Origin of the sequence: Pseudomonas saudimassiliensis (genome assembly GCF_000939975.1) — a bacterium.
Taxonomy (GTDB): Bacteria; Pseudomonadota; Gammaproteobacteria; order Pseudomonadales; family Pseudomonadaceae; genus Halopseudomonas; species Halopseudomonas saudimassiliensis.
In genome coordinates this window covers 877,699-933,238 of the sequence record NZ_LK391969.1, presented here as the reverse complement: position 1 = coordinate 933,238, position 55,540 = coordinate 877,699, and the positions used below count along the sequence as shown (strand labels likewise).

Genomic DNA, 55,540 nt, shown 5'->3' with positions numbered 1-55,540 from the left:
AGCTGGATTCCCCCCACGTTTTCTTCCGCCGTGTGATTTTTGACGTTACCGCGAGCGAATGCCGGGTCGCCATGGAGGATGAGCATCATTATTTTGTGCTGCAGTTGGGGCACGATGGTGAGCGCATCACCTCGGTGGCTAGCACTGCCAAGCGCACCCCCTGGACGCTCTGCCCTGAAGCCGAGCGACAACTCCAGGCCTTTGTCGGCCAGCCCCTGCGTAAACGCATCGCCGTCGATCTACCGGATATCGACAGCAAGCAGCAATGCACCCACCAATATGATCTAGTGATGGTTGCCTTGTCTCAGGCGCTGCATCCAGGCAGGCGGGAATACGTTGCCAAGGTCCGAGGGGCCATGCATGAGTATCGCCACGCCGAGCTGTGGCTGGATGGTGAAAAGTTGCTCGACTGGCGGCTGCGGGGCACCCTGGTCCACAGCCAGGACCCCTGTGATCAGCAAGACCTGCGCACCATCATGCCCTGGGCGGACGAGCACCTGGATGACCAGATGCTGGAGGCACTGTTCGTGCAGCGACGTGCGGTGATGGTGGCGGCCAGCAAGGGCTTCAACCTGGATCTTATTCCCAATGCGGGTGTCGCCATGCGGGCACGCGCCGGGGCCTGCTTTGTATTCCAGCCGGAGCGGGCGGAGCAGGCGGTGCGGGTAGTGGGTAGTACGCGGAAGGATGTGCAGGGGGCGGGGGATTTGCTAATAGGTTACCGCTGACCATGGCTGGAACAATGCCTGCCGCGCTATGAAAAGGGCGGCAGGCATCTGGTGGCGCTACCAGCAACTGGCGTCGCTGGCAGAACGTACGCCTTTATGATCAATCGAGAGTGCGCCGCACGTTGTGTCGTTAGTCGCCTGCGCGCCTTGTGGGGTGGCAGTGACAGTGTAAGTGCTTTGGGTCTGGTTACTTATAGTAAAACTGTATCGAGTATCCATATTGCCCTCCGTAGAACAGCCAAGGGTCGGGGCTGCATCTTCGTCATAATCATAAGTAAGATGCGTTGTGTAATAACGCTCCATAAAATGCACATGTTCAGACAGGCACGCTTTGGCGCTGTCACGGTAGGTACGAGTAACATGCTGTGTATACGAGGGATATGCGATGGCCGCCAATATCCCGATGATGACCACAACGATCATCACCTCAATTAATGTAAATCCAGTCTGCTTTATCTTCGGTGCCAATGGGGACATCCGTCAATCTCCCATATTGATCAGTTCACGCCACGACGTGCGGCCGACAATAGATGCGTAAGGCTTCACACCCACTTCTTTGATGGTGCCTTCATCTGTGGGGACATACATTTTGTCACCCAGGAAAGAGGGGTTACTGAAGCCGGTATCAAAGCCAATGCCCGAGACTACAGTGGGGACTCCATCGATGACGACGAGATCTGACTGGTTGAAATTTTGATCATTGTTGACATCGAAATAGGTATCCGATAACCGCGCCCCGGTAAAAGGGTTTATGGACATAACCATACCCACGCCGCTCGGCGCACATGGATCGGATGCATCCGGGATACGGGTATTACTTATGAGTGCGCTACCCTGGAACTGGTTAGGAGTGATCATTCTCTCGCCCAGTGCCTGTTTGCTGCCGTTCTGAACCCGATATAAATCGATATGCCATCCTTTCTTATTCGCGAGATCCTCGCGGGCCCCTTCCTCAATCACGCGCGCAGGACGTGTACCGCTATCGGTGGTCACGGAAACCTCCCGGAGGATTTTGCGCTCGAGAAGGTCGGCGCGTGCGTGGCCTGCGGTACCGTCATCTTTAATGCCGTACCAGCTTTGTACCTGCTTATTCGACAGATCATTCGTGCTGAGGTAGAGGCCGGTGCCGAAGAAAAGCCAAGTGGTTCGATCATAGGGAGATTTCCCCGCCAGCGGAGTAGAGGTGATGGGCTGCGGTGCTCCCGATGGATCGGTGGCGGTAAAGAGTTTGGTAATGGTCGGGTTGGTTGCGGTGAGGTTAGTGATCTTCCAAAGCGCACCTTGCAGATCCCCGGCATAAAGAGTGTCGGTGCGGCCATCCCCATCTTGATCCCACGCCCTAACTGCGGAAAGCCCGTTATTGGCGACATTGGAAAGGGGGGGGGCTGATACCGCGCCATCGGCTAAATTGATACTAATCAGGTGGGCTTTGCCTGTGCTGCTATTAGGCCCATTGCCGAGTGTTACTTTCCAGTTGCTGCTTTGATCCTGAATGATCACGGGCTTGCCAAGGTTGATCCCCAGAGCAGGGATGTCCGCCGAGCTTTTCTCCCACAGGAGAGATACGCTGTTCGGGTCGGTAATATCCAAGGCGAAAATGGCGTTATTAGTATCCTCTCGGTTTTTAGCCAGCCCACCTGCTCCAAGTGTGCCCACCAATATGGTTTTCCAAGACCCGTTGATATAGGTGTCGGCAACAGTGATCTCCCCGTCCACGAAGTAGCGATGTTCGTAATTCTTTTCTGCCAACTCCGACAGCCCATTGGTCACAACGGTGGCGGGGATGAATGCAAATGTCTCCACGCCTGTCAATGCATTAAATCCATGGAGCATTCCATCATTGCCACCCACATAGACTGTTGGGTTTCTGTTGATGGAATTGGCCCAGCTACTGTAGCTGCTTGATCCCGTGAACGAGCGATTGCTGAACAGCTGGGGATTGGGCAGGCCGACATAAACTGGTTGCGAGTTCACGATGTCACCCAGTACGCCCTGGCGCACGCGGAAGCTACCGTCCGACTCCTTATCTCTCTTGCCAAGCAGGTATTGGGCGCGGTCGGCATTAAAACCGGTTAGATTCTTGCCTTCAGTTTTTAAAAGTTTGAGTCCGTTATTATTGACGTAGACTTTCCGTTCGTCCCATTTGGGTAGCTGGCGTTCCGCATTCCATACAGGTTCGGAAACAAGCGCACCGCTGTTCGGATTGATTGTGTATCCATACATATTCCCGGTCCACGAACCGCTGACATATTGAACCTGAAAGGTCATGGATCCACTTTCTAGCTGAGTCGAGTTCAGGGCCAGTGATGAGCGGTTGCCCTTTTGCTCGCGCTGGATGTCGGCAAAGGCCTGGGTAAGGCTGTTAATCATGTCTTGCGCGCTACTGACCACATAGAAATTGTCGGGGCGGTTATGGTTATTGCTAAGCTTGTCACCCGTGCTCCACCACCAGGAATCTTCGAGCTTCGCTGTCTTACTGGTTGGGTCGAAATCTTCAGGGGTCTTGAGCCCGCCATATTTAGCGGCTAGCCAATAGGGGTTGTTTTTTGGCGCCTTCAGGCCCGACTCCAGGATGTCAATCCAGTAAGTTGATGCTCTTTGTTCCCCCGCCATGTCCGGTCGCAGGTCAGATGTGTTCGCATCATAGGCAAGCACAGAAATATAATCCGAGCCCTGAACGGACCCAGTGACGCTGGTATCATGCATCCCTTCCCTGGCGTGGATAACACCTCGTAGTTTCGAGAACTTGCTTGTGCCACCGCCGGAAAACAAAGGGTCGTCACTTCCATCAGTGACAAAGCCTCGGTCATTATGGGTATTGGTGTCGCCGATACCTAAAAAGAAGTTTTTCTGACAGGAGAATTGTATAGGGTCGTGGCCACCCTTTTTCCAATCTTTTATTATTGGTAGCCCGCCCACCAAGCGGTCCCGCGCGTCCCCTGTTTTATCTAACACACTGGTATAAGCTTCAATGTTATTGAGGCCTTTGAGATAACGATAAGCAGTGTAGTAAAGTTCGCTGACGTTGTCGTACTGCTTGAAATTTGTTCCGGGAACCAGGTGGCCGCTGTTGTTTATATAATTTATAACGCCACTGTTCTTGACCGGGGTGGTGCCGTAGTCTGTATCCTGAGCATCCCCGGGGTCAGGGTTGGCTACCATGACACCATTGGTTTCATTCCACTCCCGGTTCGGGTTGGTTTCTTCCGTATTGTTGCTGGTGACTCGAGTAGGCCCGACGTATTTCATTCGGGCATGCATGATGCCACCTTTCCGGTTTCGGTTAGTACCGAATGTCTGGCTTCCGGAATTGTCATTCAAATAACCAAACGCGCTGTAACGCATAGAATCAGCGTGCTGCTGGATCAAGCCTTCTGGCTTATGGTTGTTTGTTGAATATTTTTTGCAGTTATCTTCGGGCATGTTTGGAAGGCAAACTTTCACCCTGACGGATACTTCGTAAACTGTGTTGTTATCGAACTTCCTACCTTTTCCTGAGCGGCCATGCTTTTCCGGGTTATAGGGCGTGGGGCTACTGTTTGACAGGTCCCCGCTACGCGTGAATCGTAATTTGTTTCCCATGGCATGGCCGGCCTGACCAATACGAGTCTTAAATTCCGTCCAATTGGTTGGCGTAGCATTACTAATTAGCGTGCTGTCAGATAAATTGCTGTCCGGGAAGTTGTTGCCGGCACTGCCTTGGCCTGTCTGAAAACCTTTTTCCAGCCAGGTCTCTCCGGCTTCGTCGTAGAAACGACGTCCCCCCGTCAGGATATGGCGGAATATATCAATGGATTGCATCGAAGCCCAGTTTAGAAAATGTCCACTCCACTGATCATCGTTAGGGCAAGTAGGGCCATTTTCATTGACAGGGTAAAAGTGACGCTTTAGCTCGTCCTGGTCATAGTTATATTGATAGCATTTTTTACTATCGAAATAGCCCACGAACTCAGCATTGGTCGAATAGGCATTTTTATAGGCTCTGGTTACCATCGTTGGAAACTCGAAGGAGCCTAAAATAGCCATATTCCCCGGCACGGGCTTGGCGACTAGCAGGGGCTGCTGGTCAATCTCAATAGCGGCGATAGCAGTGCTGCAGGCAAGGATGGTGGTCCCTATAAACGTTAGGGTTTGAAAGAAAATCCTTTTCGATTCTTCAAAATTCATGGCGCTATCCTTATTTATACCTACAGGTTCTGCTTGACGGTGATCTGCATGGCGACCACCGCCCGGCCATTGTCAGCGGGTACGCCGCTACGGGCGGTAACTCGGTAAAGCATGGCAGTGGGGGGAGTATGGTCGCAGCCCGCATAATTATCGCAATTGGCGCTGCTACCTACTCCAAGTTCATCGGTCCCCCCTACGACGCCGATACGCTCGATATAGTATTGTGGTGTAGAGCTTACGAGAGTTTCATTTGCCTCGAAGCTGGAACTGACATCAAACCAGTTGTCTTCTGACGGAGTGAATGTGGTGACGGGAATGCCAGGGCAAACAGCATTGGCATCATCAAGGCAGTCCTCACCTATATCTGGATCCGAAAGGATGGCGTCCTCAGCGGCTCTCAGAGCCGCTTCAGTGGCCTGGTAAGCAAGAGAGCGATCGTACATATTGGCCGTGATTTTTTCCTGATTGGTGGCGTTCCGTATGGATGCCAACCCGATCATGGTGGATATAAGCAGCATGACCAATGCGACCGGTAACGCTACGCCACGTTGAGTGTTGTTCGGTGAAAGGCGATTCATAGAATTCGGTTCCTCAGGGCAACGATGCTGCTGAAGCTACGGCTAAGGCGCCCCGCATTCGTCGCAGCGTCTACGGTTACATTCGTATCCTGACCTAACAAAGAAAAGCTGATCTGGACTGCGTTGACCAAAGCCCACTGGCTACCAACTTGCGCTACCGTCTTGAAGTCTGAGGTGTCGTTCAATCGATACAGGAACTCGACATCAGTTACTCCCGCAGCAATCTCGATTAGCTGCAGTTCTGGCGATCCGGTAGCGCCGACGGTGAGTTCGGCCAGATACAGCGAACGGCCGCCCTCTTCATCTCGCCCGTTATTTCCGATGTACCAGGCACGACTCTTCAAACGCCCAATGACTGAGTTTCTGTCGTAAACGCCCGGTTGTGTGTGTACGTTGGCATTATTCGCTGCAGTTAATGTGTCATTAGCTACATTCGCTTGGAAAAGAGTGGCCTTGGTCGCGTCGCAGACAAATACGATATCGCCGCTCTGTAGGTCGCCAGTGTCATTGAGAGTGTAGGCATGGTTGCTGGAGTTGAACGAATCAACAGCTGAGCCGCCAACGTCGGAGTACAGGACGGTCAGCGCTTCGGTACCGTTGATGCGGTTCGTAAGGCCGGCGAGGGTGGCGTCGCCGGCGTAACCGATCAATTGGCCGTCAGAGCCCGCCTCCCAATCCAGGTGCCACGGCGGAGTTGTCTGCGCGGCCGTAAGAATGTTGGTCACAGCGACATCATTACCGCAGGGGATGCTACCGGCTTGGCGAATATCTCGCGCCATGATTTCGAAACCCAGTCTCGCGCTGTCTTGTATCTGCGACAGGCTTTTCGTGGTTCTGAAGCTCTGGGTGTTGGAGAGTAGTACTCCGGTGACTGCGCCAATGATTACCAGACCAAGCACCAGGGCGATCATCAGTTCGATGAGAGCCAACCCCTGTAGTCGCCTGCGTGATGAAAGCCGAGAAAACTCCCTTTTCATAGCAATACCTCAGTCACGATCTGTTGTGTTTCACTGCCTTGGGTAGCTTTACTGTCATTCCATTGCACAATGACTTTGCATTCGGTATTGGTGCAGGAAACAGAGCCGGTGGCGTCATCGCCCAGGTTGCTTTTCAGCTGTTCGCGCCATAAGGCATGCACCCCGGATGGGAAAGTACCGGAACCTGCATCTTCCGTAAGACTTAAATTGAAGCGCCCCTGCTTCGCGGATTCCGTATCAGCCCGGATAGCCTCGACGATGGTATAGCTTTGGACTACCGCCAGCGACCGCTCCATTGCGCTCTGGTTGTTTTTTAATGAGGTAATTTGTAACCCGGCTAGTCCGAGTAAGCCGACCGACAAGACCAATACGGTAATCAACACTTCGATGAGGCCAATACCTCGCTGGTTCGCCGGCGGTAGTACAGGGCGAGAAGGTAAGGGGCTCATGAGCAGCCTCCTGAGACTTTCCGTATGGAGGTGCGGCTGGCCGCACCCAAAGTGATTTCGCGAATGGATTCGGCGGGACCGCTGGTGGCACATATAGTGATCTTGGCATCGTTGATCAGAGCGGAGCCGGAGCGCCCCAATCCATCCGTGGAAAAGGTGAGCCGGTTGTTGTTCAGGTCAGACGTGACTTGAACCGTGGAGTTATGAGTGCTGACTGTGCCGCGCCTTATGACATCATCAGCATCGGCAGAGGCAGCGTTTTGCACTACCAGCCAGTGTTGCCAGCCCCCGGAGCCCCCGCAGCGGCTACTGGAGGCGCTATTGGTCTGGCAAAAGGTGATAGTGCGATTCCGTTTGATCGCTTCTGACCGTGCGAAGCTAACAGCGTCGGCTAGATCGGAAGCGATAGTCGTCAGCCGGTAGTCAATAATCATATTTCGAAAAGACGGAATCGCGATGCTGATCAGTATTGCCGCAACAGCGATGGTCACCATCAGCTCGATCAACGTAAATCCCTTAACACGAGTCATCCTGTACCCTCCTTTTAGTGCGTGCACTATATGCTGGCCTTTTGGCAAGGTCTCGGCCGTCGCGATGATCGGTCATTTTCCGCCGACGAGCTGACCGGCCGGGTAGTAAACAGGCCATCCCCTCCCATTCACCACAATAATCCTCCCGCTTTCCAATGGCCGGGACCCGCCCGGTTGGTTACTCTCAAGCCACAAGAACAAGCACAACCGGATGCACTCATGAGAAGAACAATAGGAGGGCTGGCCTTGGCCACAGTATTAATCTCCACACCCGGCATAACCGCCGAACTACCCGACCCCGCCTCGGTCCGCACCGACCAGTTGCAGTTGATGCAGGGCTTCCCGCCGCCAGCCGACAAGCAGATAACCCAGTCGGGATTCATGCGTCCGTACCCCAATCCGCGCTGGAGTTTTCACCATGCGCGGGAGCTGTTTCCGTCGCGGCGGGTGGCGCGGGGGCAGGAGGCGGTAGCGGTGTTGCCGCGGGCGGAGGGGATGGAGCAGAAGATTGCCGAGCTGCAGTTTACCGGGCCCGATGGCCAGCAAATGAGCTTTGAGCAATACCTGGACTCGACCTATGTCGACGGTGTGCTGGTCATGCAGCACGGCAAGGTATTGTTCGAGCGCTATCAGCCCGGGGTGCCGGACAATGAGCCGCATATTCTCTGGTCGGTGACCAAGTCCTTTGTCGGCTTGCTGGCAACGCAGTTGATCGAGGAGGGGCAGCTGGACCCTGAGGCGCCGGTGACCCGTTATCTGCCTGAGTTGGAGAACAGCGGCTGGCGTGGGGCGACGGTGCAGCAGGTGCTGGATATGACCGCCGACATCAACTACAGCGAGGTCTACGCTGATCGCAATTCCGATGTGGTGAAGTATTCCCTGGCGGCGGGCATGGCGCCGCTGCCCCAGGATTATGCCGGTGCGCGGGATCTCTACAGTTACCTGCCGACCATCGGCGCCGGGGAGGATGCCCATGGCGAGGCCTTCCGTTATCGCACTACCCATACGGAGGTGCTGGGCTGGATTCTGCGGCGGGTGACGGGGCTGTCCACCGCGGCGCTGGTCGAGCAGCGCTTGTGGCGCAAGCTGGGCGCCGAGGAAGATGGCTACCTGCTGCTCGATGCCAAGGGCACCGAGTGGGCGGGGGCTGGGCTCAATGTGACCCTGCGGGACTTGGCGCGGTTTGCCGAGATGGTGCGGCTGGAGGGCCGCTTCAATGGCCAGCAGATCGTCAGTGCCGAGGCGATCCGCAAGATCCGCGAGGGCGGTGACCGGGACAAGTTCAAGGCGGCCGGGCGGGACTTTCAGCCGGGCTATTCCTACCGCAACCAGTGGTGGATCAGCCATAACGATGACGGCGCCTTCGAGGCGTTGGGGGTGCATGGGCAGATGATCCACATCAATCCAGCAGTGGGCATGGTGATGGTGCGGCTGTCTTCCCACCCGATCGCCAGCAGTGCCGAGACGATGCCGCTGAGTATCCCGGCGTTGGCGGCCCTGGCGGATTTGCTGCGGTAACTCGGTAGAGCATCGGTTCGTTGCCGAGATGGCAGGCGTAGGGCAGTGCCTACGCCTGCGATAAATAGCTGGGACTCTTCCCCCTTTACGTTGTCTGACTTTGGACGGGCTTTATTGATGCCCGTTATGACTTTGGGTGTGTCCAGGGATGGCTAGCCTTACCTGCTATCTCTGGAGATCAAGTCATGAATGTCACGACGCTGCGCGCGCGTCTGTCGCGGCGATCTTTGTCACGGCGCGGTGCTGGCCTGACGTTGCTGGAGCTGATGATCGTGGTGGTGATCGTCGGCATCCTGGCGGCCATCGCCCTGCCGTCCTATCAGAGCTATATCCACAAGAGCCGGGCCAAGACGGCCGCAGCGGATCTTGTGGGGCTGGCAGCGGCGGTGGAGGCCAGGTTCCAGCGGACGCTGGCTTACCCCACGGCCAATATCAGCGGTACCGCAGCGGTCAAGGCCGCCTTCTCCCAGTGGAGTCCTTCCCAGGCGGAGTACTTTACCCATGTGTTTCTTGCCGGTAATCCCTATCGGCTGCAGGCCAGCGGCAACGGCACCATGCAGGGTTGCGTATTGACGCTGACCGGGGAGAATCAGCGGTCCGCCACAGCGGATTGCGGGTTCACCTCATGGTAGGGCCAACTGACAGGCAGGCGGGCCTGACGCTCATCGAGCTGATGATCGTGTTGGCGATTATCGGCTTGCTGGCGCTGGTGGCGACGCCCTTTACTTCGTCCTGGGGTGTCAGCACCGACCTGCATGCCGCCGCGGGCCAGCTCAACCAGGCCCATGCCCACGCCCGGGCCGTCGCGCTGCGCAACGAGGCGGGGGTGGTGGGTGATGCGGCGGCGGCGCGCATCGTACTGGATGCCCAGAGCCGTGAGCTGAAGGTCTGCCGCTTGCCCACGGGCAATTGCCAGGAGGCGCTGTGGCGCGGCGCGCTGCCGTCGGGCGTGGAGCTGAGCCTGCAGGGTGGCAACTTTCCCATCGAGCTGAATAACCGCGGGCAATTGGCAAGCCAGCTGTCCGTTCGCCTGAGCAAGGGAGGGATGAGCGATGTGCATGTCCTTCGCTAGCGCCACTGCCCGCCGCGCCGGCCAGCGGGGTGTGTCCCTGCTGGAAGCCCTGATCAGTGTGCTGCTGATTGCGATCACGGGGTTGGGCCTGGCCCACGTGACTGTCCAGGCGTTGGCCGTGCAGCGCTTCGCCACCACCGAGAATCAGGTACTGCTGGGGCTGCGCGAGGCCCTGCTGATGGATGCCTCGGAGAGTTCGGTGCCGGTGGCGGGCGGTGAGCTGGGGTTTGGTCGCCAGCCCGAGTCCCTGTCCGTGACGGTGCGGGTGGGTAATGTGGAAAAGACCGTCACCCTGGAGACCGAGACCCTGTCGGTAACCGACGATCCGCGCTCGCTGGTGGGCGGTGATGGTCAGTTCCGGCTGGGGTATTAGGAGCCGTTATGGACAGGCAACGACAGCGTGGTGTTTCCCTGATCAGCCTGATGATCGGGCTGCTGGTCTCGCTGATGGCGGTCATGGGCATGATGGCCTTGTACCGTACGGTGGTGCACGCCACTGCGGAGTCTGGCGTGTATGCGCAGCTGGCCGGGGACCGCTCGGCGGCCCTGCTGGCGGCCCACAGTTACGTGCAGGCGGCGGGGTTCGGGATAGACACTGCGGCGGTCGGCACCGACCTGGGCGTATGCACGCCCAACAACCCCCAGGCGGGGCTCAGCGGCAGCGGCTGCGCACCCCAGGGGCGGGGCCGGCTGCTGTTGTGGCGGCTGGCGGACGGGGCGATGCGCTGCGCCGGTTTGCATATCACCGCGACGGGCGGGCTGGAATACCTGCAGCCGCAGGCCTGTGTCGGCGGCATTGGTAGTGCGAGCTGGACCGCTGGCCAGCGCCAGAGTTTGTTCGCGGCCGGTCAGCTCGCCGCAGGCTTCGTCGAACTGGAAAGCCGCAATGAACCCTGCCAGGCGTTGGGTGTGGCGGGGGGGGGGGCAGTGCTGGTGCGCTTGCAGGCGCGGCACCCGGTAGCAGCCGACCTGGCCACGGATACCGAGTCGGTACCGGTCTACAGCAGCACCTGCCTGGTGAACTTCAAGTGAGGCCGCTATGCAGCTAGTCAAACGACAGCGGGGTATTGCTACCGTACTGACCGTGGTGCTGCTGGGGATGGCCCTGACCTCGGCCACCCTGGTGGGCGTATCGCAACTGCGCTCCAGTCAGGAAATGTCGGTCAGCCTGCATGCCCAGACCATGGCCCAGAAGCGCGCCTGGCTGGCGGCCGAGGCGGTTCAGCAATATCTGCAGCAAGTGGTGGCCACGCCGGCGGACTGGCAGGCCTTCGAGCAGGCCATCCGTAGCCAACCGCCGACGCTGCAGCTGTCGGGGCTGAGCGGCGTGCAACTGGCGCTGGCCGGATATGACGACAGCCAGGCCGAGCGCCGGGATCTGCGCCTGCACATACGGGCCACCTCCGCTGCCGGTTCACGGGCGGCAGCCACCACCACCCTGGAAACCGTCTACCGGATTCGCCCGCCTGGGTCGGCCGAGGCGGTGGAGCCGGAACCGAACCGGCAGCTGATCGCCTTCCGCGATGGGCTGAACATTTCAGGGGCCATGCAGGTGCTGACCGCACCGGACGAGAGCTATGAGATCACGGTGGATGGGGAAGTGAACATGGGCGGGCTGTCCACCGGGGGTATCGACGTGATCCGTTCCACCCGGTCGATCCGCTTTGTCGGCGGGTCGGCAAGCAACTTCCGGGAAATGCACGCCAACTGTGACGTACTGGTGAGCAACGGCAACTTCACCGTGCAGGAGGTCAAAGCGACGCGCAATGCTTGCCTGGCCAACACCATCAACAGCCAGGTGGTGACCGCCAATGGCTCGGTGGAGGTGGCCGGTGGGCGGCACGGGGACCTGCGGGCCCTGGCCAACAAGCCCAGCGGGGCGGCCCAGTGTGCTACCGGTGCGGTCCGGTGGTGCGACCTGGCGCCGACCTTCGGCGTGCGTATCCGCCCCAGCCCGACCATTGCCAATATCTATTCCAAGGGGGCGGTCGAGTTCGCCAGCACCGCTACCGTGGGACGGGTGCAGGCGGAGGGCAACCTGGTGGTCGCCGGCTGCTCCCCTACCTGGACCTCCGCGACCTATGGCGGCAGTTTCACCAACAACCCGAGCTGCACCCGCGCGGCATCCCGCTCGACCCAGCCGGTCATGCTTGATCCTGTACCGCCGGTGGAAGTGGAGCCGGAAGTCTTCGATGCCAATACCTATCGGTCTGCGGCCAACTACCTCTATTCCTGGGTCAATGGTGTTATCCGGGTCAAGGTAAAGGATGTGGAGGGCATCCCCGATTGGGATGATGCCAATAATCCGCCGGAGGTACGGCGCAACGGCTACTTCTACCGTACCGCTAATATCATCGACCCCGGCAACCCCGGTTGGACCAACCGCACCGTCGCCGGGTACGCCTGCCTCAACGGGGACGCGCCGTCGCGCCGGGACGAAACGGCCGGCCAATGCATCGCCCAGCTGGGGCAGGGCTACAGCGCCTCGTCCGCCCTGGTGCAATACAGTAACGGCACCTGGACTCTGGATGGCCTCCATCATGCGCCGGGGGTGGTGTTGGCGGAAGGTAACCTGCTGATCAGAAACGGCACCTACACCAATACCTTTATCGCCACCGGCAATCTGGAGGTGACCAGCGCAGGCGGGGCAGTGTTTTCCCTCAACTATGCCGGCCCCCGTGGCCTGACGGTGGAGGGGCATACGGCGCTGGGGGTATGCACCAATGCGGCGTACCGGTTACGCCCCGGCGAGTTCTGCGAGAACACCTACAACCACCGCGCCCATGGCGGGCTGGGCAATTATGCGCTGATGGCCGGCAGTTGCCCGGCGGGTAGCCGTAATGGCTGCGCGCGGGGTGTGTATATCGGTGGGGATATCCATGTCGCGCGGTCGGTCTTCGGCGTGGTTCGCGCGGGCAACCTGTTCACCAGTGCGGGGGCGACCCGGCTGTATGGCTACGTGTCGGCGCTGGCGCAGCGCAACAATGCCAGCACGGTCAACGAACTGAGCGCCAGTACCGTTATCGACCTGCGCGTGCCCTCGGTGATTCGGGATCGCTATGACCCGTCCGGCGGGCTGGCGCCCACCCCGGGTAGCGGCGGGGGTACGGGTGGTACACCGGGTACGGTAACGCCGGGCTCGGCGCAGTTGCAGTGGGGGCGCTATCTCTGACCGGCCCAGCAGGGTGCCGGGCGGTCAGGGGGATTCACGCGGTGCGGGCGATGGGCATCTGCGGCGGCAGGCGCCACAGGGCGGTGAGGCAGATCAGCAGGCCACCCAGGCCGAGCATGCCGCCCACCAGGCCGACATTGGCCAGGCCCAGTTGGCTGGTCACCTGGCTACCCAGCAGCGCGCCGGCACCGATACCCAGGTTGTACAGCCCGGAGAACAGCGACATGGCCACGTCGGTCGCATCGGAGGCCATGCGCAGCACCCGCGATTGCAAGGCCAGGGTCAAGCCGAGAATGGCTGCGCCCCAGACGAAACAGAGCGTGCCCAGGGCCCACACATTGGTGGTCGAGGCCAGCAGCAACAGCAGCGAGAAGGTCAGCGCGAACATGCTGGCGACCAGCACACTGCGCGGATGGCAGGGGCTGCAGCGGCTGAACAGCAGCGCACCGACCAGCCCGGCGCCACCGAATACCAGCAGCAGCGCGGTGATTTCATTACCCACCAGGCCGGCGATATCCCGGGCGAAGGGCTCGATATAGCTGTAGGCGGTGAACTGGGCGGTAACACAGACCACCACCAGGGCGTAGACGATCATCAACGCCGGGCGTTTGACCAGCATCGGCAGGCTGCTGAGCGAGCCGCTGTTCTGGCTGGGCAGCAGCGGCAGCATGCGCGCCAGTACGCCCATGGTCAGCAGCGCTACCACGGCGATGCCGGCGAAGGTGATGCGCCAGCCCAGCAGTTCGCCTACCAACCGCCCCAGGGGTATGCCCAGCACCATTGCCAGGGTGGTGCCGGTTGCCAACAATCCCAGAGCCTGGGCCTCCCGCCCCGGCGGGGCCACGCGCACGGCCAGGGAGGCGGTGATACTCCAGAACACTGCATGGGACAGGGCGATGCCGATGCGGCTGATGACCAGCACCTCGTAGCTCCAGGCGACGAAGGACAACAGGTGGCTGACGATGAACAGGGCGAACACCCCCATGAGCAGCCGGCGGCGCTCGATGTTGCGGGTCAGCAGCATCAGCGGCAACGAGGTCAGGGCGACCAGCCAGGCGTAGACCGTCAGGATCAACCCCACCTGTTCGGGCTGCATGGCAAAGCTGGCGCCAATGTCGCTGAGCAGCGCCACCGGGGCAAATTCGGTGGTATTGAAAATAAACGCGGCCAAGGCCAGTGCAACGACACTGAGCCAGCTGCCCTGGTGGGCGGTATTCGACATTGTCATGGAGGTGGAACCGGATGGGGAAAGAGGCCGGCAGGCTCAGGCGGCCTGCTGCGGGCGCGCGTATTCTAGAGTCCTGGAGGGTTGATCGCAAGCGGATCGGCTGGGTGCCAGACGAGCCGCCGCTGCCAATCAGATCATCGGATCCCAGCGCTGGGACCAGTCCTGGGAGGTTTGCGCCAGGGCGCGCAGCAGGGTCAGGCCCTGGTCGAGCATGGCCGACTTGCGCTGCCGGGAATACACCAGGTAGGTGGGGAAGCTGAACTCCGGCGCCAGGCTGATCGGCTCCAGCAGGCCGGCGTCGATATAGCTCTGCACCACCCGGCTGCGGAAGTAACCCGAGCCGCCGGCTTCGAGTATGTACTGCAATGCCAGCGGTCCCAGGTTGAAGGTCACCGGGGCGCGGGCCCGGTCGGGCAGGGCGGCGTCGTGCTGGCGGCGGAAGCTCTCGCCCCAGTCGATATAGACGTAGGGTTCGGTCTGGCCGGGCAGGCCGACCTGGATAAGTTTTTCCTCCAGCAGTTCTTCCACCTGCAGGCCGGGCCGGTATTCGGGCTGGTACACCAGGGCCACATCCAGCGAGCCCTGTTCGACCCGCTGCATCAGCGTACTGCTATCGCCGATCTCCGCCCGGACCGAATGCTCGGGCAGCTCCCGGCGTAGCGCCCGCACCCAGTCGAGGATCAGCGGCGTGCACAGGCTGGCCTCGCCACCGATGTGCAGCACATCGCTGAAGCCCTTGAGCAAGGGCAGATCGCGCTGGGCGTTGTCCCAGGCCTGGATCATCTGGGTGGCGTGGGTAATGAAGGCCTCGCCATCGGCGGTCAGCTTGGCGCCGGAGCGGTTGCGGATGAACAGCGTACTGTTGAGCTGGCTTTCCAGGCTCTGGATACGGGAGGTAATGGCAGCCTGGGTGACGTGCAAGCGTTCTGCGGCGGCGACAAAGCTGCCGCAACGGACGATTTCCAGGAAGGTGCGGGCCAGACTGATATCCATGTGCCGGACTCCGAATGAGGAAGCGGCCATTGTAGCAAGCCGGATACCGCTGCGGCGATGAGCATTGCCCTGCTCAGTCGAGGCCGGGCAGCAGCTCGCCCAGCGGCACCTGCAGCCTGGCATGGAGCGCGCCGATCGCCGGCCGATGGGCCGGGGCGATATAGCCATCCTCCAGCATCAGCAACTGATAGATGCCCCGCCGCAGAAACTGCTCGGTCAACTGCTGCCCTCGGGGTTGGGCCCCTGGCAGGCGGGCCCAGGAGTTGATGATGATCCAGGCGTTGAGCGTCAGCGCCTCCAGCTGCCGGGCATCCATCAGCAGGATGCCGGCATCGATGAATGCCTGGTACAGCCCGCGGGCGTGGCGCAGGCTGCGTTGGGCAAAGGCGTGGTAGCGCTGGGCAAAGTCGGGGTCGGCTTCCAGCAGCTGGTCCAGGTCCTGCTGCAGGAAGCGGAACTGCCAGATGATCTGCAGCAGCTGTTCCAGCAAGTCCGCCTTGTGGTCCAGGGTCAGCGGCGCCTCCGGCAGGGTGAAGAACGCGTCGAGCCGCTGTTCGAAGCGCTGGAACAGCTCGGCCACTATCATCGGCTTGTTGCGGAAGTGGTAATAGAGGTTGCCCGGGGACATCCCCAGGTGGTTGGCAATGTGGTTGGTGGTGACATGGCGCTCGCCCCGGGTATTGAACAGCTCGAGGCTGGCGGCGAGGATGCGGTCCCGGGTCTTCATGATGGCGATAGCCGTTCGGCGAGCAGACTCGAGAGCCGGGCGGTGATGGCGTAGACCGACAGCTGCGGGTTGGCGCCGATGCTGGTGGGGAACAGCGAGCCATCGTGGATCGACAGGTTCTCCAACTGATGATGCCGGCCGAGGCTGTCGACCACGCTGCGACCCGGGTCCTCGCCCATGGCGCAACCGCCCATCACGTGGGCGCTGCCCAGGCGGGTCTTGAAGCGGCGCAGATCAAGCTCGTTGATCAGGGCGCGGGCCTGGGCGAGGCTGGTGGCCGGGCGCACGTCGTTATGCACCGGCGTGACGCTGCGGGCGCCGGCGGCGAACTGGATCTCGGCCATGCTCAGGAAACTACGGCGCACCCCATCCCAGGTGTAGTCCGTCAATTGGTAATCCAGCACCGCGGAGCCGTCCTTGCGCAGCTGGACGGTCCCTTCGGCGCTGTCGGGATGAAAGCCGTCGCGCAGCAGGGCGATCATCATGTTGCTGTTGGGCAATTGCTGCATCAGTTCCGGGTTGGCTACGCCGGTGCCGCCGAGCACGGTGGCGCTGAAGCCCGGCTGCATGGGTGGCACCTCCAGCTTGTAGCCCATCGGCCCGCTGGCGCCGTCCCGCCACTGGAAGTGGTCGGAATATACCGACTGCGGCGCGCCGTAGAAGGGGTTGATCTGCTCATCGAACTGCGCCCAGGAAAAGGTGGTGAGATGCAGGAAGGTCCGTTTGCCGACCCGCTGGTGCGGGTCCGGCGCGCCGGAGCGCAGCAGCACACCGGGAGTGTTGATGCTGCCGCCGGCCAGGACGTAATGCCGGGCGTATACCTGGATGCGCCGCCCGGTGGGCGCGACGCAGCGGTCGTCCATCGCCACGCATTCCAGGGCGCTGATACGGTCGCCAGCGAGCAGCAGGCGTTCGGCCCGGGCGAAATAGAGCAGCTCGCCGCCCTGGTCGAGCAGGGCGGGGATGCTGGTGACCAGCATGGATTGCTTGGCATTGGTCGGGCAGCCCAAGCCGCAATAGCCCAGGTTCCAGCAGCCGCGCACGTTGCGTGGGATCACCTGCCAATGCAGCCCAAGCTGTTCGCAGCCCCGGCGCAGCACATCGTTGTTGGCGTTCGGTGGTGTGGCCCAGGGGCTGATGCCCAGGCGCTCTTCCATGCGCGCAAACCAGGGCGCCAACTCGTCACTGCCGTGGCCGCGCACGCCGTGGTCGCTGCGCCAGTGGGCCAGCGTGGGCTCGGGGGTGCGGAAGCTGGAGGTCCAGTTGACCAGGGTGCTGCCACCCACGGCGCGCCCCTGCAGGATGGTGATGGCGCCGTCCTTGGACATGCGCCCCAGGCCCTCCTGATAGAGCGCCGGGTAGGCCTCATGCTCCTGCAACTTGAAGTCGCTGCTGGTAAACAGCCCGCCTTCCTCGATCAGCAGCACCTTGAAGCCGGCGGCGCTGAGTATCTCGGCGCTGGTGGCGCCCCCGGCGCCGCTGCCGACGATGGCAATATCGACCTCCAGCGTCAGGTCCTGCTCGAGCTGGGCGGCGTTGATGGTTTTCCAGCCGCGCTGGCGTCCTTCGGCAAAGGCATCCCGAATCGGCATGTGGATTTCCTCAGATACGCGGTGGGCCGGGGTAACCGCATTGGGCCCAGGATGCCGGCGTGCTGTAGCAGGACAGCAGGATGATGTTGGTCAGGGCATTGCGCCCTTGCTGGAGCAGGGCGAAGGAGCTGTTCTCCCAGCGCCGCAAAAAGGCTGTTACTGCCGCGTCGCTGGCGTTCTCCCAGGCGCCCCAGATGCCGGTCACCGCGCCGCGGGTCAGGCGCAGGGTGAGCAGATCGAACAGCTGCAATACCTGGCGGTTGAGGCTGGGTGACAGTCGGTCGAGATTGTTATCCAGCGCCTGCAATACGTTATCGACGGCCGCTGATCGCCCGGTCGCCGGAAGCGCACCGGCCAGCACCACCGGTACCACGCGGCGCAGCATGGGCAGATCCTGCCCGCGCAGTTGCCGATAGCCCGGGGCTGCGGTCTCTGTGGTGCACCCGCTGAGGCTGGCGAGGCCACCGGCGCTGGCCAGCACCGCAGTGCCGAACAGGCCCACCTTGAGTAGCTGCCGGCGATTCAGGCCAGGATGGTCAGTGAGTGTAGGGGGCATTATTGTTGTTCTTCCTCGTTGTGGCACTGCTGTCAGCGGATCAACGGATCACCGGATCACCGGATCAGCAGTTTGCGCAGCAGTTTCTGCAGTCCGGTGCCATAGGGCGGATAGAGCACCCTGGTGGCATTGAAACGGGGTTTGCGCAGCACCGGTTTGGCCTTGCTGAAGGTGAGAAAGCCCTCATGGCCATGGTAATGCCCCATGCCGGAAGGGCCGATACCGCCAAAGGGCAGGTCGCAGACCGCTACATGCAACAGGGTCTCGTTGATGCCGGCGCCGCCGGAGTGGGTCCGCTCCAGCACCTGTTGTTGTTCAACCCGATCGTAACCGAAGTAGTAGAGCGCCAGCGGCCGCGGGCGGGCGTTGACCTGGGCGATGGCCTCGTCGATGTCCCGGTAGGGGACGACGGGCAACAGCGGGCCGAAGATCTCATCCTGCATCACCAGCATATCGTCGGTGACATCCAGCAGCAGGGTTGGGGGCAGCCGGCGGTCCTGGCCCTCGGCGAGCAGGGGGATTACCCGCGCGCCCTTGGCCTGGGCATCCTCGATGTAGTGCTGTAATCGGGCCAACTGGCGTGGGTTGATGATGCTGGTGTAGTCGGGGTTGGCCGGGGCAGGCGGGTAGAAGCGGTTGATCACCCGGCGGTAGGCCGCGACGAAATCGTCCAGCCTGGATTCCGGCACCAGCACATAGTCCGGTGCCACACAGGTTTGCCCGGCGTTCATGGTCTTGCCAAAGGCGATGCGCTCGGCGGCGTCGTCCAGCGGTACGGTGGCGGAGACGATAGCCGGCGACTTGCCGCCCAACTCCAGGGTCACCGGGGTCAGGTTGTCCGCCGCCGCGTGCAGGATGTGCCGGCCGATACTGGTCGCGCCGGTAAACAGCAGGTGATCGAACGGCAGGCGGGAGAAAGCCGCACCCACCTCCGCTTCGCCCAGCACCACGGCTACCTGATCCTGGGGGAAGGTCCGGGCCAGCAGCGCCTTGACCAGTTGGGAGGTGGCGGGGGTCGATTCACTCATCTTGATCATGACCCGGTTGCCGGCGGCCAGTGCGCCGATCAGCGGCCCCATGGCGAGAAAGATCGGGTAATTCCAAGGCACTATCACCCCGACTACACCCAGGGGTTGGTAAAGCACCTGCGCCGAGCCGGGTTGGAAGGCGATGCCCAAAGGGCGCCGCGAGGGCTTCATCCAGCGGCGCAGATGCTTGCTGACGTGATCGATGGATTGCAGGCTGGGCAGCAGCTCGGCAAAGAGCGTCTCGTCCCGGGAGCGGTTACCGAAATCCCGGCTGACCGCGTCGATCAGTGCTTCCTGCTCTGCGACCAAGGCGGCGCGCAGGCGTTTGAGCAGATCCAGGCGTGATTCCAGGGCGGGCATGGGTGCCGCCTGGAAGGCCAGACGCTGGCAATGCAGCAGCTCAGCCAGCTGGGTATCGAGGGGGGAGTACGGTGAAGTGCCGTCCGCCATGGGAGCTCCGGGCAAGATTTAGAGTAATTATTCTAAACCTCTTTTAAGGGAGTGGAGCTCCCGGGTCAACTCCTTTGCGCAAGCGGCGGCAGGTCAGGGTCAGCGCGGAGCGGTGCCCTGCGTCAGGTAATCGGTCATCCAGTCGCTGTGGGTATCGGCCAGGGTATAGCGGCTCAGCAGTTGCCCCAGTGGCAATGCTGCGCTATCGGTACCGCTTTCCTTGCGCAGGGTGTCGTAGACCGCCTGGATCGCCGCCATGAAGGGTGCATGGCCATTGACCACGACGCGTACGCCGGCGGCGCTCAACCGCTCGGCATCGGCCAGCGCCGGATTGCCATAGGTGATCAGCATGAGCGGCACGGTCAGGTGGCCGGTGAGCGCCTGCAGGTGATCGAAGTCCTGCACGCCGACCAGGCAGATGGCATCGGCCCCCGCAGCCTGATAGGCGGTGGTGCGCTGGATCGAGTCTTCCAGGGTGGTGGCGCCGGCGTTGGTGCGGGCAATGATGCTTAATGCCGCATCCGAGCGGGCCTTGAGGGCGGCGCGGATCTTGGCTGCGGCTTCATCGGCACTGATCAGCGCCGGCGGCTGCTCGCCGAAGGGGCGGGGCAGGTGCGTATCTTCCAGGGTCAGGGCCGCGACGCCGGCTTTCTCCAGCTCGTTGACCGTGCGCATGGCATTGAGGGCGTTGCCGTAGCCGTGATCCGCGTCGGCGATGACCGGGATCTGGCTGGCCCGGCCCAGGCGATTGGCCTGTTCGGCGAACTCGTCCAGGGTGATCAGCGCGATATCAGGCGCGCCCAGTACCTGTAGCGAGGCGACGGAGCCGCCGAGGATGCCCACGGAAAATCCCAGGTCGGCTGCCATGCGCACCGAGAGTGGGTCGAATACCGAAGCCGCGTTCAGGCAGCGGTCGCCTGCCAGCAGGTCACGGAACATCGCGCGCAATTCATGGTGTGATTTGTCAGCCATTGTACGACTCCATCAATGAGAAACAGGACCTGGACATCCGGGACGGACAGGCGCCCGCCCCGAGGGCAGCACAACAAGATACAGGTAGGGAAACAAATGCAAAAAAGCCCTGGATATCTGCATATCCAAGGCTTTTTCTATGTTGGTTGCGGGGGCAGGATTTGAACCTACGACCTTCGGGTTATGAGCCCGACGAGCTACCAGACTGCTCCACCCCGCGTCTGAGGTGGCTCATTCTACGGATTTCGAAGGGGCTGTCAAGCACTTGATGCAAAAAGAATTTTTAGGGGGCCAGAAATACCGTCCAGCATCTGGCTGAGACAGTTTGGTGTCTATGTGCCATTATTGCGGCTCCCTGGTCGGGAGGCGGCCGGGGGTGGCCCGGGCCTTTCCGTGGCGACGTCAGTCGTGCTATACGGCTTGAAAGAATAAAGGGATGACCAATGAGTAATTCCACCAAAAGTAATTCCACCAAGTCCTACGCGATTTCCCTGCCTTGGGCTGAGTTCGCGGACCGCGACACCGAGCAGGCCTACCGGTTGAACATGCAGCCGATGCTGGCCCGGCATCTGCGGGTCGCCATGTTTGTCTGGGGTAGCCTGCTTCTGCTGTTCGCCCTCCTGGATCTCCAGAGCCTGGGCTGGTCCCGGGAGTTTTTTATCCTGTTGGCGTGCCGGGTAGTGCAAGCCACTCTGGTGTTCAGCTATGCCGTTGCGCTGCGTCGCCGGCCCCAGCTCGCCTCCTGTGGCTATGCGATTGCTGGGCTGGAGATCATCGGCTTCTTCCTGTTCATGCCGATCTATTTCCTGCGGCCCGACATTGCGGTGTTCACCATTGGTGTCGTCGGCATCATATTGCTGGCCATGTTTCTGTTCGTGCCCAATCGCCTGATCCTGACCCTGTTGGCGGCCCTTGTGGGCGTGGCCCTGGCGTTGCTGTGCATTGCGGCCAATGGCCGTGGCGCGGAAGTGCTATTCGGCGCCTTCTTCATGTTGAGCCTGCCGGTCATCACCGGGTTCTTTGCGGCGCAGCAGCTGCAGATAGTGCAGCGCCGGCAATATGCGATGTTCAGCCAGGCGCGCAAGGCGAACCGGGAGCTGCAGGAGGAGATGGAGCGGCGCCGGCTGCTGGAAGAAGAACTGAAACGCCAGGCGACCACGGACCCTTTGACGGGCCTGTTCAACCGGCGTCAGTACGAAATGCTGTTCAAGCGCGAGCGTGAGCGCTGCCGGCGCCAGGGCACGGCCATCTGCGTGGCCATGGGTGATTTGGATGCCTTCAAGGCACTGAATGACGAGCTGGGGCACGACAGCGGCGATATCGCCCTGCGCCATGTGGCCGACCTGATGACCAGGCAGCTGCGCGAAGGGGACGTGCTGGGGCGTTTCGGCGGCGAGGAGTTCATTATCCTGCTCCCGGACACCGGCCCAGCCGAGGCCGAAAAGGTAGTGGAGCGCCTGCGCACCACCCTGGAGAACACGCCGGTGATGCTCAAGGGCGAACCGCGCCGTATTACCGCTACCTTTGCGCTGTCAGAGGTGCAGAACGACGAAGTCGATATCGTCGAGACGCTGCAGCGGGTGGACAAGGGCCTGTATCGCGGCAAGCGCGAGGGGCGTAATCGAGTGGTCGTCGTCTGAGGTACAATAGCCGGCATACCTCCCCGGAACAGGCCCTGGCCCTTGCGCAAGATCATCCACATCGATTGCGATTGCTTCTTCGCCGCCATCGAGATGCGTGACGACCCGCGGCTGCGCAATCGGCCGCTGGCAGTCGGTGGCGATCCGGGCAAGCGTGGAGTCATCGCCACCTGCAACTACGAGGCGCGCACCTACGGGGTGCATTCGGCCATGGCCTCGGCCTACGCCAAGAAGCTCTGCCCCGACCTCTTGATCGTGCCCGGGCGGATGCAGGTCTACCGCGAAGTCTCCATGGCCATCCAGGCCATCTTCCATGAATACACGCCGCTCGTGCAGCCGCTGTCGCTGGACGAGGCCTTTCTGGATGTCACCGATTCGCCGGCCTGCCGCGGTAGTGCGACGCTGATTGCCCGGGAAATCCGCCAGCGGGTGGAGGAGACCCAGGGCATCACGGTATCGGCCGGGGTGGCGCCGAACAAATTCCTGGCGAAGATCGCCAGTGACTGGAACAAGCCCGACGGACTGAAGGTGATTTTGCCCGAGGAGGTCGATGAGTTCGTGCTGGCGCTGCCGGTCAAGCGGCTGCATGGCGTGGGCAAGGTCACGGCGGCGCGGCTGCACCAGCGGGGCGTGGACACCTGCGCCGACCTGCGCCAGTGGCGCAAGCAGGATCTGGCGCGGGAGTTCGGTAGCTTCGGCGAGCGTTTGTGGGAATTGGCCCGGGGCATTGATGACCGCCCGGTGGTGGTGGATCGGGCGCGGCAATCGGTCAGCGTGGAGAACACCTATGACCGCGATCTGCCCGACCTGCAGCACTGCCTGGATGCATTACCGCCGCTGCTGGACAAGCTGGCGCAACGGCTGGGGCGACTGGAGGGGCAGTACCGGATCAGCAAACCCTTCGTCAAACTCAAGTTCCACGACTTCACCCAGACCACCCTGGAGCAGGCGGGCGCGCCGATCACGCCCCAGGGCTTCGAGGCGCTGTGCCGGCAGGCCTTCAGTCGTGGCGGTCGGCCGGTGCGTCTGATCGGCGTGGGGGTGCGGCTGGATAACGCCCACAGCCCCCTCGGTGAGCAACTGCTGCTGTTCTAGTGGCTCAGCTGTTGGCGGCGCAGCGCGGACACAGGTGGTTGTCACCCCGCGGCTTCCAGCCCAGCTCGCCGATGCGGCTAACAGCCTTGGCGGTACGCGCCTGCAGATCATCCTTCTCCTGCGCCAGGAACTCGAAAGCCTGCTCGCGGGCGCACTCATCGCAGTGGACCGACCAGCCCAGCACCACCTGGCCCTTGAGGTCCGGGCCCGTGGCGGTAGCGGTCCACTGGCCCGCCGGGTTGATCAGGTAGCGCACCTTGCCCACGACCAGCGGCAGCGGCAGGTCCTTGCTGCCCTTGACCGTGCAGATGAGCGTGTCGCCCGGCTGGACGCCGCCGCCCTGGCCGGTGACCTGGTACAGTCCGCCGGCCAGCGTGCGGCATTCGATCAGCGTATGGGAGGGGTTGAGCGCAGTGCGCCGGAAGTCGTGTTCAGCCATGGGAGCTCCGCTTTTCGTGAGACGCCATGATAACACCGGTGCAGGGCGACATATCACTGTGCTCACTGATGGTCTGTATCATCCGCGGCGGGCGCTATGATCGATGACCTGACTGGCGATAAGACAACAAGGAATTATCATGAGCGTAATGCAATTGTTCGACCTGACCGGCAAGGTCGCCCTGATCACCGGTGGCACCAAGGGCCTGGGCCTGCAGATGGCTGAAGCGCTGGGCGAGCAGGGCGCGAAGATCTTCATCAATGCCCGTAACCCGGCCGAGGTGGAGGCGGTGGTCGCCCAGCTGAATGCCCGCGGCATCGAGGCGGGCGGTATCGCCTGCGACCTGGGCAAGGCTGAGGGCAACCCGGTGGTTACCCTGGTGGACGCAGCCGAGGCGCGTTTTGGTACCGTCGATATCCTGATCAACAATGCCGGCACCACCTGGGGGCAACCCGCGGTCGAGCACAGCTATGCTGGTTGGCAGAAGGTGATGGGCCTGAACGTGGATGTCTGTTTCCTGATGGCCCAGGAAGTGGCGCGCCGCTTCATGATCCCGCGCCGCTCCGGCAACATCATCAATATCGCCTCGATTGCCGGACTCAAGGGCAACGGGCCGAATACCGGGGTCCACACCGTGGCCTACAACACCAGCAAGGCGGCGGCAATCAACCTGACCCGGGCCCTGGCCGGGGAGTGGGGCACCTACAATATCCGCGTCAACGCCATCTGCCCCGGGTATTTCCCGACCAAGCTGGCCAAGGGGCTGGATCACGTGTCCGAGTCGATCATCCGCAACACCCCGCTGGGCCGCGTGGGTGGGGATGAGGATATCAAGGGGCTGGCGCTGTTCTTCGCCACCGACGCCTCACGCCACGTCACCGGCCAGGCGGTCGCAGTGGACGGGGGTTATTCGGCGGTCTGATGCTGCGTGGCTGCGCCCGGGGCGGCCGGGCGCAGGCCAGCACTGAGCTGCTGCGCGATCTGCTGCACCGCGCTGCGGTGCTGGGCCTCCAGGGTCTGCATCTGCCGCTCATGCAGCCGCCGCTCGGGCTTGGGCAGATCCTGCCAGGCCTGGTGGGTCGGGATATGGGCGGTGGCGTCATAAATGGTGCTAAGAACCTGCACGTCCAGGTCGGCGCGTCGCTCCCCGCTGTAGTTGTCCAGCAATACCTTGATGCGGATGGCGCCCTCGATCACCGGCAACTGCCCGGCGAGCAGACTCTGGGCGAGTATGCGGATATCTCCTTCCAGGCGGTCGTTGCGCTCGCGCTCCTGCTGGGCGAGGCGCTGCTGGTTGCGCCAGACCCGGCGCCAGAGCACGACGGCATACAGGGCCAGGGCGAAGATGATGACCAGGCCGAGAATGATCAGCCAGTCGCTGTTAGTCATGGGCGACTCCTAGAAGCGCATGTCCGCAGGATCGATGGTGCCTTCTTCCTGCAGCGTCAGTTTGGGCGACATGAACAGGCCGGTACGGATGTGCCCGTCGATCCGATAATTGACCGGTTGCTGGTGCTCAACGAGCTTGACCAGGTCACTCAGGTGTCGCCAGATATTCGAGCGTACGGTCACGTCGAAGTATTCGGTGCCGTAGGCGGGTACGTCGAAGGCGCGGTCGGTTACGCCAGTGGCCAGGCGCATGTCGTTCAGATACACCTGGTAGTGCATGCCGCGCACGGGCAGGTTGCGACTGTTGGGATTGTCCACCCGCAGGCGCAGGCGGAAGGATTGCTCCCACAGGTTCGATTTGAGCATCTCGATATTGGCCAGTTGCACGTCCGGCTCGGTATAGGAGCGGTCGAGCACGGCGCAGCCGTTCAGGCCAAGCATCCCCATCAGCAATACTGCCAGCCCCAGACCGGGTGAACGAATCATCAATGCAACCCCCTCCGTTTTAACCTGGCGCCCCTTATATTGGAAAAGTTGTCGGCGCCGGGCAGCCTGTCCATACTAACGCAATCTATACAAGGGAGTGACAAGATGGCAGTTTTCGAGGTGGTTTTCCACGGCCAGGTGCGAGCGGATGTTGCGCCTGAGCAGGCCCGCGCGCGGATCGGCCAACTGTTCCAGGCCAGCGATCGGCAGTTGGAGACGCTGTTCTCCGGGCGGCGGATCGTCATCAAGCAGGGGTTGGACGAGGCGGCGGCGCATAAGTATCGCCAGGCCATCGAGCGGGCGGGCGCGCTCTGTGACATCGTGCCCATGGGCGAGGCGGATGCCGAGATTCCGCTACCCGTTGCGGCGGCCGCGCCTGCTGCCCCAGTGCCGCAGCGTAGGGCCACGGTAGAGCCCCGGGATGAGTACATGGCCGCGTTCAAGGACGTCGAGGCGCCGGACCTGCCCATCGCGCCGCTGGGTGCGGATATGCAGGACAGCTACGCTGACGTGGCGCCGCCGGATATCGACCTGTCCGCCCTCACCCTGGCCCCGCCCGGCAGCGATCTGGAGCAGCTGAAAACCACGGTCCCGGCAGTAACGCCGGATATCAGCCATCTGTGGATTATCGACGACAACTGAAGCCCCTCAGTAGCGACAGCACTGCTTGAACTTGCGACCGGAACCGCAGGGGCAGGGATCATTGCGTCCGGCGGTGACGGGATGGTTGGGATCGATGAAGTACCAGCGCTCGCCCAGCTTGCAGAAGTCCGAACACTCCAGGTGGCTGTGCTCGCTGCCGTCCGGGTCGGCCCAGCGGGCGGTGAAGGTGACTTGGGCGCGGTCGCCCGTGGTCTCGCTGTCTTCCTGCTCGACCGTCAGCCCCAGCCAGTGGCTGTCCCGGCTCCACTGCGCCATCGCCTGGCGATCCAGCGTTGCCTGCTGGGCGGGCAGGGTGGTGGCTACCAGATAATCAATCAATTGCAGGGTATAGGCGCTGTAGCGCGAGCGCATCAGCCGTCCGGCGTTAGCCGCCGGCTGGCCCTGGTGCAGTGGCTGGCAGCAGTCCACATAGGGCTGGCCATCGCCGCAGGGGCAGGGCGCGCTGGGCGCAATGGTGGGCAGGGTGATCATGGTATTGTCCGCTGGTCAGAAGGTGGTCCGCTGGGCGCAACGGCAGCCGTCCCGCGCCCGCCGGCGTGCGCTAAATGGTATCATCCGCGCTCTGCTTCGGAGACCCCATGCTCAACGATGATCTCAAGGGCCAGATCCAGACGGCCTACCGCACCTTCCTCGAAAACAAGTCGCTCAAGCCGCGCTACGGCCAGCGGGTGATGATTGCCGAGGTGGCGAAACTCTTCGGCGGCGTCGAGCTGGACGAGGAGGGGCACCGTGACGGCGGGCCGGCGGTGGCGGTGGTCGAAGCGGGCACCGGTACCGGCAAGACCGTGGCCTATTGCCTGGCGGGCATCCCCATTGCCAAGCACCTGGGCAAGCCGCTGGTAATCTCCACCGCCACGGTGGCGCTGCAGGAACAGATCGTGCTTAAGGACCTGCCCGACATCCAGCGTAACGCCGGGCTGAACTTCCAGTTCGCCCTGGCCAAGGGGCGCGGGCGCTATGTGTGCCTGTCCAAGCTCGACCAGTTGCTGCAGGACAACCAGTCGCTGGCCAGCCAGCAGCAGGGCTTTGCTGAGGAAGGTTTTCGCATCGATGTGGACGAGGCGGGGCTCAAGCTCTATACCCGTATGGTTGAATCGCTGGCCACCAACAAGTGGGACGGCGAGCGCGATTCCTGGCCCGAGGCGCTGGAGGACCAGGACTGGTCACGCCTGACTACCGACCACATCCAGTGCACCAACCGGCGCTGCGGGCATTTCAACCAGTGCGTGTTCTACAAGGCCCGCGAAGGCATCCAGAAGATCGACGTCATCGTCACCAACCATGACCTGGTACTGGCGGATCTGGCGCTTGGCGGCGGCGCCATCCTGCCGGACCCGCGGGAGTGCCTGTACGTGTTCGACGAGGGCCATCACCTGCCGGATAAGGCCATCGCCCACTTTGCCCACCATACGCGCATGGCCGCCACCGCCGATTGGCTGGACCAACTGGACAAGAACCTGTCCAAATTGCTGGCGCAGCATCCGCTGCCGGGCGACTTCGGCCGCCTGCTCGAGCAGGTGCCACAGCAGGCCCGCGAACTCAAGCCGCACCAGCAGTTCATGAGCCAGGCCCTGGGCGAGGTGGCGGACTTTTCCAGCGCCGAGGACTTTACCGGGCAGGTGCGACCGCAGTACCGCTTCGAACATGGGGTAGTGCCCGAGCATATCCGCGAGATGTCGATGGAGCTCAAGGCCGGGTTCGGCCGCATTACCGACCTGCTGCAGCGCATGGTCGATACCCTCAAGGAGGCCATGGATGGAGAGGTGGTCGGGGTACACCAGACCCAGGCCGAGGAGTGGTATCCGCTGTTCGGCGCGCTGGCTGCCCGGGCCGAGGGCAACTGGACCCTGTGGACCCAGTTCAGCCTGGAGGACCCCGAGGACAAGCCGCCGACCGCGCGCTGGCTGACCCTCACCGAGCAGAACGACCTGGAGGTGCATGTCAGCCCGATCCTGGCCGCTGACACCCTGCGCCAATACCTCTGGCACACCGCTTTTGCCGCCCTGGTCACCTCGGCGACCATCACCGCGCTGGGCCGCTTCGATCGCTATAGCCACCGCGCCGGCCTGCCCAAGAGCGCCGTCTGCACCCTGGCGCCGAGCCCGTTCCGCTATGCCGAGAGCGGCGTGCTGCGAGTGCCCAACCACGGTGCCGACCCCCGCGACAACGCCGGCCACAGCGCTTCCATCATCGAACACCTGCCGGATATGCTCGAGCACGAGCCGGGTAGCCTGGTGCTGTTTTCCTCCCGCCGGCAGATGCTGGAGGTCTATGCCGGCCTGCCGGCGGCGTTCCGCGAGCGGGTGCTGGTGCAGGGCGACCTGTCCAAGCAGGAGCTGATCCGCCAGCACCGCGGGCGGGTCGACAAGGGCGAGCAGAGCGTGATCTTCGGCCTGGCCAGTTTTGCCGAGGGCGTCGACCTGCCGGGCAAGTACTGCGAGCATGTGGTGATCGCCAAGATCCCCTTCGCGGTACCCGATGATCCGGTCGAGGCGGCGTTGTCGGAATGGATCGAGCGCAATGGCGGCAACCCCTTCATGGAGATTGCCGTGCCCGATGCCTGTCTGCGCCTGGTGCAGGCCTGTGGCCGGCTGCTGCGCACCGAGCAGGATACCGGTACGGTGACCCTGCTGGACCGGCGGCTGGTGACCCAGCGCTACGGCAAGGCGATCCTCAACGCGTTACCCCCGTTTCGCCGGGAAATTGACTGATCACGTTCACAGAAAAATACCAAGAGAGCATCCATGAGCCAGGTCCAGGGTTACTACGATCCCCGTTTCGAATCCGTCCGCGAGCTGTTCGCCCAGCAGCAGGCCGACCCCCAGGCGCGGGGCTCGGCGCTCTGCGTCACCGTCGGCGGCGATACCGTGCTGGATCTCTGGCAGGGGGTGATGGACAAGGACAATAGCCGGGTCTGGGAGCAGGATACCCTGGTCAACGTGTTCTCCTGCACCAAGCCGCTGGGCGCGGTGGCGCTGCTGCAGCAGGTCGAGGCGGGGCGCATCGGGCTGGATGATCCGGTGGCGCAGGTCTGGCCCGAGTTTGCCCAGGCCGGCAAGGAGCAGATTACCCTGCGCCAGTTGCTCAGCCACCGGGCGGGCCTCTCGGCAATCAGCGCGCCGGTCGCGCCCGAGGCGCTGTTCGACTGGCAGGCAATGACCGATGCCGTCGCCGCCCAGGCGCCCTGGTGGACCCCCGGTGAGCTGCATGGCTACGCGCCGCTGACCTATGCCTGGCTGATCGGCGAACCCCTGCGGCGGCTGTCCGGACAGATGCCGGGGGACTATCTGCGCGAGCAGGTGTGCGGTCCGCTGGATATGGATTTTCATGTGGGTGTGGCCGAGGAGGACCTGGCCCGCATCGCCCATGTGTCGCGGCTGCGCAACCAGCATGGCGACGAGTACGCCCGGGCGCTGTTTACCGCCATGGGCGACCCGCAGGGGCTGGCCTGGAAAGCCTTCGGCAACCCCAGCAGCCTGCAGAACAGCACCAACAAGCCGGCCTGGCAGCAGGCGCAGATCCTGGCGGCCAACGGCACTGGCAACGCCCGCTCGCTGGCGCGCTTCTGGCAGGTCATGGCCCACGGCGGCCGCCTGGGCGGCGCCTATCTGCTCGATCCGGAGCTGGTTAACCTGATGCGCCAGGAGCACAGCGCCGGCATGGATAAAACTCTGCAGTGCCCGACCCGGTTCGGCCTCGGCGTGATGCTGGAGCAGCAGTGGCAGGGCGGTAGTTTCGGCATGGGCGACAACGCCTTCGGTCATCCCGGGGCGGGTGGCGCGCTGGGCTTTGCCGACCCGGATGCCCAAGTCGGCTTGGGTTATGTCACCAACACCATGGGGCCCTATGTGTTGACCGACCCGCGCGCCGGCGAATTGAGCCGGGCGGTGTACCGGTGCCTGCGCGAGCTGGATTGAGCTGGGTCATGGTCGTGCCATCACCCGGCTGCTAGGCTGGTGACATTACTTTCAGGAGTACGTGAATGAAGCTCAGCATTGCCGATATGCGCCGCAACTACACCCGAGACGGACTGCTGGAAAGCCAGGCGCCGGACGATCCCTTTGCCCTGTTCGGGTTATGGTTCAGCCAGGCGGTGGAGGTGGAGTCCACCGAGCCCAACGCCATGATGCTGGCCACGGTGGATGCCGAGGGGCAGCCGCATTTGCGCACCCTGTTGCTCAAGGGCTTCGATGAGCGCGGGTTCGTCTTCTATACCAACTACCAGAGCGCCAAGGGCGAGCAGCTGCAGGCCCATCCGCGGGCGGCGATGACCTTCTGGTGGCCAGACCTGGAGCGCCAGGTGCGGATCGAGGGCGCGGTGGAAGTGGTGTCGGAAGGAGAGTCCGATACCTATTACCACAGCCGGCCACTGGGCAGCCGTCTGGGCGCCTGGACCTCGCCCCAGAGTCAGGTGATCAGTGGGCGCGATGCGCTGGAAAAACGCCTGGCCGAGGTGGAAGCCCGGTTCGCAGATAGCGAACCGCCGCGGCCGCCCCATTGGGGTGGGTTCCGGGTGGTGCCGCAGATGATTGAATTCTGGCAGGGTCGGCCGAGCCGGTTGCATGACCGGCTGCGCTATCGGCGGGATGGGGATGGGGATGGGCAGGAGTGGTTGCGGGAGCGGCTGGCGCCGTAAGTATCTGGTAGCTCCGCTGTCGAGCTGGTGCTCGACAATCCCAGGGTCACGCTGTCTGGGAGGGCCGGGTTCCATCCCGGCCCAAGGTTATCCGTCGGCCTCGCTGGTCGAACTAGTGCTCGGCCTTCTCAGCCATTCGATCACCCCTTCCGCAGCCACTCGCCCGCTGGCAAAGCAGGCGGTAAGCAGATAGCCGCCGGTGGGGGCTTCCCAGTCGAGCATTTCGCCGGCGCAGAAGACGCCGGGCAGGGCGGTGAGCATCAAGCCTTCATCCAGCGCCTGGGCGGTGACGCCGCCGGCGCTGCTGATGGCCTCGTCCAGGGGGCGCGTGCCGGTCAGGCGTACCGGCAGCTGCTTTATGCCCTGGGCCAGGCGTTGGGGATCGGCAGTTTCATCCTTGGTCAAACATTCATGCAGCAGGGCGGTTTTCAGCGGGTCCAATCCGGCGCGCTTGCGCAGCACCGCGGCCAGGCTCTGGCCCTTGCGCGGTTGGGCCAGCAACTCGGACAGCTGCGCCTGGCTACGGTCGGGAGCCAGGTCCAGGTGCAGCTCGGCGTGGCCCTGGTGTTCGATCAGTCCGCGCAGCTCCGCCGACAGGGCATAAATCAAACTGCCTTCGAGCCCCGACTCGGTTACCACGCATTCGCCGCGGCGCTCCAGCTGCTGACCATCCACCGCCGTGACCCGGGCAATCACCTGTTTCAGCGGCTGGCCGGAAAAGCGTTGGCGCAGATGCTCGCTCCAATCCGCCGTAAAACCACAGTTGGCCGGGCGCAGGTCGCGAATGTCGACGCCGCGTTGGCGCAGCCAGGGCACCCAGGCGCCGTCAGAACCCAGGCGGGCCCAGCTGCCGCCGCCCAGGGCCAGCACCACGGCATCGGCCCGGACCTGCCGCAGGCCCTCTGGCGTGTCGAATATCAGCTGGTGACGCTCATCCCACCCCTGCCAGCGGTGCCGGGTATGCAGCTCCACGTCGGCCTCGCGCAGGCGCTTGAGCCAGGCGCGCAACAGCGGGGCGGCTTTCATGTCGGTGGGAAACACCCGCCCGGAGGAGCCGACGAAGGTGTCAACGCCCAGCCCATGGATCCATTCGCGCAGCGCCGGGCCACCCAGCCGGTCCAGCCACTGGCCGACCCAGGGCGCGGCCTCGCGGTAGCGGCTGACAAAGGGGGCGGTCGGTTCCGAGTGGGTGATGTTCATGCCGCCGACACCGGCCAGCAGGAACTTGCGGCCCACCGAGGGCATGGCGTCGAACACCTGGACGCCCAGGCCGGCCTGGGCCAGCCGTTCAGCCGCCATGAGTCCGGCGGGGCCGCCGCCGATGACCGCTATCATGGGTTTAGGGGAATGTGCGGAAGGGGACATGCTCGATTCCGTGCTGAAAATGCGCGGAGTTTACCGCGAAATGCCCCTTGCCACGGGGGCGTGTGCAAAAAGCTGTAACAATGGGGCGCTCAGGTTTAAAATCCTCAGCCCTTTGGTGCGTCGTCTTGTCGCGCGCTCCCCTGTAGTACCGGCCGGTGTCACCGGCTTCACGTTTGAGGAGTCCTTATGAGCCAATTGCTGGATAATCTGGTCAGCCTGCTGGCTTTGGAGAAGATCGAAGAGAACCTGTTCCGCGGCCGTAGCGAGGATCTGGGTTTTCGCCAGCTGTTTGGTGGCCAGGTGTTGGGGCAGGCCCTGTCGGCGGCGAGCCAGACCGTGGACCCGGCGCGCAACGTGCATTCGGTGCATGGTTACTTCCTGCGCCCGGGCGACGCCAGCCTGCCGATTGTCTATCACGTCGAGGCGCCCCGCGACGGCGGCAGCTTCACCACCCGCACCGTGAGCGCCATCCAGAAGGGGCGCTCCATCTTCACCCTGATGGCCTCCTTCCATGGTGACGAGCCGGGCGTGTCGCACCAGACGCCGATGCCCGATGTGCCGGGCCCTGACGGCATCAAGAGCGAGCTGCAGATTGCCCAGGAAAACGAGCATCTGCTGCCGGAGGCAGTACGCGACAGCGTACTCTGCCCCAAGCCCATCGAGATCCGCCGGGTGGGGCATTACAACCCGTTTAACCCCAAGGTCTCCGAGCCGCGGCAATACATCTGGTTCCGGGCCGACGGCCAGTTGCCCGACGATGATCATCTCCACCGCTACCTGTTCGCCTACGCCTCGGATTTCAACCTGCTGAGCACAGCGGCGCTGCCCCATGGCATCTCCACCTGGCTACCGCACATGCAGGTGGCCAGTCTGGACCATGCGGTCTGGTTCCACCGTCCGCTGCGCATGGATGACTGGCTGCTGTATGCCATGGATAGCCCCTCCGCCAGCGGCGCCCGTGGATTGTCCCGCGGCCTGGTGTACAACCGTGCCGGCGAGCTGGTGGCCTCGGTGGCCCAGGAATCGCTGATGCGCGACCGGAGCAAGGGCTGACATGCACCAGGTTCGTGGCTGGATCTTCGATCTCGACGGCACCCTGACGGTCGCCCAGCACGACTTTCCGGCAATTCGCCGGGAGCTGGGCATCCCCGCCGACGAGGATATCCTCACCCACCTCGGGCGCCTGCCGATTGCCGAGCGCCAGCGGCTGAACGACCAACTCGACGCCATCGAGCTGCGCCTGGCCGCGGAGGTCGAGCCGGCACCTGGCGCGGCAGAGCTCATCCGCGCTCTGCATGCTGACGGCCAGCGCCTGGGGATTCTCACCCGCAACCTGCACCGCGTCGCCATGGCCTCGCTGCAGCGCATCGGGGTGCTCGAATGCTTCGCGCCGGACCATATCATCGGCCGCGACGAGGCCCCACCCAAGCCGGCACCGGATGGCATTCATCAATTGCTGGCCAGCTGGCAGCTTAGCGAGGTCGAGGCGGTGATGGTGGGTGATTTCCGTTTCGACCTGGAGGCGGGCCGGGCGGCCGGCTGCCGGACCTGCCTGGTGCTCCCCGACAATGCCTGGCCGGACCTGACCGACCTGCACGTGCCCGATTGTCACGCGCTACTGGCGCGCCTGCGGGCCATGGACTACCTGGCGTGAACAGTCGCGCCCGACAACCCGGTATCTTTCAAGGAGCTTCTCTATGAGTTGGCTGCAATCCCGCCGCCTGCATTATTTCGTGGGCGGGGTAGCCATTGTGTTCGGGTTGCTGGTCGCACTGCGCGCGGTCTTCCTGTTCGGCTTTTCCTCGGTCACCGGTGGCCAAAGCCATTCCTGGCCACTGGTGCTGGAAACCCTCGGTATAGGCGTGCGTTTCGATCTGCGTCTGGCGCTGCTGCTGATGCTGCCCGCCATGCTGCTGGCCTGGCTGCCGCGCTGGAACAGCCTGCGCAGCCGCCTGCTGCGCGGCCTGGGTCGGCTGTGGCTGCTGCTGGCGCTGGCCGTGGTCCTGCTGATGTATTTCATTGATTTCGGTCATTACGCCTATCTGGGTGTGCGGCTGAACGCCTCGGCGCTGAAGTTTCTCGGCGATGTGCAAATCTCCCGGCAGATGCTGTGGGAGAGCTATCCGGTGGTGTGGATCACCCTCGGCTGGCTGGCGCTGCTGGGCTTGTCCCTGCTCGCCCTGCTGCGCCTGGAGCGGGTGACGCTGGACCGGCCCGCGAAGCGGGTCGGGCTCTGGTCGCGGGTGTGGGGCAGTGCCGCGGTAACGGTGCTGGTGTTCTTCGTGCTTATCGGCCGGACCAGCGGCGTGAACCTGGAAAACCCGGTCCCACTGCGCTGGAACGATGCCTTCTTCGCCGGCGACAGCCAGCTGGGGGCGCTGGGGCTCAACCCGGTATTGTTTTTCTACGACACCCTGAAGGTGCCGCAGGACCGCTACGATGAGGACCAGGTGCGCAAGTACTATCCCCAGGTCAGCGCCTACCTGGGCGTGGACGAGCCCGATGCCGAGCGGCTGAATTTCTCCCGGCGGGTGCCGGTGCAGCCCCATCGGCTGGAAGGCGCCGCGCCCAATGTGGTGTTCATCATGCTCGAGTCCCTGGGCACCACGGCGGTGGGCGCCTACGGTAACCCGCTGAACCCGACGCCGAATCTGGATGAGTTGGCAAAGCAGAGCTGGTTCTTCCGGCATTTCTACGTGCCGGTGACCGGCACGGCGAAGACAGTGTGGGCCAGCATCTCCGGCGTGCCGGACGTATCCCGTTCGGAGACCGCGACTCGCAACCCGCTGATTACCAAGCAGCGCAGCCTGATCAACGATCTTCCGGGGTATCACAAGCTGTATACCATCGGCGGCAACTCCGGCTGGGCCAATATGAACGCCCTGGTGCGCCAGAGTATCGACGGCGTGCAGCTGTATGAGGAAGGTTACTGGAAGTCGAAGAACGTCGATGTCTGGGGTATTTCCGACCTGGATCTGTTCAAGGAAACCGACCAGCTGCTGCGCGCGCTGCCGGATGATGAACCCTTCTTCGCCTACATCCAGACGGCGGGCAACCATCGCCCCTTCACCATCCCGGCAGAGAACGACGGCTTCGAGGTCATCGACCGGCCGCTGGCGGAGGTACAGGCCGCCGGCTCGCGCAGTGTCGAACAGTACAATGCGGCGCGGCTATTGGACTTCAATATCGGGCGTTTCATGGAGATGGCCAAGGCCAGCGGTTACTACGACAACACCATCTTCGTGATGTTTGGCGACCACAACACGCGGATCGCCAATATCGACTACATGAAACCGGCGTTCGACCAGTTGGGGCTGGAAAGCAATAACGTGCCGCTGCTGATCCACGCGCCGGGCCTGCTCGAGCCGCGGGAATTCGACGAGGCGGTGGGCCTTGCCGACCTGCTGCCGACCATCGCCGGGCTGCTGGGTATCGAATATGAGACCCGCAGCATGGGCCGTGACGTGCTGATCGCGCCGCCGGAAGGCGAGCGGGTGGTACCGCTGGTACTGCGGGAGGGGACCTTCCCGTTGATCGGAGCGGTCACCCAGGACTTCCTGCTGCAGATGAACCACGATGGCAGCGAGCCGAGCCTGCATGATTTGCACTCGGAGACCCCGCTGGACAACGTCGCCGAGCAGTTCCCCGCAGAATACCAGCGGCTGCTGCCGCTGACCCGCGGACTGCATGAAACCGCCCGCTACATGCTGTACGACAACGTCCAGCCAGATTGAGCTGGGAGTGGCCAGCGGGCTGGGCCGCTGGCCGGTTGCTTACATGGACAGGCGCATCGACAGGTCCACCGCCTTGATGTCCTTGGTCAGACTGCCGATGGAAATGTAGTCGACGCCGGTTTCGGCAACCGCGCGCAGAGTATCCTCGTTGATGCCGCCGGAGGCTTCCAGCTTGGCCTTGCCGGCGGTGATCTGCACGGCGGTGCGCATGTCCTCATTGCTCAGCTCATCGAGCATGATGATATCGGCGCCCGCGGCCAGGGCCTGGCGCAGCTCATCCAGACTTTCCACCTCCACTTCCACCGGTTTGCCGGGGCTCAGTCGGCGCGCCTGGGCGACGGCTGCGTCAATGCCGCCGCAGGCCGCGATGTGGTTTTCCTTGATCAGGAAGGCGTCATACAGCCCGATGCGATGGTTGTGGCCACCGCCGCAGGTGACCGCGTACTTCTGCGCCAGGCGCAGCCCCGGCAGCGTCTTGCGGGTGTCCAGCAGCTTTACCGCAGTGCCTTCCACCAGCTTGGTGAAGTGCTGGCTGCGGGTGGCCGTGGCGGACAGGGTCTGGATGAAGTTCAGGGCGCAGCGCTCGCCGGTCAGCAGGCCGCGGGCCGGGCCGCTGATGCGGCAGAAGGGCTGGTTCGGCACCAATTGATCGCCGTCGGCGGCCAGCCATTCGACCCGGATCTGTGCATCCACCTGGCGAAACACCTCATCGGCCCAGGCCGTCCCGCACAGCACCGCGGGCTCGCGGGAGATGATGGTGGCCTGGGCCTGGCGGTCCGCCGGAATCAGGGCCGCGGTGATGTCGCCATCGCCGACGTCCTCGGCCAGGGCGCGGCGCACCTGATCCTGTATGGAGGATTGCAGACTGTCCAGGGTGATATTCGGCATGGGAGGCTCCGCTTGGGGTCGGCTGAAAACGCCGCAGTATACCCGATCGCATCCCACCCGCAGGGTGGGAAGTGCGTCGGAGCAAAGGGAAGGGCGTTCCGGTGGGGCACCGGAACGCGGGGGCCGTCAGCCGTTGTCGCGCGTGGCGCTGGGCTGACTGAAATAGGCCTTGGTCAGTTTGAACACGACCGGGCTCAACAGCAGCAGGGCGATCAGGTTGGGGATGGCCATCATCGCGTTGAGCGTATCGGCCACCAGCCACAGGCTGCCCAGGTCGAGCATCGGCAGGGTGCCCAGCGGGACCGCGATGATCCAGACCAGACGGAACGGCAGGATCGCGCGCTCGCCGAAGAGGAACTGGGTACATTTCTCGCTGTAGAAGCTCCAGCCGAGGATGGTGGTGAAGGCGAAGGTCGCCAGGCCGATACTGACGATGTATTCGCCCCAGCCCGGCAGGCCCAGGTTGAACGCGTGAACCGACAGGGAGGCCCCGTTTTCACCGCTCTGCCAGGCGCCGGTAACCATGATCACCAGGCCGGTAATGGAGCAGATGATGATGGTGTCGATAAAGGTACCGAGCATCGCCACGGTACCCTGGCGAATCGGGTTGTTGGTCTTGGCGGTGGCATGGGCAATGGGCGCGCTGCCCAGGCCCGCTTCGTTGGAGAACACCCCGCGAGCCACACCGAAACGGATGGCGGCCCAGACCGTGGCACCGGCAAAGCCCCCGGCGGCGGAGATCGGGTTGAAGGCGTGATGGAGGATCAGGGAAAACGCCGCGGGGATCTCGGCAGCGTTGATGATCAGGATGATCAGGCCGCCCCCAACGTAGAAGATCGCCATCAGCGGCACCAGCTTGCCCGCCACCTCGCCGATACGCTTGATCCCGCCGATCAATACCAGCGCGACCAGTACGCCGATGACCAGGCCGGTCACCATCGGATTGATGTTGAAGGTACTCTGCATGGCGTCGGCCACGGAGTTGGACTGGATGGTGTTGCCAATGCCGAAGCCAGCCAGCATGCCGAAAATGGCGAACAGCACGCCGAGCCACTTCCAGTTCTTGCCCAGGCCGTTGCGGATGTAATACATCGGCCCGCCGACATAGTTACCGAAGGCGTCCTTTTCCCGATAGTGCACCGCCAGTACCGCTTCGCTGAATTTGGTCGCCATGCCGATCAGGGCGATCAACCACATCCAGAACAGCGCGCCGGGGCCACCGAAGAAGATCGCGGTGGCAACGCCAGCGATGTTGCCGGTGCCCACGGTAGCGGACAGCGCCGTCATCAGGGCGTTGAAAGGGCTGAGATCGCCCTCCGCATCGCCGGCCTTGCGGCCGCGCCAGAGCATGTTGAAGCCGTAGATCAGTTTGCGCTGGGGGATGAGTTTCAAGCCGAGTGCCAGGTAGATCCCGGTCCCTGCAAGCAGTGCCAGCATGAACGGCCCCCACACCACGCCGTTTATTGCACTGATGATGTCAATCAGATTATCCATCTGCCTCTCCATGTTTTGCCGATTGGTTGTTGTTTTCTGTGTCCTTGTATTGCAAAAGTGTGATGTTGAGCAAGGAAAAAGACTACCAAGGCTGCTGGCGCCCGGATTTTATGTATACTTGGGATGATTTTTGACGTCAGAATTTCGACAGGCTTTTTACGACGGATCGGCTCCCCGGAGATATGGCATGTCCAAGGATTACAAGGTAGTTTCCTTTGCCGCTGCTGCGGCCGGAAGGCAACGGGATGACTCTCTGCGCCCCGGCGCGCTGCCTGCTCCCCTGATGGCGGTCCGTGACCGCGCCCAGACCTTCCTGCGGGTCGGCCTCAGTGAGCTGTTCGATAATGCCGACGATACCCTGTTTGAAAAGGCCGACCGGGCCGGCAGCAACGCGGATCAGAGCCTGTTCTTTGACGCCATGCGCCTGTTGCGGCTACGCCGGCATGGCATCGAGAAAACCTGCTGTGATGATCTCGAGCGGCAATTTGCGCTGATGCTCAGCGGCCGGCCCGCCATTCCCGAGAGCCAGCAATCCTACGATGTGGACTCCCTCAGCCTGGTGCAGCCGGATGAGCTGGAGCAGACGGTGGCCCTCGACAGCATGGTCGGGCGCGTCACCGCCCGTAACCAACTGCCCCTTGCCCACCTCGCGCTGCGCCTTGGCAGCCTGCTGGGTCATCCGGTGGATCCGGCCGCGCACCCGCTGGCCCCGGCCGCGCTGGTAGAGCTGTTCTCGGCCAGCTGCGCACCACTGAACCTGGATATCAAGGTCCGCCTGATCATCTTCAAGATGTTCGAGCGGTACGTATTCAACTCGATCGACTCGCTGTATCTGGACGCCAATGGGCTGCTGAAGAACGCTGGCGTGCTCCCCGACCTCAAGCAGGACAGTCTGCCAGTGCGCCCGCGCAGTTCGGTACCGGAACGGCCGGCGGGCAGCAACGCGGCCACCGCTGAGATCGCCGATACGCAGGTGTTGTCGCTGTTTAGCGAGCTGATCGGCAACTGGCGTCACACCAGCGGCGATGTTGCCCTCAGCGCACTGGGCGCGCCCTCGGCGGCGCCGGTGCGCAGCGACGAGCTGCTCGACATGCTGAACACCTTTGCCGGGCGCCAGGCCGCGGGCCCCGACCTGACGGTCCATGACCTGCGCAGCCATATCAACCGGCAGCTGAGCGATCAGCTCCGGCAGACCGGCGAGGTACGCCGGCTCGACCGGGTGGATGATGACGTCATCAGCCTGGTCTCGATGCTGTTCGATGTGGTGCTGGACGATCCCCAATTGCCGGTGGCGCTGCGCGCCCTCATCGGCCGCATGCAGTTGCCCATCCTGCGGGTGGCGATCGCCGACAAGAGCCTGTTTCATCGTTCCTCCCACCCGGCGCGGCGCCTGCTCAATGAGCTGGCCCGGGCGACCATGGGCTGGAGCGACCATGACGACCTGCGCCAGGATCAGCTGCATAGCCTGCTGGAACGCATGGTCCAGCGCCTGCTCAACGAACAGCAGGCGGACGCCGCCTTCTTCGAGCAGATGCATGAGGAACTGGCCGGCTTTGTGCGCATCGACCAGCGCCGTGCGGAGCGTCTCGAACAACGTACCCGGGACGCGGAAGAGGGGCGGGCGCGGGTCGACGCGGCGCGCAGCCAGGCGGCGCAGGTGCTCAATACCTTGCTGCTGGGGCGCACCCTGCCGGTCTTCGTGGTGGATCTGCTGCGCACTACCTGGAGCCAGGTATTGCAGATGGTTCACCTGCGCGAAGGCGGCAACTCCGCCACCTGGCGCGAAGCGGTCGGTACCGCTGCGCGGATGGTGGAAAGTGTCGAGCCGGTCGCCGCAGACGCCCTGGTCGAGCGACCGATCCTCAATGCCAGTGTATGCCGCGCCCTGTGCGAGGGGCTGCGGCTGATCGGCGAGGAGAATCCGGAGGCATCGCCCAGTGTGACGCAGCTGCAACTGTTACAGCGGGCAGTGCTGCGCCGGGCCGAGGACCAGGCGTCGGCCATGCCGGTGTTGGCCGTGGATGCCGCGGCGATGGATCCTGACCTGCGGAAAACGCCCGCTGCCTATCAGGCCGGCGTCGAGTTACCGGGCGATGGCATCCCGGTGTTGACGGAAACCGTGCGGGTGGACGAACAGGTCCTTCCCCAGCCGGCCCAGGCAGAGCCGGAGTTGGTAGGCGATCTGCCCGATGCCGCAGCGATCAAGTGGGTAGAAGGCTTGCACGCCGGCAGCTGGTTCGAGCTGGCCGGGGTGGAAGGCCAGCCGGCCCAGCGCTGCAAACTGGCGGCCATCATCAGCTTCAGCGGCAAGTACATCTTCGTCAACCGGACCGGCATGAAGATCGCCGAGTTCACTGCCAGCGCGCTGGCCCGCCATCACGAGCGCCAGCAGATCCGTCTGCTGGCGGACGACCAACTGTTTGACCGGGCGCTGGAGTCGGTGATCGGCAACCTGCGACGCCTGCGGCACCCAAAAGATTGACGCCGGCCCCGGCGCGACCTCTATCATAGTGGTTTTGCTGCCGGGGTGGATTCATGCACAGTGACATGGCCAATGGTTGGCTGAACGGGATACGGCAGTGCCCGTCGGCCCATTTCAATAGTCGTCCCGGGGGGACCGCTATCTCGCTGCTGGTGATTCACAATATCAGCCTGCCGCCGGGCCAGTTCGGTAACGGTTGTGTCCAGCAGTTTTTCACCGGCACCCTCGATACTGATGCCCACCCGTATTTTGCCGAGATTGCCGAGTTGCGGGTATCGGCCCACTTTCTCATCGAGCGTGACGGGGCGGTGACCCAATTTGTTTCCTGTCTGGACCGCGCCTGGCATGCCGGCCAATCGTGCTTCGAGGGGCGGGAGAACTGCAATGACTTCTCCCTGGGCATCGAGCTGGAAGGCACCGACGACCAGCCCTATACCGAACAACAATATGCCAGCCTGGTGGCCTTGACCCGTCGATTGCAGCGGGCCTTTCCGTTGATCAGCCGCGGGCGTATCACCGGCCATGAACACGTCGCCCCGGGGCGCAAGACCGATCCGGGTCCTTGCTTCGACTGGGCCCGTTATCTCGATCAACTCACTGATGCCGCACCGGCGAATGGGGATGGAAGATGAATTTTCTGGTACTGCTGCTGGTGGCCGTGATCCTGGCCTGGACCCCTTGGCGCGCCGGTTATCAACAGGAGACGCTGGCGCCCTGGGTTGAATGGGCGGGGCGGCGGGGCAGCGCCTGGCTGGCCCTGGCAGTGATATTGCTATTACTGCTGCCGTTGGGCCTGCTGCTGTGGGGCGTGCAAGGCCTGCTCTACGGGCTGCTCACCCTGGTGTTGCACGTGGGACTGCTGCTGTTGTGCGTCGGCCCCCACGATCCCCTGGGTCGCCTGACCGCCGACTATCAGGCCGCCTGGGAGCGGGGCGACCGGGCGGCTGCGGCGCTGATTGCCGAACAGCAGCTGGGTGTCGCCCCCGAGGAAGCGGACACTCTGCCAACCCAGGTGCAGGACCGGCTGGTCACCGTCACCCTGCAGGACTATTTCGTGCCGGCGTTCTGGTATCTGCTCCTCGGTCCATTGGGCGCGGTGGCCTGGCGCCTGCTGCTGGTGACGGCGCAGCGCCCAACCCTGCCCGCCGCCCGGCCGGCCTCCATGCTGGCCCATGCCCTGGAATGGATACCGGCGCGGCTGCTGGGCCTGAGCCTGGCGCTGGTCGGTCATTTCGATGTGACGCTGCGTACGCTCCGCGATCTGGCAACCAGTTGGGACATTCCAGGGGGTGAACTGGCCAGCCGCTGCGCGCAGGCGGCGCTGACAGCCTTCACCGCCGGGCCGCCGGAGGCCACCCGGCAAGCCGACCTGCTCGCCGACACCCGCCAATTGATGATCCGGGCGCTGCTGACCTGGGCCGTGGTCATCGCTTTCCTCTCCATGCTGGGCTGAATGCCTTAAAGAAAGTCTCCCGCTTGCCGATAGCACCAACAGATGCCGCCTCGCCCGGGCGGCCATATTGGTGAGCCGCTGCTGGAACCCTGGTGCAGCACGGTCCGGCAGGACAAGGAGAATAATGTGAATACGTTGCTGGCACCCGCCATGGCCCTGATGAACCGACTCGGCTATGCGATGAAGTTCTGTCTGATCAGTGCCCTGTGTTTTGTTCCTTTGATCGTGGTCAGCGGCATGCTGGTCAACCAGGCCTGGGACCGAGTGCAGACCTCCCGCCATGCCCTGGATTCCATGGAACTGCTTGAGCGCGTTGCCGGCTTGCTGGTCGATGCCGAGACGCTGCGTGGCCTCGATATCATCGCCTTCCACCTGGGTACCGGCGAATACGGCCCGGCACTGGAGCAGCGCAGCAGTGAAACACTGCAACGCCTGGTGGCCGGGCTGGAGAACCTGCCGCTGGATGCGGCCGATCCCGAGGCGGCGGAACTGTTGCAGAAGCGTGACGACGTGCTGGCCGAATACCGGGCCATCGATGGTGCGTCGCTGCGCAATCGCGGGCAGATGTCGACCCAGGCTCATGTGGGCGTGGTCACCCTGCTGAACTTCAGCGTGGCCTACAGTGGCCTGGCCCACGACTATGAACGCAATGTGCGGCAGTTGGCCGACCTGCTGGTGGACCATGCGCCGCAGATCACCTCGGTGCTGGGCTTTGGCCGGGCGACCGGGGCCTATTCCATCGGCCTGGGCTATCTGAATTCCGATGCCAGCCGCGACATGGACCGCTTGCTGGAGGAGAGCCTGCGGCTGGGCGTGAACTATGCCCAGGCCCAATCCTTCCTGCAACAGCCGGAACTGGAACCACTGCGCGCCGCCGCCCAGGCCAGTATGGCGGGGCTGGAGCGGGCCCAGGCGATCTTCGAAGACGAGATCATCCTGGCGGCGACCTATGACGATACCTGGGAAAGTTACTTCCAGCGGCTCAGTACCGAAATGGGCTACACCCACACCTTCAGCCGGGAGATCCTGCAGTTTCTTGAACAGGGCCTGGCTAAGCGCCTGGATGATGGCAATCGCGCCATGCTGACCCTGGTAGCGGCCCTGGCGGTCATCCTGGCGCTGATCACCTGGTTGTACCTGGGGTTCTACATGGCGACGCGCCGCACCATCGAAACCCTGTCCGGCACCATGGCGAAAGTGGCGCAGGGCGACCTGACCGCGCGGGCGGCCATCGTCAGCCGCGACGAGCTGGGCAAGCTGGCCGGGGAGTTCAACGGCAGCATCGAACGTATCCAGGGCCTGGTGCGCCACGTCAGCCAGACCTCCGGGTTGGTGGGCGACCAGTCCCGCCAGGTCATCGACATCTCCAGCGAGAGCAGCCAGGCGGTGGAAGGGCAGCGGACCCAGATCGAGCAGGTGGCCACGGCCATGAATGAAATGGCGGCCACCTCCCAGGAGGTCGCCCGCAGCGCCGCGCTGGCGGTGACCAACGCCGAGCAGGTCAACAGCGAGACTCTGACCGGGCGGCGCATGGTCGAGACCTCGGTCGATGGCATCGAGAAGCTGGCCAGCGAGATCGAGAACTCGGTGAAGGTGATCAATAACCTCGCCGATGACAGCGCGTCGATCAGCCGCGTGCTGGATGTGATCAAGGGCGTCGCCGAGCAGACCAACCTGCTGGCCCTCAACGCGGCGATCGAGGCAGCCCGGGCCGGCGAGCAGGGGCGCGGCTTCGCGGTGGTGGCCGATGAGGTGCGCACCCTGGCGCAGCGCACCCAGCAATCCACCCAGGAAATCGAACAGATGATCGGGCGCTTGCAGGGTGGTGTCGGGGCGGCAGTCAAGGCCATGGGCGTGAGCCACAGCATGACTGGGGAGGCGGTGGATTCGGCCCTGCAGGTGCAGACGGCGCTGGACAACATCCTGCGCGCGGTGACCCAGATTGTTGACCAGAGCCAGCAGATCGCGGCGGCGGCCGAACAGCAGACCGCGGTCAGCCACGATATCGATCAGAACATTGTGCAGATCAACCAGTCCGGTGAGCGCACCGCCGACGGCGCGCGGCGTACCGAGCAGGCCAGTGCCCGCATGGGTGAACTGGTGGGCGAACTGCAGAAGATCATCAGCGCGTTCCGGGTGTAATCACCCGGCCGGCTTGGGCTTGGGTTGCCAGAGTACCTCGGGCGTGTTGTCCAGCCGGGCAATGCTGCGGGCCAGGACGAACAGCAGGTCCGACAGCCGGTTCAGGTAGGCCAGGGCCTGGGGGTTGATCGATTGCTCCGCCGCCAGGGTCTGGTAGCGGCGCTCGGCGCGGCGGCACACGCTGCGCGCCAGGTGGGCCTGGGCGATCAGCAGCGAACCGCCGGGGAGAATGAATTCCTTGAGTGGCGGCACCTGGGCGTTGAACTGGTCGATCAGGGTTTCCAGTTCGGTGACGTCATCCGCGCTGATGATCAGTGCGCCGGGGATGGCCAGTTCGCCGCCCACGTCGAACAGGCGATGCTGTACCGGCGCCAGGGCTGTGCGCACCGGCTCCACGGCCGCGCCGGTCAAGCCGGCCAGCAGCACGCCGATGCAGCTGTTCAGTTCATCCACATCCCCCATGGCCTCGATGCGCGGACTGTCCTTGGGTACCCGGCTGCCGTCAGCCAGGCCGGTGGTGCCGGCGTCGCCGGTGCGGGTATAGAGTTTGCTCAGACGGTAGCCCATGTCGATCTCCTGCCAAAAGGGAGCGCCAGCCTAGCCCGAACCTGTCAGGGGTACAAGGCGCGGCAGCGGCTGCCGGGCGGCTAGTCCTGGGGTAGCCCGAGGCGCGCCAGATGCGCCTGCAACTGGCGGTACAGCGCGTCCAGGGCCGGGGTGGCTACCCCAGCCTGGCGTGCGCTGCGGCAGGCGTGGCCGAGAATGAAGTCGATCTCGGTGCGTCGGCCGGCGTGCACATCCTGGCGCATCGAGGAGCTGTTGGCAGCGGTGGCTTGGATGACGCGGGTTATCCGCTCGCTCAGCGCGGCGAGCGTCATGCTTACCCCCTGGCTGGCCAGCAGCACCTGCAGGTCGGCCAGCAGGGCAGGGAACTGGGCGCCGGCGCGGTCTGGCACCTCACCGTTGGGGCAGTCATGCAGGGCGGTGATCGGGTTGATGGCGCAGTTGATGGCCAGCTTGACCCAGAGCACCGGTAGGATGTCCGGCGTCCACTGCCAGTCGATACCCGCCTGGGTCAGTGCCTCCAGCCACGCTGGCGCAGCGCCTGGTTGCGGGTCGCCCAGCAGCGTCTGGCCGATGCCGGCCCATACCACATGATTGGCCGCCCGTTTCCAGGCGCCATCGGTGACGCTGGCGTAGAGTACGCGCTGGTCCGGGAAGCGTTGGCTGACCGCCTGCTGGCTGCCCAGTCCGTTCTGCAGCAGGACCAGTTGGCTGTCCGGTTGCAGCCGGTGGGCCAGCGTTTCCAGTGCCTCGGCCACGGCCCAGGCCTTGGTGCTAACGATCAGGCGGCGGATCGGCGCGGCACTGCTGCTGGGGAGCTCCGCGGTGACCCGCAACGTGGTTGTATCGCCCCCCTGTTCCAGCAGCAGCGCTTCCCCGCCGGCCTGCCATTGCTGCAGGGCCTGCGGTGTGCGCAGCAACAGGCGGCAATCCAGCCCGGCACGGGCGCAGCGACCGGCCCAGAGCAGACCCAGGCTGCCGGCACCGAGGATATACAGCGGTTCAGACAACCTGGGACATCCGCACTTGGGTGATCAGGTTGGTGGCGTAGGCCTGGCCCAGATGCTGTTCGGTCTGCTCCAGCATGGTCTCGGCGCTGGCCCTCTCGTCGTTACGGTCCAGGGTGCTGACGGACAGGCCCGCCCGCACCGAGAGATACCCCTCGCTGGTCTTGAATGCCTTGAGGTTGAGGCCATCGTGCAGCCGCCGAAAGCTGCTGGGCTTGCAGTCGTCAGCGTTGTCACCGACAGTGCAAATGGCGAAGGTATTGGTGCCGATGCGGGAGATCACATCCATCGGCCGCACCAGTTGCTGCAGCCGCCGGGCGATGCCCCGCAGTACCTCTTGCTGCACGGCTTCACCGAAACGGCTGCCGACCTCGTCGAAGTTCTGGATGCCCAGCACCAGCAATGCGCAACAGCCACCCCGCGATTCCACCTGCTGCAGGGCGTCATCCAGGCGCTGTAGCAGGTAGCGCCGGTTGCCCAGCGCGGTCAGGCTGTCGACCAGGTTGTGTTCTTCCAGCTGGGCATTGTTGCTGGCCAGCAGGCGGTTTTCATCGAGCAGGCGGTTGATCAGCTGGGTGATCCGGTCCGCGGCATAGATGCGCGGCAGCAACTGTTCGTTCATCGAGGATTTGCTGATGAAGTCGTCCACGCCCCGGTCGAAGGCCTCGCCCAGCACGTTGTCGCCTTCCCGGGCGGTCAACAGCATGACGTAGGTGTAGTGATTGGTCTGTTCATCCCGCTGGCGGATGCGGGTGGTCAGTTGCAGCCCATCCATTTCCGGCATCAGCCAGTCGGCCACCATGACGCTGGCGGCGCGCTCCTCGTGCATCGCCAGGGCGGCCATGGCAGAGCTGGCGAAGCGAATATCCGCATAGCCCGCCTGGGACAAGGTGTGGCCTATGACGGCACTACTGAACTTGGTATCGTCCACCACCATAATGCTGAGTTGGGGGTTGGGCATGTCTGAGCTCCCTGCTACATGTTTTTTAACTGACGCCGGTATAATGCCACGATGTCAGGGCAATGTTCTGCCACCCTGTTCACAAATATCAGCTTTATTTGAGGTCAAGCCATGCCGTCTTTTGATGTGGTGTCCGAACTGGACAAGCACGAGGTAACCAACGCTGTCGACAACGCCATGAAGGAACTCGATCGCCGCTACGATCTGAAGGGTAAGGGCAGTTTCGAATTCAAGGAAAAGGAACTGACCGTCACCCTCACCGCGGATGCCGAATTCCAGCTGGAGCAGTTGCTGGACATCCTGCGGTTGAGCCTGACCAAGCGCAAGATCGACATCCAGTGCATGGAAGTGAAGGACGCCTACGCCTCGGGTAAACAGATGAAGCAGGATGCGGTGTTGCGCGAAGGCATCGACCAGGCGCTGGCGAAAAAGATAGTCGCCAAGATCAAGGAGTCCAAGATCAAGGTCCAGGCCGCCATCCAGGGCGACCAGGTGCGGGTGACCGGCAAGAAGCGTGATGACCTGCAGGAGGCCATGGCGCTGCTGCGCTCGGCGGAGCTGGACATGCCCTTGCAATTCAACAATTTCCGCGACTGAATCGGAGTAGGTGATGGAGCAGTTCCTAAGCAGGATGAACGACCTGCAGGACCAGTGGTTACCGCTGTTGGTCGGCTATAGCAGCCAGTTGCTGTTGGCGCTGGTGACGCTGCTGATTGGCTGGTGGATCATTGGCCGGGTCACCCGCGCCGTACGGGGGTTGATGCAGCGGCGCGCGGTCGATCCGACCCTGCACGGCTTCATCGGGACCTTGGTCAACATCGGTCTCAAGGCGCTGCTGCTGATCAGCGTCGCCGGCATGGTGGGGATCGAAACGACCTCCTTCATCGCCTTGATCGGTGCGGCGGGTCTGGCCGTGGGCCTGGCCTTGCAGGGCAGCCTGGCCAATTTTGCCGGCGGTATCCTGATTCTGGTGCTGCGCCCGATCCGGGTCGGCGAATACATCCAGGCCCAGGGCGTGGAAGGGACGGTGGCGAGCATCCAGATCTTCCACACCATCCTCAAGACCGGCGACAACAAGACCGTTATCGTGCCCAACGGTGCATTGTCCAATGGCAGCATCGTCAACTTTTCGCGCCAGCCTACCCGGCGGGTGCAGCTGGACCTGGACATTGCCTACGAGGACAACGTCAAGCACGCGCGCAAGGTGCTGCTGAAGCTGGCGCATGCCGACAGCCGGGTGCTCAAGGACCCGGAGCCGGCGGTCTGGTTGGCGGCGCTGGGGGAAAGCTCGGTGAGCCTGTCCCTGCGCGTCTGGGTGAAAACCGAGGACTTCTGGGGCGTCTACTGGAGCCTGCTGGAGCTGGCCAAGGAAGAGTTCGAACTGGAAGGCATTACCGTTCCCTACCCACAGCGGGTCGTTCACCAGGTGGTGACCCAGGCGTAACGACCCCCGCGGGTGGCTAGTCCATGCCCGGCCGGTGGACCCGGTCGGGATGGGCGAAGCGGAACAGCAGCGCGGCCAGGATGATCGCCGGCAAGCCGGTCAGGGCGGTGGTCATGAAGAAGGTGATCCAGCCCACATTGGCCGCCAGCACGCCGGTGAATCCCGCCGCAAACTGCCCCGGCAAGGTCATCAGCGAGCTGAACAGGGCATATTGCGTTGCGGTGTAGGCGGTATTGGTCAGGCTCGACAGATAGGCAATGAATACCGAAATAGCCAGCCCGCCGGTGATGTTGTCCGCGACAATCGCCAATACCAATCCGTAGGTTTGTGGCCCGATAAAGGCCAGCCAGGCAAAGGCCAGGTTGGTGATGGGTGCCATGAAAGCCGTCAACAACAGAATCGGCGCAATGCCGAAACGTGCCACCAGCAAGCCCCCTAGCGCCGCCCCCAATAACGTCATGCCCAGGCCGAACGCCGCGGCGATATTGGCGATCTGCGCCTTGCTGAAACCCAGGTCCAGATAGAAGGGGTTGGCCATCACACCCATGAAGATATCGCTGATGCGGAAGGTGGCAACGAACGCCAGGATCAGCAATGCCGCCTTGCCGTAGCGCTGAAAGAACTCGGCGAAGGGGCAGACCATAGCGCCGATGAACCAGGCAGTCAGCTTGCGCCGCCAGCCGGCATGGCGGGTGTGGGCAAGATAATCGGCCACGCGCTGCTCGAAATGCAGTGTGGAGCTGGTCACGGTGACGGCCGGTTCGGCGATGATCAGCGTGGTGAGTATGCCCACCCCCATGAGCACCGCCATGGCGCCGTAGGCCAGCGTCCAGCTGTCGATGGACGCCAGGTGCAGGGCGCCGGCGCCCGCCGCGAGGATGGCCACACGATAGCCGGTGACATAGGTGGCCGCCATGGCCGCCTGCCGGTGGCGGGCTTCGGCCTCCACCCGGTAGGCGTCGATGGCGACATCCTGGGTGGCGGAGCCGAAGGCGGCGAGCACGGCCCACAGGGCGACCAGGGTCAGGTTCTCCCGCGGATCGGTCAACGCCATCCCCAGCAGGGCGGCGGCGATGACCAGCTGCGCCAGCAGCATCCAGGCCCGGCGCCGGCCGAGCCAGCGGGTCAGCAGCGGCACCGGCGCGCGGTCGATCAGGGGCGCCCACAACACCTTGATGGAATGGGCCATGCCCACCCAGCTGAGAAAGCCGATGGCGGCCAGTTCCACCCCCAGGTCCCGCAACCAGGCACTGAAGGTGCCGCCAACCAGCAGCAGCGGCAGCCCGGCGGAGAACCCGAGAAACAGCATGCCCAGCACGCGGGGCTTGAGGTAGACCTGCCAGCCTTCGCGCGCAGGTGTCGAGGAGTCGTTCATGGTGTAGTCACTTGTCGCCTGTATGCGGATCGGGCCAGCCAAAGCGGGCCATGTTCACCCGCCGGTTGCGAATGATGACACCTTCGGCCATGAGTCGCTGATATTGTTCCTGCCCGGACGGGCTGTCCGCCGGCAACGACAACTGGCCTTGGCTGTTCAATACCCGGTGCCAGGGCAGGGCGGTACCCTCCGGCAACTGCCCGAGCCAACGTCCGACCAGGCGTGCGCCTCGCCCGAGGCCGGCCAATTGCGCCAGGCGGCCATAGCTGGTTACCCGGCCGGGCGGCACGGCAGCCAATACCTGCCACAGCATCTGCTTGCGATCATCATCAGCAGACGAAGCGCAAGCAGGTGCCGGGGAACCTTCTGTCATGGATAATGCCTCTCTTTATTGCCTTTTACTTACTTCCAGGTTGGTCTGCATGCTGAAGTCACGCTGTCTGCTGTTGCTGTCCCTGTTGTTCGCACTCCCCGCCGTCGCCGATACCATCTGGCTGGATAACGGCGACCGGCTCACCGGCCGAATCGAGGTCATGGAAGGCAACAAGCTGGTCATCCAGACCGAGTTTGCCGGCCAGGTCTCGGTCAGGGTAGACCGTATCCGCACCCTGGAGAGTGATCGGCAACTGCTGGTCAAGACCAGCGACAATACGCAGCGGGCGCGCCGCATTCAACCGTCCGAGACCGCCGGGGAGATCTTTCTGGTCAATGGCGAGCCGCAGCCCCAGGCCTTCCAGCTGTCGCAGCTGCGACAGCTGATGGAGCCGCAGCCGGTGATCGAGGACTGGGTCTGGGATGGCCGGGTCGACCTGTCGCTGGAACTGGAGAACACCGACTCGAAGAAGCGAGACCTGGACGTGGATGTGTCCACCGAGGCGCGTCACGGCGACTGGCGGCATGCCTTTGCCGGTGACTTCGAGCGCGACTATCGCGATGACATCAAGACCCGCCACTTCTGGGAATCGGATTACACCCTGAGCTGGTTCTTCGATGAGAAGTGGTTCTGGCAGAACCGGCTCGGTTACCAGCGTGACCACCTGGGCGAAGTGGAGCGGCAGATGCAGCTGGGTTCCGGTCCGGGTTACGAGTGGTGGAACAACGCCCTGGGCCGCTTCGAGACCTCCGCCCGCCTCGAGCATATGCGCATCGACGGCCGGGATGGCGACGACAGCGTTAATAACGGTGTGGGCCTGGCCTGGGATTATCGGCGCTTCCTGCTGGGCAAGCGCTTCCAGCTGGTACACAACGCCGAAACCCTGATCCCCCACAACGACGCCGTGAATTACATCGTCGACGCCGAACTGGGGTTGCGTTACCTGCTCAACAGCTGGGCCTCGCTGAGCCTGATGACCGAATGGGACTACTACAACAGCTCGGATGAGAAAAGTCGCAACGAGACCCGCTACAAGGTTGGCTTCGGCGTCAACTGGTAACGTTGGGTCAGCCCATGCTGGGGCAGCCCGTGCTGGGGCAGCCCCATGCCGGAGCGGGGCGTCATTACAGACGCAGGCCTCCATCCAGCTCCAGGATGCGGCCGCTGTAGTAATCGTTCTCGAACAGGTAGGCGGCCGAGTGCGCGATCTCTTCCGGCTTGCCCATGCGCCGCAGGGGGATGCCCGCGGTCATTTTCTCCAGCGCCTCGGGTTTCATGCTCCCGGTCATTTCGGTCTCGATGAAGCCCGGCGCAATGCCCGCGACGCGGATACCGTAGCGCGCCAGTTCCTTGGCCCAGACCACGGTCAGCGCCGCGACACCGGCCTTGGCCGCGGAGTAGTTGGACTGCCCCATGTTGCCGGCGCGGGAGATCGACGAGATATTGATGATCAGCCCCTGGCTGCCCAGCTCGACCATCTTCGCTGCCACTTCGCGGGTACCCAGGAACACACCGGTCAGGTTGACGTCGATCACCGATTGCCACTGGCTCAGGGGCATCTTCTGGATCTGGCCATCCCTGGCCTTGAGCAGCAGGCCGTCGCGCAGGATGCCGGCGTTGTTGATCAGCCCGTTGATGGTGCCGAAGTCGCTGGCCACCTGGCTGACCATGGCGCTCACCTGGTCTTCGTTGGCCACGTTGCAGACATAGGCGCGGGCGTCGCCGCCGGCGGTCTTGCAGGCGCTGACCGCCTCGTCCAGGCGGCTCTGGTCCAGGTCGACCAGCGCCAGGCGCGCGCCGCGCCCCGCCAGGTATTCAGCCATTGCCCGACCCAGGCCCTGGCCGCCGCCGGTGATGATGATCACGCTGTCTTGCAGTTGCATATCACTACTCCTGTGTTTGTTCTTGGGCCGCAAGAATGCAACAACCCGGCGATATTATGAATACCCTGCGAGTAAATTTAGTCACAGGTTGACCTGTTCGTCGTTGCGGGTGCCGGCATGCGCCGGGCTTGAAACCGATTTCCGCTAACCCCATATAGACACTTTGTCACCATTCACGAGGTTGCCATGCCCCTGTTGCGCATATTGCTGTTGGCACTGCCGCTGATCGAACTGGCGAGCCTGATCCTGCTCGGTCAGCGGGTCGGGGTTGGTTGGACGTTGTTGTGGGTGCTGTTTACCGGTATTGCCGGCCTGATGCTGATCCAGCGTAACGGCTGGGGCATGCTGCAACGGTTGCAACAGCAGATGATCAATAACCGCAGCCCGTTCAATGTGCTCAAGTCGGGCATGTGGGGCGTGCTGGCGGGGGTGCTGATTGCCTTCCCCGGTCTGGTCAGCGATGTGCTGGCCATCCCCTGCCTGGTGCTGGCGCTGCTGCACCGTGGCGGTGGTTCCGGTCCGGACGACCAGGACGGCCCGCGCATGTACCGTCGCGGCGAACATACCATCATCGAGGGTGAATGGGAGGCCGAGCGGCCGGCCCCGACCGACGACGACCGCCGATTGAACCGGCCGTAAAAAAAGTTGGCGCCGGCCCCCTTGAAAAGGATTTGCCGGGCCCCATAAACAATGCACCAGTTTTACAGACGCCCATTGACGGGAGTCTGTGTTGGATAGGGGAGTTGCTTCGGCACGACCCACAGGCCACAGGCCTGATTAACTTGAAATGCCGGCAAGCCGGCCTTTGACATTCATTTGGGAGACTCACAACGATGAAAATCCGTCCGTTACACGATCGCGTAGTCGTTCGTCGCAGCGAAGAAGAAACAAAAACCGCTGGCGGTATCGTTCTGCCTGGCTCTGCAGCAGAAAAACCGAACACCGGCGTGGTCATTGCTGTTGGTACCGGGCGTCTGCTGGACAATGGTGAAGTGCGTCCGCTGGCCGTCAAAGAAGGCGACAAGGTTGTTTTCGGACCCTATTCCGGCAGCAGCACCATCAAGATCGATGGTGAAGAGTTGCTGATGATGAGCGAATCCGAAATCTACGGCATCCTGGAAGGCTGAGGCCACACCAGTCCGATCCCCTGAACGAATTCATTTGAAGGAAAGTGAAAATGGCTGCTAAAGAAGTATTGTTCGACGTTTCCGCACGCAACAAGATGCTCGAAGGCGTCAATGTTCTGGCCGACGCGGTCAAGTCCACCCTGGGGCCGAAGGGCCGCAACGTGCTGATCGAGCGCAGCTTCGGCGCGCCGATGATCACCAAGGACGGCGTATCCGTCGCCAAGGAAATCGAGCTGAAAGACCGCTTCGAGAACATGGGCGCGCAACTGGTCAAGGACGTTGCTTCCCGTGCCAACGATGACGCCGGTGACGGTACCACTACCGCTACCGTACTGGCCCAGGCCATCGTTACCGAAGGTCTGAAGGCCGTTGCTGCCGGCATGAACCCGATGGACCTGAAGCGCGGTATCGACAAGGCTACCGCTGCCGTTGTTGCCGAGCTGAAGAACCTGGCCAAGCCCTGCGCCGATTCCAAGTCGATCGCCCAGGTAGGTACCATCTCCGCCAACTCCGACGAGTCCATCGGCAAGATCATTGCCGAAGCCATGGACCGTGTAGGCAAGGAAGGTGTGATCACCGTCGAGGAAGGTTCCGGCCTGGAGAACGAGCTGTCCGTTGTAGAAGGCATGCAGTTCGACCGCGGCTACCTGTCTCCCTACTTCGTCAACAAGCCGGAAACCATGTCCGCCGAGCTGGACAACCCGTACATCCTGCTGGTTGACAAGAAGATCTCCAACATCCGCGAAATGCTGCCGGTGCTGGAAGCTGTTGCCAAGGCCGGTCGTCCGCTGATGATCGTTGCCGAAGACGTTGAAGGCGAAGCGCTGGCTACCCTGGTCGTCAACAACATGCGCGGTATCGTCAAGGTTGTTGCCGTCAAGGCGCCGGGCTTCGGTGACCGTCGCAAGGCCATGCTGCAGGACATCGCCATCCTCACCGGCGGTACCGTGATCAGCGAAGAAGTCGGCATGAGCCTGGAAACCGCCACCCTGGAACACCTGGGTCAGGCCAAGCGCGTGCAGATCAACAAGGACAACTCCACCGTGATCGACGGTGCTGGTGCCCAGGCTGATATCGAAGCGCGCGTTACCCAGATCCGCAAGCAGGTTGAAGAAACCACTTCCGACTACGACAAGGAAAAACTGCAGGAGCGTCTGGCCAAGCTGGCTGGCGGTGTTGCGGTCATCAAGGTCGGCGCCGCTACCGAAGTGGAAATGAAAGAGAAGAAGCACCGCGTAGAAGACGCGCTGCACGCTACTCGCGCCGCTGTTGAAGAAGGCGTGGTACCTGGCGGTGGTGTAGCCCTGGTACGCACCCTGGTGGCCTTCGAAAACCTGACCGGTGACAACGAAGACCAGAACGTGGGCATCAAGCTGCTGCGTCGCGCCATCGAAGCGCCGCTGCGCCAGATCGTGACCAACGCTGGCGAAGAAGCCGCTGTCGTGCTGCAGGCCGTTCGTGCCGGCGAAGGCAACTACGGCTACAACGCTGCCACCGGCGAGTACGGCGACATGATCGAGATGGGTATCCTGGATCCCGCTAAGGTCACTCGCAGTGCGCTGCAAGCTGCTGCTTCCGTGGCCAGCCTGATGATCACCACTCAGGCCATGATCGCTGAGCTGCCGGAAGACAAGCCGTCCATGCCTGACATGGGCGGTATGGGTGGCATGGGTGGTATGGGCGGCATGATGTAAGTCGTCCCACCCGCGTTACCGAAACCCGTCCCTGTTCGCAGGGGCGGGTTTTTTATTGGGCGTCAGGGAGGGGTGTGGAGCCGCCGCTGCTATAACGCCTTGCGAGGCTGTGCTGGTATTCACGGCGTGTCGTAGCAGGGGCGTACCAGCGTAAAGGCTTGCAGAGATAATGTAAGCACGTACGCACCGATCTCTTTGGATTGAGCAATTCCCTTGTATTAATCGCTTCGTGTAAGACATTGACTATGCCGCGTGTAAGCCGTCTTGGTCAGTTGCTGTGAGATGAGGCGGATTTTTGTCCGGCGTAAAATAGTAAGCCTTTGAATTTGCTTATTTATTTTCCTCATAACCCAAAGGGGTGAGACGATTTTCGAGATTGCTTCGGGATCGTTTCCGGGTACTATGTGTCCATGCGCGACGGAATGCGCTGGTCGGCAGGGAGCTTGAGCTAAGGGAGCATCAGGAGGGT

53 protein-coding genes, 1 tRNA gene and 1 pseudogene (1 of these 55 cut by a window edge) are annotated in these 55,540 nt (G+C 63.0%); 28 read left to right on the top strand and 27 right to left on the bottom strand.

The window, feature by feature from the left end:
* On the top strand, positions 1-728 hold the 3' portion of the coding sequence (locus tag VG99_RS04445; RefSeq protein WP_044498507.1) for a DUF2889 domain-containing protein. Its footprint begins 7 nt before the window's first position; 728 of the gene's 735 nt are visible here — the last part of the coding sequence; the start codon falls outside the window, past its left edge; it ends in the stop codon at positions 726-728.
* Between the two features lie 57 nt (positions 729-785).
* On the opposite strand, the gene VG99_RS16360 is transcribed toward VG99_RS04445, so the two are convergent.
* Genes VG99_RS16360 through VG99_RS04415 form a run of 6 tightly spaced genes read right to left on the bottom strand, consistent with a single transcriptional unit; the run spans position 786 to position 7,429 of the window.
* A complete protein-coding gene (locus VG99_RS16360) occupies positions 786-1,205 on the bottom strand; it encodes a type IV pilin protein (RefSeq protein ID WP_044498506.1) in 420 nt (139 codons plus the stop codon).
* A 3-nt stretch (positions 1,206-1,208) separates the two neighbouring features.
* Entirely contained in the window at positions 1,209-4,895 is a 3,687-nt protein-coding gene (locus tag VG99_RS04435) for a pilus assembly protein (protein ID WP_052508696.1), read from the bottom strand.
* 20 nt (positions 4,896-4,915) lie between these two features.
* Positions 4,916-5,473, bottom strand: a complete 558-nt coding sequence (locus VG99_RS04430) for a pilus assembly PilX family protein (protein WP_044498505.1) — start codon at positions 5,471-5,473, stop codon at positions 4,916-4,918.
* Entirely contained in the window at positions 5,470-6,450 is a 981-nt protein-coding gene (locus tag VG99_RS04425; RefSeq protein ID WP_044498504.1) for a hypothetical protein, read from the bottom strand. Before VG99_RS04425 ends, VG99_RS04430 begins: the two co-directional genes overlap by 4 nt.
* The gene (gene pilV / locus VG99_RS04420; protein ID WP_044498503.1) at positions 6,447-6,899 is read right to left on the bottom strand and encodes a type IV pilus modification protein PilV; all 453 of its coding nucleotides are present in this window, start codon (positions 6,897-6,899) and stop codon (positions 6,447-6,449) included. Before pilV ends, VG99_RS04425 begins: the two co-directional genes overlap by 4 nt.
* Entirely contained in the window at positions 6,896-7,429 is a 534-nt protein-coding gene (locus VG99_RS04415) for a GspH/FimT family pseudopilin (RefSeq protein ID WP_076939722.1), read from the bottom strand. The genes pilV and VG99_RS04415 overlap by 4 nt, the downstream gene beginning before the upstream one ends.
* Before the next feature lie 246 nt (positions 7,430-7,675).
* Here VG99_RS04415 and VG99_RS04410 point away from each other — a divergent pair, with 246 nt between their 5' ends.
* The 6 genes from VG99_RS04410 to VG99_RS04385 all read left to right on the top strand — a co-directional run bounded on the left by VG99_RS04410 (position 7,676) and on the right by VG99_RS04385 (position 13,191).
* On the top strand, positions 7,676-8,947 hold the full coding sequence (locus VG99_RS04410; RefSeq protein ID WP_052508695.1) for a serine hydrolase domain-containing protein: 1,272 nt from the start codon (positions 7,676-7,678) through the stop codon (positions 8,945-8,947).
* A gap of 185 nt (positions 8,948-9,132) precedes the next feature.
* Positions 9,133-9,579, top strand: coding sequence for a type IV pilin protein (locus tag VG99_RS16355; protein ID WP_044498501.1), 447 nt, complete (start codon positions 9,133-9,135; stop codon positions 9,577-9,579).
* On the top strand, positions 9,573-10,019 hold the full coding sequence (locus tag VG99_RS15460; RefSeq protein ID WP_052508694.1) for a pilus assembly FimT family protein: 447 nt from the start codon (positions 9,573-9,575) through the stop codon (positions 10,017-10,019). The genes VG99_RS16355 and VG99_RS15460 overlap by 7 nt, the downstream gene beginning before the upstream one ends.
* Positions 10,006-10,392 (top strand): type IV pilus modification PilV family protein, encoded by a 387-nt coding sequence (locus tag VG99_RS04395; RefSeq protein ID WP_044498500.1) that lies wholly within the window; start codon positions 10,006-10,008, stop codon positions 10,390-10,392. The genes VG99_RS15460 and VG99_RS04395 overlap by 14 nt, the downstream gene beginning before the upstream one ends.
* Positions 10,393-10,400: 8 nt before the next feature.
* A complete protein-coding gene (locus VG99_RS04390) occupies positions 10,401-11,051 on the top strand; it encodes a PilW family protein (protein ID WP_044498499.1) in 651 nt (216 codons plus the stop codon).
* 7 nt (positions 11,052-11,058) lie between these two features.
* Complete coding sequence (locus tag VG99_RS04385; protein ID WP_044498498.1) at positions 11,059-13,191, top strand: hypothetical protein; 2,133 nt, start codon at positions 11,059-11,061, stop codon at positions 13,189-13,191.
* Between the two features lie 34 nt (positions 13,192-13,225).
* On the opposite strand, the gene VG99_RS04380 is transcribed toward VG99_RS04385, so the two are convergent.
* The 8 genes from VG99_RS04380 to VG99_RS04345 all read right to left on the bottom strand — a co-directional run bounded on the left by VG99_RS04380 (position 13,226) and on the right by VG99_RS04345 (position 20,957).
* Complete coding sequence (locus VG99_RS04380) at positions 13,226-14,419, bottom strand: sugar transporter (RefSeq protein WP_044498497.1); 1,194 nt, start codon at positions 14,417-14,419, stop codon at positions 13,226-13,228.
* Positions 14,420-14,548: 129 nt separating this feature from the next.
* Complete coding sequence (locus VG99_RS04375; RefSeq protein ID WP_044498496.1) at positions 14,549-15,412, bottom strand: LysR family transcriptional regulator; 864 nt, start codon at positions 15,410-15,412, stop codon at positions 14,549-14,551.
* 73 nt (positions 15,413-15,485) lie between these two features.
* Positions 15,486-16,148, bottom strand: coding sequence for a TetR/AcrR family transcriptional regulator (locus VG99_RS04370; RefSeq protein WP_044501431.1), 663 nt, complete (start codon positions 16,146-16,148; stop codon positions 15,486-15,488).
* Positions 16,136-17,731 (bottom strand): GMC family oxidoreductase, encoded by a 1,596-nt coding sequence (locus tag VG99_RS04365; protein WP_044498495.1) that lies wholly within the window; start codon positions 17,729-17,731, stop codon positions 16,136-16,138. Before VG99_RS04365 ends, VG99_RS04370 begins: the two co-directional genes overlap by 13 nt.
* A gap of 10 nt (positions 17,732-17,741) precedes the next feature.
* A complete protein-coding gene (locus VG99_RS04360) occupies positions 17,742-18,287 on the bottom strand; it encodes a hypothetical protein (protein WP_044498494.1) in 546 nt (181 codons plus the stop codon).
* Positions 18,288-18,343: 56 nt separating this feature from the next.
* Positions 18,344-19,765, bottom strand: a complete 1,422-nt coding sequence (locus tag VG99_RS04355) for a coniferyl aldehyde dehydrogenase (protein WP_044498493.1) — start codon at positions 19,763-19,765, stop codon at positions 18,344-18,346.
* A gap of 99 nt (positions 19,766-19,864) precedes the next feature.
* A complete protein-coding gene (locus VG99_RS04350; protein ID WP_044498492.1) occupies positions 19,865-20,737 on the bottom strand; it encodes an isocitrate lyase/PEP mutase family protein in 873 nt (290 codons plus the stop codon).
* A 143-nt stretch (positions 20,738-20,880) separates the two neighbouring features.
* Positions 20,881-20,957, bottom strand: a tRNA-Met gene (locus VG99_RS04345).
* Between the two features lie 223 nt (positions 20,958-21,180).
* Here VG99_RS04345 and VG99_RS04340 point away from each other — a divergent pair.
* Positions 21,181-22,377: a GGDEF domain-containing protein gene (locus tag VG99_RS04340; protein WP_044498491.1), complete on the top strand. Its 1,197-nt coding sequence runs from the start codon at positions 21,181-21,183 to the stop codon at positions 22,375-22,377.
* A 42-nt stretch (positions 22,378-22,419) separates the two neighbouring features.
* Entirely contained in the window at positions 22,420-23,472 is a 1,053-nt protein-coding gene (dinB, locus tag VG99_RS04335; RefSeq protein ID WP_082049985.1) for a DNA polymerase IV, read from the top strand.
* 4 nt (positions 23,473-23,476) lie between these two features.
* On the opposite strand, the gene VG99_RS04330 is transcribed toward dinB, so the two are convergent.
* Positions 23,477-23,911: a hypothetical protein gene (locus tag VG99_RS04330; protein WP_044498489.1), complete on the bottom strand. Its 435-nt coding sequence runs from the start codon at positions 23,909-23,911 to the stop codon at positions 23,477-23,479.
* Positions 23,912-24,050: 139 nt separating this feature from the next.
* Here VG99_RS04330 and VG99_RS04325 point away from each other — a divergent pair, with 139 nt between their 5' ends.
* Positions 24,051-24,833, top strand: coding sequence for an SDR family oxidoreductase (locus VG99_RS04325; RefSeq protein WP_044498488.1), 783 nt, complete (start codon positions 24,051-24,053; stop codon positions 24,831-24,833).
* On the opposite strand, the gene VG99_RS04320 is transcribed toward VG99_RS04325, so the two are convergent.
* Both VG99_RS04320 and VG99_RS04315 read right to left on the bottom strand, forming a co-directional pair.
* Positions 24,818-25,300, bottom strand: a complete 483-nt coding sequence (locus tag VG99_RS04320) for a DUF2489 domain-containing protein (RefSeq protein WP_044498487.1) — start codon at positions 25,298-25,300, stop codon at positions 24,818-24,820. The two genes, VG99_RS04325 and VG99_RS04320, sit on opposite strands and share 16 nt — an antisense overlap.
* A 9-nt stretch (positions 25,301-25,309) precedes the next feature.
* Complete coding sequence (locus VG99_RS04315; protein WP_052508693.1) at positions 25,310-25,786, bottom strand: LEA/WHy family protein; 477 nt, start codon at positions 25,784-25,786, stop codon at positions 25,310-25,312.
* 105 nt (positions 25,787-25,891) lie between these two features.
* Between VG99_RS04315 and VG99_RS04310 the strand changes: the two genes are divergently transcribed.
* On the top strand, positions 25,892-26,428 hold the full coding sequence (locus tag VG99_RS04310; protein WP_044498486.1) for a hypothetical protein: 537 nt from the start codon (positions 25,892-25,894) through the stop codon (positions 26,426-26,428).
* A 6-nt stretch (positions 26,429-26,434) separates the two neighbouring features.
* Here the strand turns inward: VG99_RS04310 and VG99_RS04305 are convergent, their stop codons facing one another.
* Positions 26,435-26,920 (bottom strand): YchJ family protein, encoded by a 486-nt coding sequence (locus VG99_RS04305; protein WP_044498485.1) that lies wholly within the window; start codon positions 26,918-26,920, stop codon positions 26,435-26,437.
* A 107-nt stretch (positions 26,921-27,027) separates the two neighbouring features.
* Between VG99_RS04305 and dinG the strand changes: the two genes are divergently transcribed.
* The 3 genes from dinG (at position 27,028) to pdxH (ending at position 31,085) form a co-directional block, all read left to right on the top strand.
* Positions 27,028-29,160: an ATP-dependent DNA helicase DinG gene (gene dinG / locus VG99_RS04300; RefSeq protein WP_044498484.1), complete on the top strand. Its 2,133-nt coding sequence runs from the start codon at positions 27,028-27,030 to the stop codon at positions 29,158-29,160.
* 33 nt (positions 29,161-29,193) lie between these two features.
* Complete coding sequence (locus tag VG99_RS04295; RefSeq protein ID WP_044498483.1) at positions 29,194-30,366, top strand: EstA family serine hydrolase; 1,173 nt, start codon at positions 29,194-29,196, stop codon at positions 30,364-30,366.
* Positions 30,367-30,431: 65 nt separating this feature from the next.
* The gene (gene pdxH / locus VG99_RS04290; RefSeq protein ID WP_044498482.1) at positions 30,432-31,085 is read left to right on the top strand and encodes a pyridoxamine 5'-phosphate oxidase; all 654 of its coding nucleotides are present in this window, start codon (positions 30,432-30,434) and stop codon (positions 31,083-31,085) included.
* 87 nt (positions 31,086-31,172) lie between these two features.
* Here pdxH and VG99_RS04285 read toward each other — a convergent pair whose 3' ends face one another.
* Complete coding sequence (locus tag VG99_RS04285) at positions 31,173-32,450, bottom strand: TIGR03862 family flavoprotein (protein WP_044498481.1); 1,278 nt, start codon at positions 32,448-32,450, stop codon at positions 31,173-31,175.
* Between the two features lie 186 nt (positions 32,451-32,636).
* Here VG99_RS04285 and tesB point away from each other — a divergent pair, with 186 nt between their 5' ends.
* The 3 genes from tesB to VG99_RS04265 are packed head-to-tail and all read left to right on the top strand — an operon-like array spanning position 32,637 to position 36,184.
* Positions 32,637-33,503: an acyl-CoA thioesterase II gene (gene tesB, locus VG99_RS04275; protein WP_044498479.1), complete on the top strand. Its 867-nt coding sequence runs from the start codon at positions 32,637-32,639 to the stop codon at positions 33,501-33,503.
* Position 33,504: 1 nt separating this feature from the next.
* Positions 33,505-34,104: an HAD family hydrolase gene (locus VG99_RS04270; protein ID WP_044498478.1), complete on the top strand. Its 600-nt coding sequence runs from the start codon at positions 33,505-33,507 to the stop codon at positions 34,102-34,104.
* Positions 34,105-34,147: 43 nt separating this feature from the next.
* Positions 34,148-36,184 carry an LTA synthase family protein gene (locus VG99_RS04265; protein WP_044498477.1) on the top strand — a complete coding sequence of 679 codons (2,037 nt, stop codon included), beginning with the start codon at positions 34,148-34,150 and terminating at the stop codon, positions 36,182-36,184.
* A 39-nt stretch (positions 36,185-36,223) separates the two neighbouring features.
* On the opposite strand, the gene nadC is transcribed toward VG99_RS04265, so the two are convergent.
* Positions 36,224-37,072 carry a carboxylating nicotinate-nucleotide diphosphorylase gene (gene nadC / locus VG99_RS04260; RefSeq protein ID WP_044498476.1) on the bottom strand — a complete coding sequence of 283 codons (849 nt, stop codon included), beginning with the start codon at positions 37,070-37,072 and terminating at the stop codon, positions 36,224-36,226.
* Between the two features lie 126 nt (positions 37,073-37,198).
* Positions 37,199-38,566 (bottom strand): alanine/glycine:cation symporter family protein, encoded by a 1,368-nt coding sequence (locus VG99_RS04255; protein WP_044498475.1) that lies wholly within the window; start codon positions 38,564-38,566, stop codon positions 37,199-37,201.
* Positions 38,567-38,753: 187 nt separating this feature from the next.
* Here VG99_RS04255 and VG99_RS04250 point away from each other — a divergent pair, with 187 nt between their 5' ends.
* The 5 genes and pseudogenes from VG99_RS04250 (at position 38,754) to VG99_RS16420 (ending at position 44,643) form a co-directional block, all read left to right on the top strand.
* Entirely contained in the window at positions 38,754-41,048 is a 2,295-nt protein-coding gene (locus VG99_RS04250; RefSeq protein ID WP_044498474.1) for a DUF1631 domain-containing protein, read from the top strand.
* Between the two features lie 53 nt (positions 41,049-41,101).
* The gene (gene ampD / locus VG99_RS04245; protein ID WP_044498473.1) at positions 41,102-41,680 is read left to right on the top strand and encodes a 1,6-anhydro-N-acetylmuramyl-L-alanine amidase AmpD; all 579 of its coding nucleotides are present in this window, start codon (positions 41,102-41,104) and stop codon (positions 41,678-41,680) included.
* Entirely contained in the window at positions 41,677-42,501 is an 825-nt protein-coding gene (gene ampE / locus VG99_RS04240; protein ID WP_052508692.1) for a regulatory signaling modulator protein AmpE, read from the top strand. The genes ampD and ampE overlap by 4 nt, the downstream gene beginning before the upstream one ends.
* Positions 42,502-42,543: 42 nt before the next feature.
* Positions 42,544-43,785 (top strand): annotated as a pseudogene (locus VG99_RS16425) (HAMP domain-containing protein); the annotation flags it as partial.
* A gap of 144 nt (positions 43,786-43,929) precedes the next feature.
* Positions 43,930-44,643: a methyl-accepting chemotaxis protein gene (locus VG99_RS16420; RefSeq protein ID WP_420848287.1), complete on the top strand. Its 714-nt coding sequence runs from the start codon at positions 43,930-43,932 to the stop codon at positions 44,641-44,643.
* Here VG99_RS16420 and VG99_RS04230 read toward each other — a convergent pair whose 3' ends face one another.
* From VG99_RS04230 to VG99_RS04220, 3 genes are all read right to left on the bottom strand, one after another.
* Positions 44,644-45,210 carry a cob(I)yrinic acid a,c-diamide adenosyltransferase gene (locus tag VG99_RS04230; RefSeq protein WP_044498472.1) on the bottom strand — a complete coding sequence of 189 codons (567 nt, stop codon included), beginning with the start codon at positions 45,208-45,210 and terminating at the stop codon, positions 44,644-44,646.
* 80 nt (positions 45,211-45,290) lie between these two features.
* Positions 45,291-46,217 carry a 2-dehydropantoate 2-reductase gene (locus VG99_RS04225; RefSeq protein ID WP_239419809.1) on the bottom strand — a complete coding sequence of 309 codons (927 nt, stop codon included), beginning with the start codon at positions 46,215-46,217 and terminating at the stop codon, positions 45,291-45,293.
* Positions 46,210-47,175: a GGDEF domain-containing response regulator gene (locus tag VG99_RS04220; RefSeq protein WP_044498471.1), complete on the bottom strand. Its 966-nt coding sequence runs from the start codon at positions 47,173-47,175 to the stop codon at positions 46,210-46,212. The genes VG99_RS04225 and VG99_RS04220 overlap by 8 nt, the downstream gene beginning before the upstream one ends.
* Positions 47,176-47,286: 111 nt before the next feature.
* On the opposite strand from VG99_RS04220, the gene VG99_RS04215 reads away from it, so the two are divergent.
* Complete coding sequence (locus tag VG99_RS04215) at positions 47,287-47,772, top strand: YajQ family cyclic di-GMP-binding protein (RefSeq protein ID WP_044498470.1); 486 nt, start codon at positions 47,287-47,289, stop codon at positions 47,770-47,772.
* 13 nt (positions 47,773-47,785) lie between these two features.
* Positions 47,786-48,619: a mechanosensitive ion channel family protein gene (locus VG99_RS04210; RefSeq protein ID WP_044498469.1), complete on the top strand. Its 834-nt coding sequence runs from the start codon at positions 47,786-47,788 to the stop codon at positions 48,617-48,619.
* A gap of 16 nt (positions 48,620-48,635) precedes the next feature.
* Here VG99_RS04210 and VG99_RS04205 read toward each other — a convergent pair whose 3' ends face one another.
* Positions 48,636-49,994 carry an AmpG family muropeptide MFS transporter gene (locus tag VG99_RS04205; RefSeq protein ID WP_044498468.1) on the bottom strand — a complete coding sequence of 453 codons (1,359 nt, stop codon included), beginning with the start codon at positions 49,992-49,994 and terminating at the stop codon, positions 48,636-48,638.
* Positions 49,995-50,001: 7 nt separating this feature from the next.
* Positions 50,002-50,307, bottom strand: a complete 306-nt coding sequence (locus tag VG99_RS04200; RefSeq protein WP_420848286.1) for an MGMT family protein — start codon at positions 50,305-50,307, stop codon at positions 50,002-50,004.
* 109 nt (positions 50,308-50,416) lie between these two features.
* On the opposite strand from VG99_RS04200, the gene VG99_RS04195 reads away from it, so the two are divergent.
* Positions 50,417-51,427, top strand: a complete 1,011-nt coding sequence (locus VG99_RS04195) for a DUF481 domain-containing protein (RefSeq protein ID WP_052508691.1) — start codon at positions 50,417-50,419, stop codon at positions 51,425-51,427.
* A gap of 64 nt (positions 51,428-51,491) precedes the next feature.
* Here the strand turns inward: VG99_RS04195 and VG99_RS04190 are convergent, their stop codons facing one another.
* Positions 51,492-52,250, bottom strand: coding sequence for an SDR family oxidoreductase (locus VG99_RS04190; protein WP_044498466.1), 759 nt, complete (start codon positions 52,248-52,250; stop codon positions 51,492-51,494).
* Positions 52,251-52,436: 186 nt separating this feature from the next.
* Between VG99_RS04190 and VG99_RS04185 the strand changes: the two genes are divergently transcribed.
* From VG99_RS04185 to groL, 3 genes are all read left to right on the top strand, one after another.
* On the top strand, positions 52,437-52,889 hold the full coding sequence (locus tag VG99_RS04185) for an FxsA family protein (RefSeq protein ID WP_044498465.1): 453 nt from the start codon (positions 52,437-52,439) through the stop codon (positions 52,887-52,889).
* A gap of 194 nt (positions 52,890-53,083) precedes the next feature.
* On the top strand, positions 53,084-53,377 hold the full coding sequence (locus VG99_RS04180) for a co-chaperone GroES (RefSeq protein WP_044498464.1): 294 nt from the start codon (positions 53,084-53,086) through the stop codon (positions 53,375-53,377).
* 50 nt (positions 53,378-53,427) lie between these two features.
* A complete protein-coding gene (gene groL / locus VG99_RS04175) occupies positions 53,428-55,071 on the top strand; it encodes a chaperonin GroEL (protein WP_044498463.1) in 1,644 nt (547 codons plus the stop codon).
* Positions 55,072-55,540: the final 469 nt, after the last annotated feature.

What these genes read in the sequence shown, in the direction of transcription:
- VG99_RS16360 (WP_044498506.1), bottom strand. Translation starts at nt 1,205, where the DNA reads ATGTCCCCATTGGCACCGAAGATAAAGCAGACTGGATTTACATTAATT.
- VG99_RS04435 (WP_052508696.1), bottom strand. Translation starts at nt 4,895, where the DNA reads ATGAATTTTGAAGAATCGAAAAGGATTTTCTTTCAAACCCTAACGTTT.
- VG99_RS04430 (WP_044498505.1), bottom strand. Translation starts at nt 5,473, where the DNA reads ATGAATCGCCTTTCACCGAACAACACTCAACGTGGCGTAGCGTTACCG.
- VG99_RS04425 (WP_044498504.1), bottom strand. Translation starts at nt 6,450, where the DNA reads ATGAAAAGGGAGTTTTCTCGGCTTTCATCACGCAGGCGACTACAGGGG.
- pilV (WP_044498503.1), bottom strand. Translation starts at nt 6,899, where the DNA reads ATGAGCCCCTTACCTTCTCGCCCTGTACTACCGCCGGCGAACCAGCGA.
- VG99_RS04415 (WP_076939722.1), bottom strand. Translation starts at nt 7,429, where the DNA reads ATGACTCGTGTTAAGGGATTTACGTTGATCGAGCTGATGGTGACCATC.
- VG99_RS16355 (WP_044498501.1), top strand. Translation starts at nt 9,133, where the DNA reads ATGAATGTCACGACGCTGCGCGCGCGTCTGTCGCGGCGATCTTTGTCA.
- VG99_RS15460 (WP_052508694.1), top strand. Translation starts at nt 9,573, where the DNA reads ATGGTAGGGCCAACTGACAGGCAGGCGGGCCTGACGCTCATCGAGCTG.
- VG99_RS04395 (WP_044498500.1), top strand. Translation starts at nt 10,006, where the DNA reads ATGTCCTTCGCTAGCGCCACTGCCCGCCGCGCCGGCCAGCGGGGTGTG.
- VG99_RS04390 (WP_044498499.1), top strand. Translation starts at nt 10,401, where the DNA reads ATGGACAGGCAACGACAGCGTGGTGTTTCCCTGATCAGCCTGATGATC.
- VG99_RS04385 (WP_044498498.1), top strand. Translation starts at nt 11,059, where the DNA reads ATGCAGCTAGTCAAACGACAGCGGGGTATTGCTACCGTACTGACCGTG.
- VG99_RS04380 (WP_044498497.1), bottom strand. Translation starts at nt 14,419, where the DNA reads ATGACAATGTCGAATACCGCCCACCAGGGCAGCTGGCTCAGTGTCGTT.
- VG99_RS04375 (WP_044498496.1), bottom strand. Translation starts at nt 15,412, where the DNA reads ATGGATATCAGTCTGGCCCGCACCTTCCTGGAAATCGTCCGTTGCGGC.
- VG99_RS04365 (WP_044498495.1), bottom strand. Translation starts at nt 17,731, where the DNA reads ATGCCGATTCGGGATGCCTTTGCCGAAGGACGCCAGCGCGGCTGGAAA.
- VG99_RS04360 (WP_044498494.1), bottom strand. Translation starts at nt 18,287, where the DNA reads ATGCCCCCTACACTCACTGACCATCCTGGCCTGAATCGCCGGCAGCTA.
- VG99_RS04355 (WP_044498493.1), bottom strand. Translation starts at nt 19,765, where the DNA reads ATGGCGGACGGCACTTCACCGTACTCCCCCCTCGATACCCAGCTGGCT.
- VG99_RS04350 (WP_044498492.1), bottom strand. Translation starts at nt 20,737, where the DNA reads ATGGCTGACAAATCACACCATGAATTGCGCGCGATGTTCCGTGACCTG.
- VG99_RS04340 (WP_044498491.1), top strand. Translation starts at nt 21,181, where the DNA reads ATGAGTAATTCCACCAAAAGTAATTCCACCAAGTCCTACGCGATTTCC.
- VG99_RS04330 (WP_044498489.1), bottom strand. Translation starts at nt 23,911, where the DNA reads ATGGCTGAACACGACTTCCGGCGCACTGCGCTCAACCCCTCCCATACG.
- VG99_RS04325 (WP_044498488.1), top strand. Translation starts at nt 24,051, where the DNA reads ATGAGCGTAATGCAATTGTTCGACCTGACCGGCAAGGTCGCCCTGATC.
- VG99_RS04320 (WP_044498487.1), bottom strand. Translation starts at nt 25,300, where the DNA reads ATGACTAACAGCGACTGGCTGATCATTCTCGGCCTGGTCATCATCTTC.
- VG99_RS04315 (WP_052508693.1), bottom strand. Translation starts at nt 25,786, where the DNA reads ATGATTCGTTCACCCGGTCTGGGGCTGGCAGTATTGCTGATGGGGATG.
- VG99_RS04310 (WP_044498486.1), top strand. Translation starts at nt 25,892, where the DNA reads ATGGCAGTTTTCGAGGTGGTTTTCCACGGCCAGGTGCGAGCGGATGTT.
- VG99_RS04305 (WP_044498485.1), bottom strand. Translation starts at nt 26,920, where the DNA reads ATGATCACCCTGCCCACCATTGCGCCCAGCGCGCCCTGCCCCTGCGGC.
- dinG (WP_044498484.1), top strand. Translation starts at nt 27,028, where the DNA reads ATGCTCAACGATGATCTCAAGGGCCAGATCCAGACGGCCTACCGCACC.
- VG99_RS04295 (WP_044498483.1), top strand. Translation starts at nt 29,194, where the DNA reads ATGAGCCAGGTCCAGGGTTACTACGATCCCCGTTTCGAATCCGTCCGC.
- pdxH (WP_044498482.1), top strand. Translation starts at nt 30,432, where the DNA reads ATGAAGCTCAGCATTGCCGATATGCGCCGCAACTACACCCGAGACGGA.
- VG99_RS04285 (WP_044498481.1), bottom strand. Translation starts at nt 32,450, where the DNA reads ATGTCCCCTTCCGCACATTCCCCTAAACCCATGATAGCGGTCATCGGC.
- tesB (WP_044498479.1), top strand. Translation starts at nt 32,637, where the DNA reads ATGAGCCAATTGCTGGATAATCTGGTCAGCCTGCTGGCTTTGGAGAAG.
- VG99_RS04270 (WP_044498478.1), top strand. Translation starts at nt 33,505, where the DNA reads ATGCACCAGGTTCGTGGCTGGATCTTCGATCTCGACGGCACCCTGACG.
- VG99_RS04265 (WP_044498477.1), top strand. Translation starts at nt 34,148, where the DNA reads ATGAGTTGGCTGCAATCCCGCCGCCTGCATTATTTCGTGGGCGGGGTA.
- nadC (WP_044498476.1), bottom strand. Translation starts at nt 37,072, where the DNA reads ATGCCGAATATCACCCTGGACAGTCTGCAATCCTCCATACAGGATCAG.
- VG99_RS04255 (WP_044498475.1), bottom strand. Translation starts at nt 38,566, where the DNA reads ATGGATAATCTGATTGACATCATCAGTGCAATAAACGGCGTGGTGTGG.
- VG99_RS04250 (WP_044498474.1), top strand. Translation starts at nt 38,754, where the DNA reads ATGTCCAAGGATTACAAGGTAGTTTCCTTTGCCGCTGCTGCGGCCGGA.
- ampD (WP_044498473.1), top strand. Translation starts at nt 41,102, where the DNA reads ATGCACAGTGACATGGCCAATGGTTGGCTGAACGGGATACGGCAGTGC.
- ampE (WP_052508692.1), top strand. Translation starts at nt 41,677, where the DNA reads ATGAATTTTCTGGTACTGCTGCTGGTGGCCGTGATCCTGGCCTGGACC.
- VG99_RS16420 (WP_420848287.1), top strand. Translation starts at nt 43,930, where the DNA reads ATGAATGAAATGGCGGCCACCTCCCAGGAGGTCGCCCGCAGCGCCGCG.
- VG99_RS04230 (WP_044498472.1), bottom strand. Translation starts at nt 45,210, where the DNA reads ATGGGCTACCGTCTGAGCAAACTCTATACCCGCACCGGCGACGCCGGC.
- VG99_RS04220 (WP_044498471.1), bottom strand. Translation starts at nt 47,175, where the DNA reads ATGCCCAACCCCCAACTCAGCATTATGGTGGTGGACGATACCAAGTTC.
- VG99_RS04215 (WP_044498470.1), top strand. Translation starts at nt 47,287, where the DNA reads ATGCCGTCTTTTGATGTGGTGTCCGAACTGGACAAGCACGAGGTAACC.
- VG99_RS04210 (WP_044498469.1), top strand. Translation starts at nt 47,786, where the DNA reads ATGGAGCAGTTCCTAAGCAGGATGAACGACCTGCAGGACCAGTGGTTA.
- VG99_RS04205 (WP_044498468.1), bottom strand. Translation starts at nt 49,994, where the DNA reads ATGAACGACTCCTCGACACCTGCGCGCGAAGGCTGGCAGGTCTACCTC.
- VG99_RS04200 (WP_420848286.1), bottom strand. Translation starts at nt 50,307, where the DNA reads ATGCTGTGGCAGGTATTGGCTGCCGTGCCGCCCGGCCGGGTAACCAGC.
- VG99_RS04195 (WP_052508691.1), top strand. Translation starts at nt 50,417, where the DNA reads ATGCTGAAGTCACGCTGTCTGCTGTTGCTGTCCCTGTTGTTCGCACTC.
- VG99_RS04190 (WP_044498466.1), bottom strand. Translation starts at nt 52,250, where the DNA reads ATGCAACTGCAAGACAGCGTGATCATCATCACCGGCGGCGGCCAGGGC.
- VG99_RS04185 (WP_044498465.1), top strand. Translation starts at nt 52,437, where the DNA reads ATGCCCCTGTTGCGCATATTGCTGTTGGCACTGCCGCTGATCGAACTG.
- VG99_RS04180 (WP_044498464.1), top strand. Translation starts at nt 53,084, where the DNA reads ATGAAAATCCGTCCGTTACACGATCGCGTAGTCGTTCGTCGCAGCGAA.
- groL (WP_044498463.1), top strand. Translation starts at nt 53,428, where the DNA reads ATGGCTGCTAAAGAAGTATTGTTCGACGTTTCCGCACGCAACAAGATG.